The organism is Palleronia salina (genome assembly GCF_900141995.1).
Classification (GTDB): Bacteria; Pseudomonadota; Alphaproteobacteria; order Rhodobacterales; family Rhodobacteraceae; genus Palleronia; species Palleronia salina.
Window position 1 is genome coordinate 7,501 of record NZ_FQZA01000002.1, and the last position, 53,956, is coordinate 61,456.

The window sequence follows — 53,956 nt, forward strand, 5'->3', positions numbered from 1 at the left end:
AACGACAGAAGGCCCAGCGCCCGGCGGTGCATGACCAGCGAGATGCCGGTCAGGCGCCGGAAGGGCGTGACGGCTAGCACGATCACCAATGTCAGGATCGCCAGTTCGCCCAGCTCGCGTTCCAGCGCGTTGATGGGTTCGACCCCCATGCCGCCCGTTGCTGCAAGGTAGAGATACCAGAAGGGAATGGCGCCACCGACAAGGTAGACCAGCCAGGACGGCACCTTTCGCAGTCCGACATTCGCCCGCTGTGAAAAGGTCATGGCGCGGCAGCCATGCGACGGGTCGACGGTGTGGCTGCGCGGAAATCCACGTCAGATGTTCTCGGTCGCTGTCAGGTCCATGCCTTCGTAGAGCGACGCGACCTCGTCCTCGTAGCCGTTGAACATCAGCGTGTCGCGTCGCTTGGAGAACAGCCCACCGCCCACGCGGCGCTCGGTCGCCTGGCTCCAGTTCGGGTGGTCCACGTTGGGATTCACGTTGGCGTAGAAGCCGTAGACCCCCGGCGCGGCCAGCGCCCAGGTCGTGGGCGGCTGTTCGGCCAGCGCGGTGATCCGCACGATCGACTTGATCCCCTTGAAGCCGTATTTCCAAGGCACGACCAGCCGGATGGGGGCGCCGTTCTGGTTGGGCATCGGCTCGCCGTAGATGCCGGTCGCCATGATGGTCAGCGGGTGCATGGCCTCGTCCATGCGCAGCCCTTCGACATAGGGCCATTCCAGGATGGGATATTGCTGACCGGGCATTTCCTCGGGGCGCATGAGGGTCTGGAAGGCGACGAACTTCGCCTCGTCCTGAACGCCCGCGACGGACAGCAGGTCGGCCAGCTCGAACCCGTTCCAGGGGATCACCATCGACCACGCCTCGACGCAGCGCATGCGGTAGATGCGCTCCTCGATGTCGAACTGGCTGAGGATGTCCTCCATCGAGAACCGGCCGGGATTGTCCACCAAGCCGTCGACCTCGATGCTCCACGGCTCGGTGGTCAGCTGGTCGGCGTATTTCTTCGGGTCGGTCTTGGATGTCCCGAACTCGTAGAAATTGTTGTAGGACGTGATCTCTTCCAGCGAATTCGGCTCGAGCTCTTCCTGGGCGTGGGCACGACCGGCAACACCCAACAGCGATGCGCCGCCCAGACCGGCCATCAGTTGACGGCGGTTCATGTAGACGGAGCGCGGGGTCGCATCGGACCGCGTCAAATCGTTCGTCCAGCGTCGGGCCATGGCGAATTCTCCTTCATCGTCGGTTGGCGCGTGGCTGTGCTCGCCTGATCAGATAACGCGTGTTAGCAGATTTCCAGTGAAGCAAGCACCCCGACGGCGGGACTGCCAAGCCCGCACTCCGGCCTCCCCGATAAATCGCACACAAATAAGCGTGACTTGACGCGAAATCCGCCGGCGGCTTAGCGGCGCCGTCGATCACGTCAACGCGTGCGCCCGTCGCATCGGCGAGAATGCGCGCCTTAACAAACATCCTCCGGCCTCCATCTCCTATGCCAAGGACGCACACCGTCCACTCACTAGTCTGGAGGACTTTAAATGTTTCGTAGAACTCTGCTTTCGATGACCGCCGCCGCCGCGATCGCTGCCCCCGCAGCCTATGCCGGCGAGCACTCCATGAACATCGTCGAGACCGCGCAGAACACCGAGGGCTTCAGCACCCTCGTCGCCGCGATCGAGGCCGCCGGCCTTGCCGAGACGCTGTCGGGCGAAGGCCCGTTCACCGTCTTCGCGCCGACCGACGAAGCCTTCGCCGCGCTGCCCGAGGGCACGCTCGACGAACTGCTGATGGAGGAAAACCAGGAGCAGCTGGCCGCGATCCTGACCTACCACGTCCTGCCGCAAGCCGTGATGGCGGGCGACATTTCCGGTGACATGGAAGTCGAAACCGTCAACGGCGCCGAGGCGTCGGTCAGCACCGGCGGTGGCGTGACCTACGAGGGCGCCAATGTCGTCGATACCGACATCGAGGCCAGCAACGGCGTGATCCACGTGATCGATAGCGTCGTGCTGCCGCCCGAAGACATGTAATCGCGCTTGCCCCTCGGGGCGAATGTGGGGCGCACCTTCGGGTGCGCCCTTTTTCGTGCGGTCCCGGTGACGTCCCGGCTCGACGGGGCCGCGGGCTTGTGGTCAGGATGTCGCGGATGAACCGAAGGGGCCCGCCATGCTGATCCTCACCGCGATCATGTCCTACCTTCTGGGGTCGGTTCCCTTCGGGCTGGTCATCGTCCGCGCCATGGGGCTGGGCGATCTGCGCCAGATCGGGTCGGGCAATATCGGTGCGACCAACGTCCTGCGAACCGGCAACAAGCCGGCCGCGCTGCTGACGCTGATCTGCGACGTGGGCAAGGGCGCCTTCGCGGTGATCGTGGCGCGGCTGACGCTGGGACCCGATGCCGCCCTCGTGGCCGGGGCCGCTGCGTTCCTGGGCCATTGCTACCCACTTTACCTGGGATTCAAGGGCGGCAAAGGGGTGGCGACCTTCCTCGGCACCACCCTGGCGCTGGCCTGGCCGATCGGTCTCGCGGTCTGCGCCACGTGGATCGCCATCGCCGCGATCTTCCGCATCTCGTCGCTGGCCGCGCTGGTCGCCGCCGCGCTGTCTCCGGTCTATGCGGCGATCTTCGGGATGCCGGCCCTGGTGGTGGTCATGGCGGCGATGGCGGTGCTGATCTTCCTGCGGCACCGCGCCAACATCTCGCGCCTTCTGGCCGGGCAGGAGCCGCGGATCGGAAACAAATGACCGACCGCTTCCGCGCGGCATTCGACGCGCTGCCGGACGGTAGCTTCGATGCCATCTACGACGGCCGCCGCTACGTGGTCGCGAAAATCCGCTTCGCCGAAGGCCGGAGCCACAAGCTCGAGGCGTGGGAGCGGGGCGGAACAGACTACATCAGCCTGAACCTGTACGACCTGTCATCGGGGAAGATGGTGCTGAACCCGTGCGAGATGCCGGCGGACAAGGTGCGCCGCTTCGTCGAAAGGGTTCGGCCAGAGTGATCGCCCCCGCCCGGGATGGACGGAGGCGACAGGGTGTTCGATCAGTTGCAGGGCGCGGTGTAGCGCTGGCCGCTGGGATACTGATAGACGCACTGGCCCGACTGGGTCTGGCCGATGTAATTGCCGGCCGCCGCGCCGACGGCCCCGCCGATCAGCGCGCCCGCGGCGCGATCATCGCTGCCCGACACCGCCGCGCCAGTGGCCGCGCCAACGGCCGCGCCGGTCAGCGCGCCCTGATTCTGCACGCAGCCGGCCAGAAGGCCGATGGTCGGCAGGATAATAAGCAGTTTCTTCATGGGATACTCCAAAGCATGTTCATACTCCGCACGGGGTGCAAGGTATCCCACCGTCCAACCGCGGCAAGCGCCATCGGCGAAATTCCGCGACATTCCGCCGCGCGGAACCTAGTAGGAGTGCGTCGCGAACACCCGGGTCACGTCACCGCCCCATTCGCCTTCGTATAGCTGCAACAGCTCATCCGCGGGCACCTGGCCCGAAGCCACGCTTTCACGCAGCGCGTTCAGGAAGTGGGTCTCGTCGGGGATCAGGCCGCCCGCACCGGGCCGGGCCCGGGCCTGCAGGCCGGCGGTGGCGATGTCGATGCATTCGCGTGCGACCTCGTGCATGTCGATGCCGTCGACCCGGGCCTGCAACCCGTCCTTCGACGCCGCCACGCGCAACGCCTCGCGCTGCTCGGCGGTCCAGCCCTTGCAGAGATCCCAGGCGGCGTCGAGCGCGCCCTGGTCGTAGGTCAGCCCGACCCAGAAGGCAGGCAGCGCGCAGAGGCGCCGCCACGGCCCGCCATCGGCGCCGCGCATCTCGATGAAGCGCTTCACGCGCGCCTCGGGGAACAGCGTGGTCAGGTGGTCGGCCCAGTCCGACAGCTTCGGCTTCTCGCCCGGCAGCGCGGGCAGCTCGCCCTTCAGAAAATCGCGGAAGGACTGGCCCAGCGCGTCGATATACTTGCCGTCGCGATAGACGAAATACATCGGCACATCGAGCGCGTACTGCACCCACGCCTCGAACCCGAAACCGTCTTCGAAGATGAAGGGGATCATCCCGGTGCGGTCGGGATCAAGGTCGCGCCAGATGCGCGATCGCCAGGACTTGTGCCCGTTGGGCTTGCCCTCGACGAACGGCGAATTGGCGAAAAGCGCGGTGGCCACCGGCTGCAACGCCACGGCCACGCGCATCTTCTGCACCATGTCGGCCTCGGAGCTGAAATCGAGGTTCACCTGAACGGTGCAGGTCCGCCGCATCATCTGAAGCCCCAGCGCCCCGACCTTGCGCATGTAGCCGTCCATCAGCTTGTAGCGGCCCTTGGGCATCAGCGGCATGTCGTCGTGGGTCCAGTGCGGCGCGGCGCCAAGGCCGATGAAGCCCACGCCGATCTCGTCCGCGACGGACTTCACCTGCGCCAGGTGGTCGTTCACCTCGTCGCAGGTGCCGTGGATCGTCTCCAGCGGCGCGCCCGACAGTTCCAGCTGCCCGCCCGGCTCGAGCGACACGTTGGCGCCGTCCTTTTCCAGCCCGATCAGCTTGCCGCCCTCTTCCACGGGCGCCCAGCCGAACCGGTCGCGCAGGCCCGACAGCACGGCGTTGATCGACCGCTCGCCGTCATAGGGCAGCGGCTTCAGCGTATCCTTGCAGTAGCCGAACTTCTCGTGCTCGGTCCCGATCCGCCAGTCTTCCTTGGGCTTGCACCCGTCGGCCATGTATTGCGCCAGCTGATCGTGGTGTTCGATCGGGCCGCCGCCGGACTGGGGAATGGACATGGATGGACGCTCCGCGGTTCAGGTGGGGTGGGAAGTGGGCCGGTGCGTTTGCGAAGTCAATGCAGCAGGCGCGGTTTGTCCGCACCGGGTTTGCGCCAGAGGACGAAGCGGCCGGTCGTGCCGCCGCCTGCCGCGCGGATCGCGGTGGGGTGGTCGGCCCCGGGCAACACGGCCAGCGCGTCGAACATCTTGTCGGCCCCCCGCGCGTCGCCGGGGATGTGCAGTGCCTCGCCCCCCTCGGGCGTGACGATCCAGAAGACGTCCGACTGGTAGGGCCCATCGCGCCGCGCCTCGATCTCGACTTGCAGCAGGTGGTCGAGGCTGACGGCGCCGCCGCCATGGCCCGAAAGGTATGTCAGTTGCCGCTCGGTCAGGTCGACCACGCCCGGCCCGGCACCGGTGGCGGGCCGCAGGGCCCGGCTCCACCCCTCGCGCGCGATGGCGAGGCCGCCCAGCACGAAGGCCACGCCGACCCAGCGCAGCACCCCCGGCTCGGTCCAGATCCACCATGCGCCCAGCGCGGCGGCACCCAGCCCGATGGCCGCCTCGCGCCAGCGCAGGATCGCGGCCAGCGCCTCGGGCCGCAGGAAACTCACGCCCAGTCCCCCAGCGTCGTCTGCCACAGGGTCAGTGCGGCGACGGCCGCGGTGTCGGCGCGCAGGATCCGGGGCCCGAGGCTGACGGCATGGGCCTGCGGCAAAGCGGCCAGGCGCGACCGCTCAGCCTCGGAAAACCCGCCCTCTGGGCCGATGAGCACCGCCCACGGCCCGGCGTCGCGGGGCAGCGTCGCGCCCGCGCCGGCCAGCCCTTCGTCGCAGAACATCAGCCGCCGGTCCTCGGGCCAGTGATCCAGCAGCGCGCCCAGCTTCTCGATCTCGGCCACCTCGGGTACGAAGGTGCCGCCGCATTGCTCGGCCGCCTCGACCGCATGGGCCTGCAAGCGGTCGCGGCGGATGCGCTCGGAATTGGTGAAATCGGTCTGCACCGGGCAGATCCGCGCGGCCCCCATCTCGGCCGCCTTCTCGACGATGAAGTCGGTGCGCGCCCGCTTGATGGGCGCGAACAGCAGCCACAGGTCGGGCGGGTCGCGCTGGGGGCGCACCTGCGCCAACACCCGCAACGCGCCCTTCATCTTGCCGGCCTCCACCACCTCGGCATCCCAGCCGCCCGAGCGGCCATCGAAGACCTCGACCACCTCGCCCGTGCCCTTGCGCATCACGCCGAACAGGTAGTGTGACTGCTCGGGCGACAGGCGAAGGGTTTGCCCCTCCTGCGGTGGCTGGGCTACATGAAGGCGAATTTTCGATGCCATGGGCGACTTTCACGCGATGAGCGAAACATCCCAGACACAAGGGCAGGTGGCCGATGCCGTCAAGGGCAACTGGGTCGACCGGCTGGCCCCCGCGCCCACCCGTCCCTTCCTGCGGCTCAGCCGCGCGGACCGGCCCATCGGCACGTGGCTGCTGCTGCTGCCGTGCTGGTGGGGGCTGCTGCTGGGGGCGGGGCAGACCGGAACCTTCACCCTGCACGATGCATGGATCGCGCTGGGATGTGCCATCGGTGCCTTCCTGATGCGCGGCGCGGGCTGCACCTGGAACGACATCACCGATCGCAACATCGACGACAAGGTCGCGCGCACCCGGTCTCGCCCGATCCCGTCGGGACAGGTCAGCGTGCGCGCGGCGCTGGCATGGATGGTCGTGCAATCGCTGGTCTCGTTCGGCATCCTGCTGACCTTCAACTGGGCGGCCATCGGGCTGGGCGTGCTGTCGCTGCTGCCGGTCTGCGTCTACCCGTTCGCCAAGCGGTTCACCTGGTGGCCGCAGGTGTTCCTTGGCCTCGCCTTCAACTGGGGCGCGCTTCTGGCCTACACGGCGCATACCGGGTCGCTGGGCTGGCCCGCCGTGGCTCTGTATGTCGCCGGGATCGCGTGGACGCTGTTCTACGACACGATCTACGCCTTCCAGGATGTCGAGGATGACGCGCTGATCGGGGTGAAATCCACCGCGCGGCTCTTCGGGGAAACACCGCGCCCGTGGCTGCGCGGCTTCATGGTCGCCGCGACGCTGCTGATGGCCCTGGCGGTTATCGGCGCGCTGGCGCCGGGCGGGAACATCCTGGCGCTGGTCGTCGGGCTGGGCGCCCCCTGGGCCTTCGCCTGGCACATGGCGTGGCAGTTGTCGCGGCTCGACCCCGGCGACGGCGGTATCTGCCTGCGGCTGTTCCGGTCGAACCGGGACGCGGGTCTTCTGGTTCTGCCGTTTCTTGCCGGTGCCGTCGCGCTCTGATTGCGGCCCGGGCGCCGGGGCGGTAAGCCAAGGCGTTGTCTGAACCAGGGGATCCCTCATGGGAAAACGGTCGTTCCTTCCACTGATCCTGACCTTCGGGGTGGCCGGCGGCGCGGCGGTCTTCGCCGCCACGGTCGCGGTCGAACAGATCGAGCAGCAATCCGTGCTGGGCACCCAGCGCGCGCTGTCCCAGGCCGGGCTTGACTGGACCACGGTCGAAGCCGACGGCCTGCGCCTGAAACTGGCCGGCACCGCCCCGGACGAAGCCGCGCGCTTCCGCGCATTGAGCGTCGCGGGCAACATCGTCGACGCCGCCCGGGTGGACGATCTCATGGCCGTCGAGAAGCGCGACACGGTCGAGGCGCCGACCTTCTCGATCGAGATCCTGCGCCAGCCCGACGAGATCACGCTGATCGGCCTCGTGCCGCAGGACATGGACCGCCAGGCGCTGATCGAAAGGGTCGCCCGCGCTGCCTTCGAGACGCGCATCACGGACTTGCTTGAGGTCGCCTCCTTCCCCGCGCCGCCCACCTGGTCGGACGCGGTGGATTACGGGATCGAGTCGCTCGAAGGCCTGACCTCGGCCAAGGTCTCGATCGGCGAGGCCTCCGTCAGCCTGACCACACTCGCCGACAGCGCCGCCGCCCGCGACCGTCTGGAACGGGATCTCGACCGTGCCGCGCCCGAGGGGCTCGACGTGACGCTCGACATCCAGGCCCCGCGCCCCGTGGTCGCGCCGTTCATCCTGCGGCTAGTGAAGGATGGCGAGGGGATGCGCTTCAACGCCTGCACCGCCGCGACCGAGCAGGGCGCCGCGCGGATCCTGTCAGCCGCGCAGGAGGCCGGCGTGCCCGCGGGCGATGACTGCCGCCTGGCGCTGGGGCTGCCCAGCCCCGACTGGGCGCGCGTCGGGGCCCGCGCCATCCGCACGCTCGGCGCGCTGGATGGCGGGCAGCTGACCATTTCCGACCTGCAAGTGCGGCTCGAAGCCGCGCAAGGCCAAGAGCCCGCCGTGTTCGAGACGGCCGTCTCGGACCTGCGCGCCGACCTGCCCGACGCCTTCACCCTGACCGCGACCCTGCCCGACGACAGCGCCGTCGAGCCCGAAGCCGGACCCGCGCAATTCGTCGTGACCCGCAGCCCCGAGGGGCTGGTCCAGATGCGCGGCCGCGTGGGGTCCGAGCGGGCCCGCGAAGCGACGCTGGCCTATGCCCGGTCGCTCTTCGGGGTCGAACAGATCGACAGCGATCTCGAGGTTCTGCCGCAGGTGCCCCAGGGCTGGTCGCCGCGGCTGCTGGTCGCGCTGGACAGCCTGTCGATGCTGACCAACGGCGCGGTGATGGTGGACGAATCCCAGGTGGATATCTCGGGCACCACCGGCACCCGTGACGCGGACGATGAAATCGCCCGCATCCTGGCGGGCCGGATGGGCGAAAGCGGCAGCTTCAGCATCGACGTGTCCTACGACGAGCGCGCCGACCCCACCGCGGCCCTGCCCTCGCCCGAGGAATGCGTCGAACAGATCAACGCGATCCTGACCGAGCGGCAGATCACCTTCGACCCCGGCTCGGCCATCATCGACGCCGAATCACGCGCCAGCGTGGACGCCATCGCCGAGGTCGTGAAGCAATGCGAAGGCGTGCCCATGGAAGTCGGCGGCTTCACCGACAGCCAGGGCCGCGAGGAAATGAACCAGCAACTCAGCCAGCAACGCGCCGAGGCGCTGCTGGCCGGGCTGATGGCGCGGCGGGTGCTGACGTCGGACCTGGTCGCGCGCGGCTATGGCGAAGAGAACCCGATCGCCGACAATTCCACCGCCGAGGGCCGCGAGGCCAACCGGCGTCTTGAATTCCGGCTGCTGGATGGCGAAGAAAGCGCGTCAGACAGTGCCGAGGACGAGGCCCCGCCGGAATGAGCCCTATCGCATGAGCCGCACCGAATTCATCGTGGTCACGGCCATCATCCTGTTCGTGGCCTTCGCGCTGGGCTGGTTCGCCAACTGGCTGGTGCACCGCCTGACCCGCGTCAGCCAGGCCGACCTGGGCGAGCTCGACAACATGGCGCGGGCGATGCACGACGCCGAACAGGCCCGCGACCAGGCCATCGCCTACCTGCAGGAGCGCGAGGCCGAGATGACGAACCAGCTGCACCAGACCGAGGCCGAGCTGCGCGCCGCCATGGACGGCCTGCGCGATGCCCGCACCGAGGCCGAGGAACTCCGCGCCCATATCGAGCGGATGAACCAGCAGGCCTGACCTGCCCCGATCCGCACCGGGGTCTTGCCGAAACGCATGATGTCGTCATGCCGGACGCTGTCCGGAATGGCGCTCCCGATCGGACGTGCGTTCACGTTGCGATGCGGAGCGTCGAGTATTTCAGGACCAGTGATGCCATGGGCGACGCCTGCCGCATCACTGGTCTTCAAATACTTCCAGGACACTCCATAGGCGCCGCGCGACACGGGCAGCGGCGCGGCTACCAGCGGTCCAGCGCCGCCTCGTCGGTGTCCTTGGCGGCGACCCATTCGGCGCCGTCCCCGGTGACTTCCTTCTTCCAGAAAGGCGCGCGGGATTTCAGGTAGTCCATCAGGAAATCCGCCGCGGCGAAGGCGGCGGCGCGGTGGGCGCTGGCGGTGGCGACCATCATGATCTGTTCGCCGGGGCGCAGCTTGCCGTGGCGGTGAATGACCAGCACGTCGCGCAGGTCCCAGCGGGCCTGTGCCCGCTCGGCGATCTCGGTCAGGGCCTTGGCGGTCATCCCGGGATAATGCTCGATCTCCATGTGGTGCAGGCCGCCGTCGTCGCGCACCAGGCCCGAGAACGTCACCACCGCGCCGCTGTCGCCCCGGCGGGCGGCGAAGCGGTTCAGCTCGGCGCCCGCATCGAAGGGCTCGGCCTGCACGCGGATATCCATGGCTCAGCCGCCGGTCATCGGCGGGAAGAACGCGACCTCGCGCGCCGTGCCCAACGGGGCGTCGAAATCGGTCAGCTCCTGGTCCACGGCGACCCGCAACGCCTTCAGATCCTGGAACGCCACCGCGTAGCGATCCTCGCGCGCGGTCAGTTCGGCCACCAGGTCGGCCACGGTGGCGGCGTCGGTCTCGACCCGCTCACGCGGGAGGCCGATACGTTCGCGCAGCCAGGCGAAATAGAGAACGTCCAGGGTCATGCGGGCTCCTTCAGGAACGGCAGGGCCTTGCGGAAATAATCCCACCCGGTGATCAGCGTCAACGCCGCCGCGACCCACAGCAGCGCGAGGCCGACATACCCGGCCGCGTCGCGCGCCTGGGCCAGCCAGAGCAGCCCGACCTCGTCGGCGATGGCGCCGTCGAGGATGCCGGACAGCGTCGCGTCGTCCATGCCGATGGAGCGGTCGATCATGTGGTGCAGGAAGATGTCGCGCGAAAACAGCACCGCGATCGCCACCATCTGCGCCGTGGTCTTCCACTTGGCCAGTTTCGTGACCTGTAGCCGCTTGGCGTCGGCGCCCAGGAATTCGCGCAGCCCGCTGACGAAGACCTCGCGGAAGACGATGAAGGTCGCGGGCAGCACCAGCCAGGGCGACATCGAGGAATAGCCAACGATCACCAGCAGCGCGATCACCACCATCGCCTTGTCGGCGATGGGGTCGAGCATGGCGCCGAAGCGGCTTTCCTGTTGCCAGCTGCGCGCGAGATAGCCGTCGAACCAGTCGGTGATGGCCGCGCCGAGGAACAGCACCAGGGCGAACCAATCCGCCCAGGGCCGCGTGAAATACAGGAACATGACCGCCACGCCGGGCGCGGCCAGCAGCCGCAGGACAGTGAGGATGTTCGGAAGGGTCCATTTCATGGGCGATTGATAGACGTGCGCGCCCTGGGTGGAAAGGGGTCAGGCGAGGGGCGCCGCCCCTCGCGCTCCCCGGAGGTATTTGGGGAAAGATGAAGGAGGCGGTGGCGTATCAACTGGGGCCGGACTTTTGGTGAATGGACGAAGCTCGGCCTGGGCGCGGCACCGTCGGGGCTCCGCCCGTTCGCGGCTTGGGCCAAACTGATGGGTGTTGGGGCTCCGCCCGTTCGCGGCTTGATCGCTCCACTGGAGCGATCATCGGCTACGCCGAACCGCCGCTCACCCCCTTTCATGAAAATGATCGTAGATCTTCTCGGCGAGCGAGGCGCTGATGCCGTCCACGGCCTTCAGGTCCTTCAAGTCGGCGCGGCTGACGGCCTTGGCCGACCCGAAATGGGTCAGCAGTGCGCGCTTGCGGGTGGCGCCGACGCCGGGCACGTCGTCCAGCGGCGTGGCGCTGACCGACTTGGCCCGCCGCGCGCGGTGGGTGCCGATGGCGAAGCGGTGCGCCTCGTCCCGCAGACGCTGCACGAAATACAGCACCGGGTCATTGTGGCGCAGTGCGAAGGGTTGCTTGCCCGTGCGGTGGAACTCCTCCTTGCCGGCGTCGCGATCCAGCCCCTTGGCCACACCCACCATGGCCACGTCCTCGACCCCGTGTTCCTCCATGATCTGGCGCACGGCGCTGACCTGCCCCGCGCCCCCGTCGATCAGCAGCAGGTCCGGCCACAGCCCCTTCTCGCGGTCCGGATCATCCTTCAGCAGGCGCTTGAAGCGGCGGGTCAGCACCTCTTTCATCATGCCGAAATCGTCGCCGGGGGTCAGGTCGTCGCCCCGGATGTTGAACTTGCGGTACTGGTTCTTCAGGAACCCCTCGGGTCCCGCCACGATCATCGCGCCCACGGCATTGGTCCCCTGGATATGGGAGTTGTCGTAGACCTCGATCCGCTCGGGCCGGGTCTCGAGATCGAAGGCCTCGGCCAGCCCGTCGAGCAGCTTGGCCTGGGTGGCCGTCTCGCTCATCTTGCGCCCCAGGCTTTCGCGGGCGTTGCGCAGGGCGCCAGCGACCAGGTCCTTCTTCTCGCCCCGTTGGGGCACCTCGATCCGGACCTTGCGGCCCAGCTTCTCGGTCAGGGCGCCCGCCATCAGGTCGCTGTCCTCGATCTCGTCCGACAGAAGCAGCAGGCGCGGCGGGTCCTTGGTGTCGTAGAACTGCCCGATGAAGGCCTGAAGCACCTCGGCCGCGTCGGCGCCCGCCCCGGTGCGGGGATAGAAGTCGCGGTTGCCCCAGTTCTGGTTGGCCCGGATGAAGAAGACCTGCACGCAGGCCTGCCCCCCTTCCATGTGGAGCGCGATGACATCGGCCTCGGCCACGCCCTGCGGGTTGATGCCCTGCCCGCCCTGCACATGCGTCAGCGCGCGGATGCGGTCGCGCAGGGCGGCGGCGCGCTCGAACTCCATGGCCTCGGACGCCTTCTCCATCTCGCCGGCCAGCTGGGCCTGCACGCGGGTTGTCTTGCCCTGCAGGAAGTCCTCGGCATCGGCGACCGAGGCCGCGTAGTCCTGGGCGCTGATCTTGCCGACGCAGGGGCCGCTGCACCGCTTGATCTGGTACAGAAGGCAGGGCCGGGTGCGGCTTTCGAACATGGTGTCGGTGCAGTTGCGCAGCAGGAACACGCGCTGGAGCTGGGTGAGCGTCCGGTTCACCGCGCCGGCGCTGGCGAAGGGGCCGTAATAGCTGCCCTTGTCGCGCTTGGCGCCGCGATGCTTGCGGATCTGCGGATAGTCGTGGCCCGAGACGAGGATGTTCGGGAACGACTTGTCGTCGCGCAGCAGCACGTTGAACTTGGGCTTGAGCTGCTTGATCAGGTTCTGCTCGAGCAGCAGGGCCTCGGTCTCGGTCCGGGTCGAGAGGAACATCATCGACCGCGTCTCGCGGATCATGCGGGCGATGCGCGGGCTGTGGCCGCTGGGGTTGGCGTAATTCGCCACGCGCTTCTTCAGGTTGCGCGCCTTGCCGACATAGAGAACCGCCTGCCGCTCATCCAGCATCCGGTAGACGCCGGGCGAGTTGTCCAGCGTCCGCAGGTAGGACTGGATCAGCGCGTGGCCGGTCAGCGGGCTGTCGTCGGTCATCGGGATCTCGCGATTCTGGTGCTGGGCTGCAAAATATGCATCGGGGCAACAAGGGGAAAGACGTCCCCAAATTCTGTGGATAACCTTGGGGGCAAACCGGCGAAATTCCGAAAAAAGCCTTTGCTACAGGGGCGTTCCAAGCTTCGCTCAAAAATCAGGCAGCATTGCAAGTATCTGAAATTGCTAAATTTATATTGTATACCAGTCTTATCTCGTTGAGGAGAAAGAAGATTGTGAAAGAAAGGTGACGAAGGGGATAACGCTACGTCAACCTGGATGACGCGCTCCGGAGCGAAGCTGGAGCACCTGCCCCGTGATCGACGGCGTGTCGATCAGGAAACGCAGGCTTGGCGCCAGCGCTCCGGGCGCGCGCGGCAGGCGAATGTCGGCCGTCACCAGACCTGCATGCGCATCCCCGTCGCGCACCCGCGCCGGGTGATCCGCCGGAACGATGGCGTTGACGCGCACCCTGGGGGCAAGCTGCTGGGCGCCGATGCGAACCATCGCCACCAGCGATGCGGCCGCCATCGCCAGGCTGGCCTGGTCCGGGGTGGCCGAGTTGGGCGGCTGGTCGATGACGTGGATGATCTGGCCCATGGGCCGCGGCCCATCCGCATCGCTGCCCGCCGTGGGCACGTGGCGCGCGAAGTCGCGCGTCAGGGCGGCAAGGTCCCGCGGCACCCGGAGAACGGCGTCATCCAGCCCGTCGTCATCGTCCAGCCGGTCGTCGGTCGTCGGTCCCGTCACGCAGATCAACAGGTCCGGCCAGCCGCCAAGCGCGGCCCGCGCCCGGTCCAGCGGGTCCGGACCGTCGGCGACGCGGCAGGGAAGCCCGCACGCCTCGGCCGTCGCCCGCACCAGCGCGGGCGCGTTGCCCGTCACCAGGGCGCGGTTCACGTCATCACCAGCCGCGCGAGATAGACGCCGTAAGCCGCGCAGAAGATAACGCCCCAGATCCGCCCCATGTACCAGCGGCGGAAGACGAACGGGATAAGCAGCACGGACGCGCCCAGCATCACCCACAGGTCCAGAGCGAGGAATTCGCGACCGACCGGGATCGGCCCGACGATCGCGGTGATGCCCATGATGGCCAGCAGGTTGAACAGGTTCGACCCGATGACGTTGCCCAGCGCCACGTCGGCCTGTCGCCGTATGGCCGCGATTACCGTCGTCGCCAATTCCGGCAGGGACGTCCCGATGGCGACCAGCGTCAGCCCGATCACCGCGTCCGACAGGCCGAACATCTTGGCGATCTCGGTTGCCGATCCGATCAGGATCTGCGCGCCCAGCGGCAGGCCGACCAGTCCGACCACCAGGTAGGCGGCGATTTTCCAGCCGGAAAGCGCGGGATCGGCACCTTCGAGATCCTCGACCAGATCCTCGACGGGCTCTTTGCGCGCATCGTTGCGCGACGCCAGCCCCTCACGCAGCTGGTCGCCCAGCACCAGCGTCAACGAGGCCAGAAGGACCAGCCCGTGCCACCAGGTCAACGGCCCGGCGAAGCACAACCCGATGAACAGGAGCGTCCCGCCCAGCATGATGACGAAGCTCTTGCGCGTCTCGCAATCCTTCATCGAGATGCCCGAGATCAGCGCGGGCACGCCCAACACAAGCAGGATGTTGGCGGTGTTCGATCCCACGACATTGCCCAGTGCGATGCCCGGCACCCCGTCCAGCACCGCACCGACCGAGATCAGAAGCTCGGGCGCCGACGTGCCGAAGGCGACCACGGTCAGGCTGACGATCAGGGCGGGGATGCCCAGCCGCAGCGCGAGGTTCACGGCACCGCGCACCAGCGCGTCGCCCGCAAGCAGAAGGATCGCCAGTCCGACGATGGCCCAGACGAAAACCATGCGCTCAGCCCTTTCCGCAGGCGCAAGGGCCCTTGCCCAGGCGATACCGGCCGCAGCGGTCGCATTTCATGGATTGCAGCCGCTTCTGCCCCGGAAAGCGCAGCCTTCCGAACATGGCGAGAACCAGCATGCCGATGAGGAACAGCGAGACGATCTTGATCATGCGATCAGAGCCCGAACCGGGCGAAGGCAAGCTTGTCCTCGACGGCGTCCGTTCCCGCACGCATCAGCGCGGCGCCGAAGCGGCTGAGGAACGGGCGGCGCTGCTTGTATTCGACGAAGCGCGTCTTCTGCCCGAACCGTTCCTTCATCACCGGCGCGAGGTGACCGATGCCGTCCGCAAGGCCCATCTCGCAGGCACGCTCGCCGACCCAGATCTCGCCGGTGAACAGGCGGTCGTCTGCGGGCAGCTTGGCACCGCGCCGGTCCTTCACGTGGGCGATGAACGATTCGTGGATCTGGTTCTGCAGGTCCTTCAGCCGCGCCACGTCATCGGGGTTCTCGGGCTTGAACGGGTCCAGCATGCTTTTCGACTTGCCCGAGGTATAGACCCGCCGCTCGATCCCGTTGCGGGCGATGAACTCCGAAAGGCCGAAACTGGCCGAGATCACGCCGATGGACCCGACGATGGAATTGCGGTCGACGAAGATTTCGTCCGCCGCCGTGGCCAGCCAGTAGCCGCCCGAGGCGGCCACGTCCTCGACGAAGGCCACGACCGGCACGCCTTTCTCGTCGGCCAGCCGCCGGATGCGCGCGGCGATGAGCGAGGATTGCACCGGGCTGCCGCCGGGCGAATTCAGCACCAGCGCCACGGCCTTGGGCTTGCCGCGCCGGAACGCGCGCTCGATCAGGCTGGAGAGCCCCGCATCGTTGAGCCGCGCACCCGCGCCGCCCGCCGCGATGACGCCCTGCAGGCGCACAACGGCCACCAGTGGGTCGGAATTGAGAAAGGGGATGAAGCGTTTCATCCGCCTGATGTAGGCGTCACCGCGTCCGAGGCCAAGCCCGCCCCGCGCGACGTCAGTCGCGCAGGCGCCAGCCCGTCCGGAAGATCAGCCCGATGATGAAGATGCAGGCCGCCGTGAACCCCAGGATCGCCAGCAGTGACCAGCCGATGGGCACGTCCGCCAAACCGTAGAAAGACCAGCGGAAGCCCGACACCAGGTAGACCACCGGGTTGAAGTAGGTGACAGTCTGCCACAGCTCGGGCAGCATCGAGACCGAGTAGAAGGCACCGCCCAGGAAAATCAGCGGTTGCAATACCAACAGCGGCACCAACTGCAACTGTTCGAAATTGCCCGCCCAGATGCCGATGATGAAGCCCAGCAGGCTGAACGACAGGCAGGTGAGCACCAGGAACGCCAGCATCCAGACCGGGTGCTGGATTTGCAGATCGACGAAGAAGAAGGCCGTCCCGAGGATGATCAGCCCGATCGCCAGCGACTTGGTCGCCGCCGCCAGAACGTAGCCGGCCGTGATCTCGAGGAAGGACGCGGGCGCCGACAGAAGCTCGTAGATCGTGCCGATGAACTTGGGAAAGTAGATCCCGAAGGCCGCGTTGGTGACGGATTGGGTCAACACCGTCAGCATGATCAGCCCCGGCACGATGAACGCGCCGTAGCTGACGCCCTCGACCTGGTCGATGCGGCTGCCGATGGCGGCGCCGAACACCACGAAATACAGGGACGTGGACATCACCGGCGCCACCACCGATTGCAGCAATGTGCGGAAGGTGCGCTTCATCTCGAAGATGTAGATGGCCTTGATGGCGATCAGGTTCATCGCGCGTCCCCCTTGGTCAGGTCCACGAAGATGTCTTCGAGGCTGGATTGCTCGGTGCGCACGTCGCTCATCTGCAGGCCGGCGGCCTGGAGGTCGTTCAGCAAGCGCGTGATGCCCGTGCGATCCTTGCGGCTGTCGTAGTGATAGACGATCTCGGACCCGCCATCCGACAGGGTCAGGTCGTATTTCCCCAGGCTCTCGGGGATGCCGTTCGCCCGCTCGGACAGCTCGACCACCAGTTGCTTCTTGCCCAGCTCGGCCATCAGCGCCTCTTTCTCGCGGACGAGCTTGATCTCGCCCTTGGCGATGATGCCGATGCGGTCGGCCATCAGCTCGGCCTCCTCGATGTAGTGGGTGGTCAGGATGATGGTGACGCCGTGGGATTTCAGGTCCTTCATCGTCTCCCACATGTCGCGGCGCAGCTCGACATCGACGCCCGCCGTGGGCTCGTCCAGGAACAGAACCTTGGGCTCGTGCGCCAGCGCCTTGGCGATCAGCACGCGGCGCTTCATGCCGCCGGACAATTCCTTGGTCTGGGCGTCCTTCTTGTCCCACAGGCTCAACTGCCGCAGGATCCGTTCCATGTGGGCGTCGTCGCGCGGCTTGCCGAACAGCCCGCGCGAGAAGGTGACGGTGTTCATCACCGTCTCGAACGGCTCGAGGTTGATCTCCTGCGGGACAAGGCCGATCAGGCTGCGCGCGGCCCGGTAGTCATCGACCGTGTCGTGACCGCCGACCTTCACCTGGCCCGACGTGGCCGTGGCGATACCGCAGATGATCGAGATCAGCGTCGTCTTCCCCGCGCCGTTCGGGCCCAGCAGGGCCAGGACCTCGCCGTCGCGGATGTCGAGCGACACGCCCTTCAGCGCCTCGAACCCGCCGTCATAGGTTTTCTGCACGTCCTTGACGGACACGATGGGGGTCATGGCGCACCTTTCTGTCTGTCCGCCCGATCTAGTGCCCCGGATGGCCGCCGCCAAGCCATGCCATGCGCACAGCCCGACCTGCCGTGCCGCACCTTGCGCTGGAACGACCCCGCGGCCTGTGGCAGGAGCGCGGACATGGAGACACGCGCGTTGATCATCGGGGGCGGCCCCGCGGGGTTGATGGCGGCCGAGCAACTGGCCGATGCGGGCCACGCGCCGCTGGTGGTCGACGCCATGCCGTCGCTGGGCCGCAAGTTCCTGATGGCGGGCAAGTCCGGCCTGAACCTGACCAAGTTCTCGGACGAGGATCCGGCCGCGGTCTACGGCCCCGGCGCCGGACCGATCCCCGCCATGCTGGAGGACTGGGGCCCGGTCGAGCTGGCCGGCTGGGCCGAGGATCTGGGGATCGAGCTTTTCACCGGCTCGACTGGCCGGGTCTTTCCCAGGGCGATGAAGGCCTCGCCGCTTCTGCGCGCCTGGCTGCGGCGGCTGTCGGACCAGGGGGCCGAGATGCGCACGCGCTGGCGCTGGACCGGTCTGTCCGATGGCGGCTTCGCGTTCGACACGCCCGATGGCGCCTGCGTGCTGCATCCCGAGGTCTGCGTGCTGGCTCTGGGCGGGGCGTCGTGGCGGCGGCTGGGATCGGACGGCGCATGGGTTCCGTGGCTGCGCGCGGCGGGCGTGACGATCAACGACTTCGCGCCCGCCAATGTGGGCCTGCGCGTGGAGTGGTCCGAGCACATGGATCGCGTGCTGGGCCAGCCCGTGAAGGGCACCGCGCTGCACGCGGGCGACGCCGTGCACCGTGGCGAATACGTGGTCTCGAAACGCGGGCTCGAAGGCGGCGGGATCTACGCCGTCAGCCGCGCGGTGCGCGAGGGCGCCGCGCTGCAAGTGGACCTGATGCCGGACTGGGACGCGGGAAAGATCACCAGGCGCCTGCGCGGGGCCAAGGGATCGCTGCCGAACCGGCTGCGCAAGGGGCTGGGGCTGGATCCTGCGCGCGCGGCGCTGCTGATGGAGTTCGGACAGCCCCTGCCCGACGACGTCGCCCCGCTCATCAAGCGGCTGCCGATCCGCCACGACGGTCTGCGCCCGCTGGACGAGGCGATTTCAAGCGCGGGGGGCGTCGCGTGGGACGGGCTGGACCGTCATCTGCAACTGAAGGCGTTGCCCGGAACCTTCGCCTGCGGCGAGATGCTTGATTGGGAGGCGCCCACCGGTGGCTGGCTGCTGACCGCCTGCATGGCGACGGGCCGTGCCGCGGGGCTGGGGGCCGCCCGGCTACTGGGCCGGTAGGGGCGGCGGCGCGCGGTCCTCGTTGATGGGCAGGTGGATGATGGCCGAGAAGGCGCCGACCGCCACGCCCAGCCACCAAACGAAGGTGTAGTTGCCCGTCACGTCGTACAGCCACCCGCCCAGCCAGACGCCGAAAAAGCTGCCCAGCTGGTGCGACAGGAACACCACGCCGTACAGCGTGCCCATGTAGCGCAACCCGAACAGGTGCGCGACCAGACCCGCCGTCAGCGGCACCGTGGCCAGCCACAGCGCGCCCATGACGAAGGCGAAGGCCAGCACCGTGCCGGGCGTGATCGGGAAACTGATGAACAGCGCCGCCGCCACGGTCCGGCCCGTGTAGATCCCCGCCAGCAGGTACTTGCGCGGGAACCGGTTGCCCAGCCAGCCCGCCGCCAGCGTCCCGCCGATATTGGCGAGGCCAATGAGCGAGATCGCCACCGCGCCCAGCGCAGCGGTGTCCACGATGCCGAGCCCCGCAAGGAACCCCGCGGTATCGATCGACGCGCTCATCTCGGTGACCATCGCGGGGAAATGCGCGGTGACGAAGGCCAGCTGGTAGCCGCACGAGAAGAATCCCACGAACAGCATGACGTAGGACGGATCGCGCGCGGCCCGGCGCAGCACCGCGCCCAGCGATTCCTCGAGCTCGACCTTCGACACCGGCGCGGGGGCGCGCATCATCGGCAGGACCGCGAGGCTGGCCAGGACGGCCGCCGCGAAGATCACGAAGACGGTCTGCCACGGGAAGAAGCCCAGCAGCCACTCGGCCACCGGCGCGCCGAAGACTTGCCCCGCGCTGCCCGCAGCCGTCGCGATCGCCAGCGACATGGCGCGCGTCTCGTTCGACGATGCCCGCCCGACGACCGCGAGGATCACGCCGAAGCCCGTGCCGGCGATGCCGAAGCCCACGAGCACCTCGAGCAATTGATGCGCGCCGGGGGTGACGGCGAAACTGCTCAGCACCAGCCCGGCTGCGTAGGTCAGCGCGCCCAGGATGATGGCCTTGCGGTCGCCGATCCGTTCGGCGATGGCGCCGAAGATCGGCTGGCCGATGCCCCAGGCGAGGTTCTGGATGGCGATGGCCATGGAAAACTCGGCCCGGGCCCAACCGAACTCCTCGGCCACGGGGATCTGGAACACGCCGAAGCTCGCCCGGATGGCGAAGCTGACCATCAGGATCAGGCAACCGGCGACCAGGACCGGCGTGACGAGGCGCGCGCGCGTGGTTTGCATGGCGCAGCATTGGCCGCAGGCGGCGAGGCTGTCAAAACGCAATCGGTGATGCGTGCCATGCGGCGGCGCGAATTATCGCGTTTTCCCTGCCCCGGCACAGGCGTTATGCAAGGGGCATGGATGATCACGACCCAGACCTGATGCGCGCGCGATACGCGCCAGCCCTGCAGGACGAGCTGGCGCAGATCGCCGCCGCGTCGGACAGCACCCGTGCCGACCGCGCGCCCGTGACGCTGGACCAGCAGAGCGTCGGACGGCTCAGCCGCATGGACGCGCTGCAGAACCAGGCCATGGCCGCCGGAACCGAGGCGCGGCGCGCCACCCGCACCCGCGCCATCCAAGCCGCGCTGACCCGGCTGGACGAGGGCGAATTCGGCTGGTGCGACGAATGCGGCGATCCGATCCCGCTGAAGCGGCTGGACCTCGACCCTTGCGCGACCCGCTGCGTGGGATGCGCCGGCTGATGGCCCAGGATTTCGAGTCGATCTACGACGCCGCCGTCGCGCGGGACGAGGTCCAGGACGACCCGGCGCAGCGCGGCGTCCTGCCCGAGTTCACCCGCATCGCCCGGGCGCTGGACTCGCAGCCGGCGCGGCGCGGCTGGTTTTCACGCAAACAGCCCGAGGCGGTGAAGGGGCTCTACCTTTGGGGCGGGGTTGGACGCGGCAAGTCCATGCTGATGGACCTGTTCTTCGCCCATGTGGAGGTCGAGGGAAAACGCCGCGTGCATTTCCACGCCTTCATGCAGGAGGTCCACAAGGGCATCACCGCCGCCCGCAAGCGCGGGGTCGACGACGCCCTGGCCCCGGTGGCGGACGACATCGCCGACGGCCTGCGGCTGCTGTGTTTCGACGAGATGCAGATCGGCGACATCACCGACGCGATGATCGTCGGACGCCTGTTCCAGCGGCTGTTCGACGGCGGCGTGACCGTGGTCGCCACGTCGAACCGCATTCCCGACGATCTCTACAAGGACGGTCTGAACCGCCAGCTGTTCCTGCCCTTCATCGACCTCATCAAGGACCGCATGGCGGTGGTCGAGCTCGCTTCGCCCCGCGACTGGCGGCAGGATCGCATCGCCGGGTCGGACCTGTATTTCACCCCCGCCGATGCCGAGGCGCGTGCCGCCATGGACGCGCTGTGGGACCGGCTCGCCGACGGGCCGGGCGAACCGTTGGAGCTGACGGTCTCGGGCCACGCCGTCACCGTGCCCGCCTACTCCGCCGGGGTCGGCCGCGCGCGGTTCTGGGACCTCTGCGGCAAGCCGCTGGGCGCGGCGGACTACCTGGCCATCGCCGAGCGTGTCCGGGTTCTGATGCTGGACGACGTCCCGCGCCTGGGGTCCGAGAACTACAACGAGGCGCGACGCTTCGTGACGCTGATCGACGCGCTTTACGAAGCGCGCACGCGGCTGATCCTGTCGGCGGCCGACACGCCGGAAAACCTGTATATCGAGGGCGCCGGATCCTTCGAGTTCGAGCGCACGGCGTCCCGCCTGCGCGAGATGCAGAGCGCCGACTGGGGCACCTGAGCCGGTCGCGCCAGGGCCAGTGGGCAGCGCGGCCTGATCGCTTCGGATGAGTATTTGGAGACCAGTGATTTGAAGCGCACGTCCTGCGGCGGGACCGCGCGGCGACCTGCCGAACGCGCTCAGCCGTTCTCGCGCAGGACCCGGCCGGCGAGGTAGAGCGAGCCGCAGACCAGGATGCGGGCGTGCGCGTCCTGCGCCGCGATGGCGCGGACCGCGTCCAGGACGCTGTCGGCCGTGGTAGCCGCCAGGCCCACGCCGCGCGCGACCTCGGCCGTGCGGTCGGCGGGCAGCGTGTTCGCCTCGCCGGGTATCGACACCGCGGTCAGGCTGTCCGCGTGCCGCGCGAGCGGACGCAGGTAACCCGTGATATCCTTGGTGTTGAGCATCCCGCAGACCAGGTGCGTTCCGCGCGGGGGCAGCGCGGCGAGGGTGGCGGCGATGGCCGCGCCCGCCGCCGGGTTGTGGCCACCGTCCAGCAGGATCTCGGCCCCCGGCGCCGCGTCGACCAGCGGACCGTGCCGCAGCCGCTGCATCCGGGCGGGCCAGGTCGCGTCGGTCATGGCGGCGGCGCAGGCGGGTTCCGTCAGGCCCAGCGCGCGCAGCGCGGCGATGGCGATGCCCGCGTTTTCCAGCTGATGTGGCCCGGTCAGCGCAGGCCGTGGCAGGTCGAGCAGGCCGGTTTCGTCCTGGAACACCAGCCCGTCCCTCTCGGGCGCCACGTGCCAGTGCTGCCCGTGGATCTGCAGCGGCGCGCCCAGCCGCGCGGCGCGCGCCTCGATCACCTCGAGCGCCGTGTCCGCCTGGCGGCCGATCACCCCCGGCACACCGCGCTTGAGGATGCCCGCCTTCTCGCCCGCGATCTCGGCCAGCGTGTCGCCGAGGAAGGACTGGTGGTCCAGGTCCACCGGCGTGATGACGGTGAGTGCGGGGGTGTCGATCACGTTGGTGGCGTCGAGCCGCCCGCCCAGACCGACCTCGAGCAGGGTGTACTCCGCCGGCGTCCGTGCGAAGGCCAGCAGCGCGGCGGCGGTCGTGACCTCGAAGAAGGTGATGGGTGCGCCGCCGTTCGCCGCCTCGACCTCGTCCAGAAGCGCCGCGAGGTCGGGCTCGGAGATCAGCGCGCCGTTCAGGCGGATCCGTTCGTGAAAGCGCGCCAGGTGGGGAGAGGTGTAGGCGTGCACCCGGTGGCCCGCCGACTCCAGCCCCGCCCGGATCATCGCCAGGGTCGAGCCCTTGCCGTTGGTCCCGGCGATATGGACGACCGGGGGCAGCGACCGCTCGGGGTGGCCCAGCTCCGCCAGCAGCCGGTACATCCGGTCCAAGCTCAGGTCGATCACCTTGGGATGCAGCGCCATCAGCCGGTCGAGGATGGCGTCCGAACCCGCCGTCATCCGGCGCACCGGGCCGAAGGGTCGCGGTCCATGGGTGTCAGGACTTCGCGGTTTCGGGCCGCGCCGGTTCGGGCAGGGCCTCGGGCAGGTCGCCCGGGGGCGGCAGGTCGCCTTGGGTCGCGGCGGGCATGCCACGGATCATCCGCAGAATGGTGATGAGTTCCTCGCGCAGCTCGCGCCGGTCGGTCACCCGGTCGAGCATGCCGTGGTCCAGCAGGTACTCGGCCCGCTGGAAGCCCTCGGGCAACTTCTCGCGGATGGTCTGTTCGATCACCCGGGGACCGGCGAAGCAGATCAGCGCGCCAGGCTCGGCGATCTGGATGTCGCCCAGCATGGCGTAGCTGGCGGTCACGCCACCGGTGGTCGGGTGGGTCAGCACGACGATATAGGGCAGGCCTGCCTCTTTCAGCATGTCCACCGCGACGGTGCTGCGGGGCATCTGCATGAGGCTGAGGATGCCTTCCTGCATCCGGGCGCCGCCGGCGGCCGAGAACAGGATCAACGGGCAGTTCAACTCGACCGCGCGGCGCGCGGCCGCCAGGATCGCGTTGCCGACGTACATGCCCATGGATCCGGCCATGAAGCTGAAATCCTGTCCGGCCGCGACGATGGGCACGCGGCCCAGTTCGCCCTCGGCGACCAGCATCGCCTCTTTCTCGCCGGTCTGCTTCTGCGCCTGCTTCAGGCGGTCGGGGTATTTCTTCTGGTCGCGGAACTGCAGCGGGTCGGCCGGGGGCGCCTTGACCGGCACCTCCTTGAAGGCGCCGCCGTCGAACAGCGCGCTGAACCGCGCCCGCGGGGTCAACGGCATGTGGTGGCCGCAATTGGTGCAGACGTTCAGGTTCTCGGCGATCTCGCGGTGGAACAGCATGGTCCCGCACTCGTCGCACTTCGTCCATAGGTTCTCGGGCACCTCGCGGCGCGAGAAGAGCGAGTTGATCTTGGGGCGGACGTAGTTCGAGATCCAGTTCATCGGGCGGCGTGTCCTGCGTCTTGGTATCGCGATTGGACCTAGTGCGCGGTCCGGCGGAATGCAATCAGGGCCTGAGCGCGAAGCGCAGCACGCCCCAGACCAGCGAGACCAGGGCCAGGTCGGCCATGAGAAGCGGCCCGGTGATGGTCACCTCGTCGGCGGCATAGGGTGTCAGGAACAGCGCGAGCCCGGTGATCGTCCCCTTGGTCGAGATCAGAAGCAGGGCCACGACGTTGTTGGCGAAATGCAGCCCCCAGGCCGCCCCGATGGTTCCGGTGACCACGGTCAGGTCGGCGGCGATCAGCCCGAAGAACGCGGTCGACCCCACGACCGCCCAGGCATTGGCGCCCATGGTGGCGGGATCGAAATGCAGCATTCCGAACAGCAGCGACGGCACCAGCATGTAGATCAGCGGCGTTGCAAAACGTGCGGCCAGCTGTTGCAGCAGGTAGCCGCGAAACAGAAGCTCCTCCGCGCCGGTCTGTATCAGCACCCCCAGCAGCGCCAACGGCAGCAGCGTCAGCCAGAGGTCGGGGGGGAGGTTGGGCTCGCCGTCGAACTGCACGGTCCAGACGGCCAGGGTCAGGCCGTAAATCGCCCCCGTCGTGCCCAGCGCGACAAGGAAATGCCGAACCGTGCGGCCGCGTCGCCCGATCAGGCTGCCCACGCGGCGCCGGTGAAGCAGCTTGACGGCCACGATCGGCCCCAACGCCATGCCGACGAAGGTGGCCAGCAACAGCAGGGTGGCGCGCGGGGTCGTCGGCTCGGCCATGCCCTCGAGCAGGCCCAGCGCCTCCTGTTGGCCGATGACCAGGACAAGCAGGCCGAACAGCGCGGCCAGCCACAGCACCATCGCCAGCACGCAGATGACCAGCCCGAGCACGAGCCGCCAGATCTGGGGCCTGCCCCGGGCCGGGGAGACGAAGGTCTCGAAAGGCATCGTGTCCGGCATGGTTCGGCCGATCCAACTCGTGAGGGTGAAATGGTACCTAGCCCGCCCAACCGTCGGGTGCAAACCGACGCCGGCGCCCGGCCAAATCCCTTGTGTGCAGGCGCACCGTCCCATATGCGATGGAAAACACTGCCTGCCGGAGCGTCACCATGTTGAAGTCGAAAGCCGACAAGTCCAAGCTGCCCAGCCGCCACGTCACCGATGGCCCGGCCCGGGCGCCGCACCGGTCGTATTACTACGCCATGGGCCTGACGCAGGAAGATATCGACGCGCCCTTCGTCGGCGTCGCGACCTGCTGGAACGAGGCCGCGCCCTGCAACATCGCGCTGAACTGGCAGGCCCAGACGGTCAAGCTGGGCGTGAAGGCGGCAGGCGGCACCCCGCGTGAATTCACCACCATCACCGTGACCGACGGCATTGCCATGGGACACGAGGGCATGCGCTCGTCCCTGGCCTCGCGCGAGGCGATCGCCGACACGGTCGAGCTGACCATGCGCGGCCACGGCTACGATGCGCTGGTCGGGCTGGCGGGCTGCGACAAGTCGCTGCCGGGCATGATGATGGCGATGATCCGGCTGAACGTGCCGTCGGTCTTCATGTATGGCGGGTCGATCCTGCCGGGCAAGGTGCCCGAGGGCGCCGACGTGCCCGAGGATTTCGCCACGCGCGACCTGACCGTGCAGGACATGTTCGAGGCCGTGGGCCGCTACCAGGCGGGCGAGATGACCGACGCGCAACTGGCCGTGCTGGAGCGTGTCGCCTGCCCGTCGGCCGGTGCCTGCGGCGGGCAGTTCACCGCCAACACCATGGCCTGCGTGTCCGAGGCGATCGGGCTAGCGCTGTTCAACAGCTCGGGCATGCCCGCGCCGTTCGAATCCCGCGGCCAGTACGGCGAGGCGTCGGGCGGCGCCGTCATGCACCTGGTCGAGCAGAACATCCGCGCCCGCGACATCGTCACCCGCAAGTCGCTGGAAAACGCCGCGCGCGTGGTGGCCTGCACCGGCGGGTCGACCAATGCCGGCCTGCACATGCCCGCCATGGCCCACGAGGCCGGGATCGATTTCGACCTGATGGATGTCTGCGACATCTTCCGCGACACCCCCTACTTCGTCGACCTCAAGCCCGGCGGCCAGTTCGTGGCGAAGGACCTTTACGACGTGGGCGGCATCCCGGTCGTGATGAAGGAGCTGCGCAAGGCGGGGCTGATCCACGAGGACTGCATGACCGCGTCGGGCCGCGCCATCGGCGAGGAGATCGACCGGGTCGAGCGCGAGGCCGATGGCCGCGTGATCTATCCCATCGACACGCCCATCACCAAGACCGGCGGCGTCGTGGGCCTCAAGGGCAACCTCGCGCCCGAGGGGGCCATCGTGAAGGTGGCCGGGATGAGCGCCGAGCAACAGGTCTTCACCGGCCCCGCCCGCGTATTCGAATGCGAGGAAGACGCCTTCGCCGCCGTGAAGGCGCGGTCCTACGAGGAAGGCGAGGTCCTGGTCATCCGCAACGAGGGTCCCGCTGGCGGCCCCGGCATGCGCGAGATGCTGGCGACCACTGCCGCGCTGTCGGGCCAGGGCATGGGCAAGAAGGTGGCGCTGATCACCGATGGCCGCTTCTCGGGCGCGACGCGGGGCTTCTGCGTGGGCCATGTCGGCCCTGAGGCCGCCCATGGTGGGCCCATCGCGCTGCTGCAGGACGGCGACATGATCACCATCGACGCGATCGAGGGCACCCTGTCGGTGGACCTTCCGGCCGAGGTGCTGGACGAACGCCGCGCCGCCTGGTCCGGCCCGCGCGAGACGATCTATGCCAGCGGCGCGCTGTGGAAATACGCCCAGCTCGTCGGCGACACCCGCAAGGGCGCGGTCACGCACCCGGGCGGCAAGGCGGAAAAGCACGTCTACATGGACCTCTAGGTCTCGTGTGACACGGGACCGCGCGTGGTCAACGGAGGGGCGCAGGCGATGAAGCTCATGGGCAGGCTGGATCGATTGGCCCATCGACGCGCGCTGAAGTACTGGACGCAGGTCGGTCGCGACGCGGCCGCCCTCGATCCGGAAACCCTTGGTCAGCTCGGTGACACGGCGCGTGGCCTGCGCGGCGCGCTGGACCAGGCGATCGCCGCGGCGGAGCGGTCGAGAGGGCCGGCCTCGGGGCAGCTTGCACCGGCCGCCGCCGATGACTGGTCCTGGCGCCCGGCGGCGTGGGAGGCCGCCCAGCCCGGCGCGATGCTGGTCGCGCCCGAAACCGGCACCCCGCTGGGCACGACGCTCAAGCTGTTCCACGACTGCACCGATCCCACCTTCAGCGCCCGGCAGGAGCTGTCGCCGCCACGCCCGCCGAAAATCGCGCTGGAGTGCTTCCAGTTCGACGGCTCGTTCCTGAGCCTGGTCATGGACCTGCCGGATCACGGCCTGACGGATCTGAAGCGGCACCATATCATCGAGGTGCGGATGTGCGCGCGGCGCGAGCGGCCGATCGAGATGCTGGCGCGCCTGAACGTGCGGCACGGCCCCAATACCGAGCAGATCGTGCACGAGATGGCACCGATTCCCGAGGCCGAGGATACCTGGGGGCTTGCCTTCGACATGGCCTATGCCGGGATCGATCAGGCGCGCATCTCGGGCGCCTGGATCGACCTGATCTTCGACAGCCCCGCCATGAACCGCATCGTCATCCAGGACCTTCTCGTGACCCGCCGCGTGCGGTCCGAAGTCTGACCGGAGAGGGCCGAACGCCATGACCGACATCCAAAGATCCCGCTGGACCGTCAGCACCGCGTCGCTCGACTCGGGGACTTGGCAGGTGACGCTCGCACCGGTCGGCCACGCCGGCGACAGCGCGCCGCGCCTCAAGGCCACCCACCGCAGCCGGCCCGTCGCTCTGCCCGATTTCGAGCGCGCCGAGACCGGCTGGTCCATGCGGCTGCGCCTGCCCGACGCGATGCTGTCCGACGGGGTGCAGACCCTGCTGCTGACCGATGCCGAGACCGGGGCCGCGGTGGGCAGCTGCCACGTCTCGGCGGGGCGCGCGTTGGACGGCGATCTGTTGGCCGAATTGTCTCAGCTGCGGGCCGAGCTGGATCTTCTGAAACGATCCTTCCGCATGCACTGCGCCGACAGCGGCGAATGACGCCGCGTATGGGGTGACACCTTCGCGCCAGCTGCGCAGACTGCGCCTCACACCGCTGCGGAGGAGCGCCCGATGTCCGACTACCTACACCTTCTGGCCCCGCTCGACCTGGGCTTCACCACGCTGAAGAACCGCGTGCTCATGGGCTCGATGCATACGGGCCTGGAAGAGACACGGGACTGGAACCGGGTGGCCGAGTTCTATGCTGCCCGCGCCCGAGGCGGTGTCGGCCTGATGGTCACGGGCGGCATGGCCCCGAACCGCGAGGGCGGCGTGTTTCCCGGTGCGGCGGGGCTGTTCAATGACCAGGACATCGCGAACCACCGGGTGGTGACGGACCGGGTGCACAACGCGGGCGGCAAGATCACCATGCAGATCCTGCACGCCGGCCGCTATGCCTATTCCCCCGACTGCGTCGCGCCCTCGGCCATCAAGTCGCCGATCTCGCCCTTCCCGCCCAAGGAACTGGACGAGGACGGCATCGAGAAGCAGATCGCCGACATCGTCACCGCCGCTGCCCGCGCGCGCGAGGCCGGGTATGACGGGGTCGAGGTGATGGGCTCCGAAGGCTACTTCATCAACCAGTTCCTGGTCGAGCACACCAACCATCGCACCGACCGCTGGGGCGGCAGCCTGGAAAACCGCCAGCGACTGCCGGTGGAAATCGTACGTCGGGTGCGCGAGGCGGTCGGTGACGACTTCATCGTCATCTACCGGCTGTCGATGATCGACCTGATCCCCAAGGGCCAGACCTGGGACGAAGTCGTTCAACTGGCCCGCAAGGTCGAGGCCGCGGGCGCCACCATCATCAACACCGGCATCGGCTGGCACGAGGCACGCGTGCCCACCATCGCCACGTCGGTGCCGCGCCGCGCCTTCGCCTGGGTCACGAAGAAGCTGATGGGCGAGGTCGGGATCCCGATCATCACGTCGAACCGGATCAACATGCCGGACGTGGCCGAATCCGTGCTGGCCGATGGCTGCGCCGACATGGTCTCCATGGCGCGGCCCTTCCTGGCCGACCCGGACTTCGTGGCCAAGGCCGCGGCGGGTCGGGCCCACGCGATCACGCCCTGCATCGCGTGCAACCAGGCCTGCCTCGACCACACCTTCGGCGGCAAGCTGTCGTCGTGCCTGGTGAACCCCCGCGCCTGCCACGAGACCGAGCTGGTGGTCGAGCGCGCCGAAACGCCCAAGCGCATCGCGGTGGTCGGCGCAGGCCCCGCCGGCCTGTCGGTCGCGCTGACCGCCCGCGAACGCGGCCACGACGTGACGCTGATCGACCGCGCCGACCAGATCGGCGGGCAATTGAACATGGCGAAGGCCATCCCAGGAAAGGAAGAGTTCATCGGCCTTGTCGATTACTACGTCCGCGCGGTGGACGAGGCGGGCGTGACGCTCAGGCTGGGCACCGAGGCCACGGCGGACATGCTGGCAGATTTCGACGAGGTGGTGATCGCCACGGGCGTCGCGCCGCGCGACCCGCAGATCCCGGGACAGGACCACCCCAGCGTGCTGGGCTATATCGACGTGCTGCGCGACAAGGCGCCCGTGGGCCAGTCGGTGGCGGTGATCGGCGCGGGCGGCATCGGCTTCGACACGTCCGAGTTCCTGGTCACCGAGGACAGCCCGACCGAGCACCTGCCCGAATGGCTGCGCGAGTGGGGGATCGAGGATCCCGCCGACGCGCGCGGCGGTCTGGACCCCGATGGCCCGCACCCCGACGCCCCCGCGCGTCAGGTCTACCTGCTGCAACGCAAGACCGAGCGTCCGGGCAAGCGGCTGGGCAAGACCACGGGCTGGATCCATCGCGCCGGGCTGAAGATGCGCGGTGTCCGGATGATGGCCGGCGTCACCTATGACCGGATCGACGACGACGGGCTGCACATTACCGTGGACGGCGCGCCGCAGGTCCTGAAGGTCGACAACGTGGTGCTGTGTGCGGGTCAGGTCCCCCTGCGCGACCTGGCGGACACGCTCGAAGCCGCGGGCACGCCCTGCCACGTCATCGGCGGCGCGGATGTGGCGGCCGAGCTGGACGCCAAGCGCGCCATCGACCAGGGCACGCGCCTGGCCGCCACGCTGTAGCCCCGCGAAACCGCGAAATTCATTCGGCTTTTCGCCGGGTGGCGTGAAACTCGCCGCCCGGTGCGCGCGTGTTTCGGCTTGGGGAACGATCCGACAATCACCCCCTTATTGTCGGTCCGGCACCGCAATCCTGCCCGATTGTGGGGCGAGATTGTTCCCTGAACCGGAACAGCCAACCAAGGTAAGGCGCAATGGACCGACTGACCGAGATGGAAGCTTTTGCCACGGTGGTGGATCAGGGTGGATTCACCGACGCGGCGAAGAAGATGGGGATCTCGAAATCCGCCGTCTCGAAACACGTCTCGTCGCTCGAGGCGCGGCTGGGCGCACGCCTTCTGAACCGCACCACGCGCCGGGTCAGCCCGACCGAGATCGGCCTGGCCTATTACGACCGGGCGCGGCGCGTTTTGAACGACGCGGGCGAGGCCGACAGCCTTGTCACCTCCATGCAATCGGCGCCGTCGGGCCTGCTGCGCATCAGCGTCGCAACCGATTTCGGCGTGAACCACCTCAGCCCGATCCTTGGCGATTTCCTGTCGGAATTCCCCGAGATCACCGTGAACATGGTCTTGAACAACCGCTACGTCGAGCTGATCAGCGAAGGCTTCGACATGGCCGTGCGCATCGGCGAGCTCGAGGACAGCACCCTGCGCGCCCGCAAGCTGACCGAGACGTCCAAGCGGATGATCGCGTCGCCGTCCTATTTCCAGAAATACGGCCGGCCGATGAAGATCGACGACCTGAACGAACACAAGCTGCTGCATTACTCCAGCCAGTCCAACGGATCGGTCTGGAAGCTGACCGCGCCCTCGGGCGAAAAGCGGCAGGTCCGCACCGCGGGCTGGCTGTCGGTCAATGACGGGCAGTCGCTGCTGAATGCCGCGATCTCGGGGCTGGGCATCGCCTACCTGCCCTCGTTCCTTTACGCCGACGCGATGGCGCAAGGCCTCGTCGAAGAGGCGATCCCCGATCTCCCCAAGGAAATGCAGGGGATCTACGCTGTCTACCCGCCGGGCCGGTTCACCCAGCCCAAGGTCCGCGCTTTCATCGATTTCCTGGTGCACGCCTTTGCAGAGAAAGGCCCCGACGCCTGGTAAAGGCCCTGTCAATTCGTAATTCGCACCACCTCGACACGGCGGTTGGCCAAACGGCCTTCGGCCGTGTCGTTGTTCGCGCGTGGCGCGAGGAAGCCGACGCCGTGGGCCGTGACCTGCCCCGGGTCGACGCCGAAGTCATCGACCAGGGCATCGCGCACCGCCTGCGCCCGACGCCGCGACAGCGCGACATTGGGATCGAGCCCGCCTTCCGTATCGGTATGGCCCACGATCGCCACCTGCATCCCGGGTCGTTCGGACAGGTAATCCGCCAACGCCCGCAGCGATGACGACTCGCCCGGGTCCAGCGTCGCCGCCCCGGTGGCGAACAGCAGCCCCTCGAGCACCGCGCGCCCGCTTCGCCGAAGCTCATCGATGACCGTTGCGGAGTCCCCCGCGGCGGACGTTCCGGGGTCCGATGCAGGCGCCTGGGTCCCGCCCACCGGAGACGAGTCCGACACCTCGGGGCTGGCACCGCCCTCGGGCGCCACGTGGGTCAGCTGCACGAAGGCCGATCCGCCACCGCGGCTGAGCATCAGCGACAGCCGCGCGCCGGTCCCGTGCTCGGCCAGCAAGTAGCGGAAATTCCCCAGGTCCACGTACATCGCGGGCGCCGGCAGCGCGTTCGAGGCGAAGCGGAAATCATAGCCGCCGCACACCCGGTCGAGGCATTCGAACGTGACGGTCCAGCCGGCGGCCTGAAGCTGCGGAACAAGGGCATCGCGCAGCTGCAACGGCGTGATCATCTGCCCCCGCAATTGCCACGCGGTGCGGGTCACGGTGCCCGCAGTGCGCGTCACCGGCACCTGAGCCCCGTCCCACGCCCCGCTGGGCAGCCGGACGCTGGCGCCCTGCTCGACCCGCTCGGCGGTGCGGACGGCGTCGCCCGGCAGGTCCAGCGTGACCGCACCCGCCACGCCCGCCAGCGCCGAAAGAAGCGCCGCCAGGACGGCCGGTCGGATCATCGCGCCTGCGCGTGGTATTCGGGGTTCGGCGCCATCTCCGACGCGCTGGCCACGCGGTTGGTCATGTTGAAGAAGCCGGCGACCGAGGCGATGTCCCAGATATCGCGATCGGTGAAGCCCACGTCGCGCAGCCCCTTGCGGTCGGTCTCGCCCATCAGGTGCGGCGTCTCGGTCAGCTTGGTGGCGAAGGCCAGCATCGCGGTCTGCCGCGCGTCGAGCTTCGCCACCCGCCAGTTCATCACCATCTGTTCGCCCAGAGCCGGATCTCCCGACAACTGCCGCACCGCCGCGCCGTGGGCGACAAGGCAGTAGTAGCACTTGTTCACCGACGAGACCGCCACCGCGATCATCTCGCGCTCGAGCTTCGACAGGCCCGAGTCGGCCAGCATCAGGTCGTTGTAGAGCGCGGTGAAGGCGTTCAACTTGTCGATGTCGAACGCGTAGGCCCGCAGGACGTTGGGCACCATCCCCAGCTTGTCCTGGCAGATGTCGAAGTATTTCTGCGTTTCGGGCGGCAGCGGATCCACCATCGGCAGGTCCAGCGCGGTCGGGGCGTCGTCTTTCATCGGGGCCTCATGGTCTGATGCGGTAGTGGTAGCATGGCTGTTCCGCCATGCCGAGCGACCGGTAGAGCGCGTTCGCGGGATCGTTGGCGCGCGTGACCAGCAGCGTGAGCGTCGTGGCGCCATTCTTCCGCGCCCAGTGGGCCGCGTGGCTGATCAGCGTGCGCCCGGCGCCGTTGCGGCGCAACTTGGGCCGGGTTTCCAGCGCGTGGATCATGGCGATATCGCACGCGGCGGCGACGAACACCGTCGCGGCAGGCTGATCCCTGGCGCGGCCGAGGATGGCGATCTTCGGCACCGCGACCCGCTCCATCACCGCGACACGGGCGGGACCGATGCCGCCCGCCGCCCAGATGTCATGCTGGATTTGCAGCGGCGGCCACGCGCCGAAGCCGGTGACCGGCGGCGGCGGATCCCCCGCCATCTGGGCGACGGGGGCGTGATACAGAACCGTCGGGTCCACGGTCAGGTAGCCGCGATCGTCCAGCCGCGCGTCCAGGTCGGACTGGTCGGGCCGCACCTGGAACAGCGCCTGCTGGCCCGCGTCGTCCATGGCGGCCTCGGCGGCGGTGATGTCCCGCTCGCCCACCGCGGTGTCGGTGGTGGCGGCCGAGACCCGCTTGCCGCCGCCCGCCCCGTCGCGCAGGGTCCAGGGCCCGTGCTGCCAGCTGCGGGCCGGTGGCCAGGTGGCGGCCAGCGTCGCGTCGATGACCGCCTGCGGCAGGTTCACTCGGCCGCCTCGGGGAAATGGGTTTTCAGCGCGCCCATCGCCGCCTCGAGCCGGTCCACGTCCGACCCGCGCACGACGACATTCACGCCAAAGCGGCCCTTCTGTACGAAGGGATAGGAGCCGACGGAAAGGTCCGGGTAGTCTGACGCGACCTGGCCCAGCGCCTCGGCGATGTCGCCCTCGCCCCGCTCCACCCGGATCGTGCGGCTTTCGACGCGCGCGCCGCCGGTCAGCGTCGGCAAAAGGCCCGCGACCATCGCCTCGAATATCTGCGGCACGCCGGCCATGACGTGGATGTTGTCCAGCGAGAACCCCGGCGCGGCGGACACCGGGTTGTCGATCAGCGTCGCGCCCTCGGGGATGCGGGCCATGCGCAGCCGCGCGTCGTTCAGGGTGCCGCCCTGGCGGTCGTAATGGGCCTGGAGGATCGCGCGCGCATCGTCGCGGACGCCGATCGGCACGCCCTTGGCCCGCGCGATGCATTCCGCGGTGATGTCGTCATGGGTGGGACCGATCCCGCCCGAGGTGAAGACATGATCGAACGCCTCGGACAACGCGCGCGCCGCCCGTTCGATGGCGTCCGGGTCGTCGGCCACCACGCGCACCTCTCGCAGGTCGATCCCGTGCTCGGTCAACCGCCCCGCCAGGTGGTGCATGTTGCTGTCCCGGGTGCGCCCCGACAGGATCTCGTCCCCGATGACCAGCATGGCGGCGGTTGGGTTGGGCATGGCACGCTCCTTGAGGGTCGGTTGCCAGCGTTGTAGGCCCGGCCCATGCGCTTTCAAACCCCTCTTGTCCGCGCCCGGCTGGTCCGCCGCTGGAACCGTTTCCTGAGCGAGGCGACGCTCGAGGACGGGACGCTGGTGCGCGCCCACTGCCCCAACCCCGGCACGATGATGGGGCTGAACGCGCCGGGCACGCCGATCTGGCTGGAGCCGAACGACGATCCCAAGCGCAAGCTGAAATACGGCTGGCGCCTGGTCGAGCTGGGGGACGGCGAATGGTCGGGCATCGACACCGCCGTGCCGAACCGCGTGGTCGGCGAAGCCCTGCGCGCCGGTCGGATCGCCGAGCTGGCCGCCTACCAGGGCGTGAAACCCGAGGTGAAATACGGGCAGAAAAGCCGCGTGGACTTCCTGCTGAGCCAGCCCGGCCTGCCCGATGCCTATGTCGAGGTGAAGAACGTCCACCTGCGCCGCGACGGCGACCTGGCCGAGTTTCCCGATTGCGTCACCGCCCGCGGCGCGCGGCACCTGGACGAACTGGCCGACATGGTGCGCCAGGGCCACCGGGCGGTGATGCTGTATCTGGTGCAGCGCACCGATTGCGCGGCCTTCGACCTGGCGCGCGACCTCGACCCGGGCTACGGCGCGGCCTTCGACCGGGCCCGGGCGGCGGGGGTCGAGGCGATCTGCTACGATACCGCCATCTCGACCGCGGCCATCACCCTGCGCCGCCCGCTACCCATCCGCGCCTGAACCGGCGGCGGGTGGTCAACGCCGCCCCGCGCGCCTATGTTCGCTGCGACGCAAAAAGACGAAAGCCAGACCCGTGGACGACACCAACCGTGGCCGCCTGACCAAGGACGGCATCCGCATCCATCACCCGGACGACTTCGCCGGCATGGCGAAGGCCGGTGCCCTTGCGGCCACCATCCTGGACGAGCTGATCCCCCACGTGCAGCCGGGCGTCACCACCGCCGCGCTGGACAAGATGATCGAGGACCGGATCGCGGCGGCCGGCGCGACCTCGGCCACCATCGGCTACAAGGGCTACCAGCACGCCAGCTGCATCAGCGTGAACCACGTGGTCTGCCACGGCATCCCCGGCGAGAAGGTTCTGAAGGACGGCGACATCCTGAACATCGACGTGACCGTGATCGTCGATGGCTGGTTCGGAGACACCAGCCGCATGTACGTGGCCGGCAAGCTCAGCCGCAAGGCCGACCGGCTTTTGCAGGTGACGCACGACTCGCTGATGAAGGGCATCGAGGCCGCGAAGCCCGGCAACACCTTCGGCGATATCGGCCACGCGATCCAGAGCTACGTTGAAAGCCAGCGCATGTCGGTCGTTCGCGACTTCTGCGGTCACGGGCTGGGCCGGGTGTTCCACGCCCCGCCCAACGTGCTGCATTACGGCCGCCCCGGCACCGGTCCCGAGCTGGAAGAGGGCATGTTCTTCACCATCGAGCCCATGGTGAACCTCGGCCGGCCCGAGACCAAGGTGCTGGCCGATGACTGGACCGCCGTGACCCGCGACAAGTCGCTGTCGGCGCAGTACGAGCATTCCATCGGCATCCGCGCCGACGGGGCCGAGATCTTCACCCCCTCGCCCGCGGGCCGGTTCCACCCCACCTATGGATGACACGTCAGGCGGTCACCGCACGGTGATCTGGAGCCTCTCGGCCTCGAACTTCGTGATCGGGATGGGGGCCTTCGTGCTGATCGGGCTGGTCACGCCCATCGCCGACGACATGGACCTTTCGCCGCCGCGCGTGGGCGCGGCCATGACGACTTATGCCATCGCCTACGCGTTGCTGTCGCCGTTCCTGGTGTCGCTGACCGGCGCGCTGGGGCGCCGCCGGGTGCTGGCGCTGGCGATGACGATTTTCGCCGGCGGCAACCTTCTGACCGCGCTGGCGCCGAGCGAATTCGTTCTGCACCTGAGCCGCGTGGTCGCCGCGGCGGGCGCGGGGATGTTCACGCCCGTCACGTCCTCGGTCGCCGCCGCGCTGGCGCCGCCGCAGGCGCGCGGACGGGCGCTGGCCAATGTCATCGTCGGCCTGACCGTGGCGCAGGTGCTGGGCGTGCCCGTGGGCAGCTTCGTGGGCTACACCTTCGGCTGGCGGGCCGGCTTCCTGATCGTCGTGGCGCTGGCCCTGCCCTGCCTGTGGCTGATCTGGACGCGCGTGCCCAAGGGGCTGGAGGTCGCGCCCGCGTCCCTGCGCCAGCTGGGCCGCACGCTGCTGGACGGACCCGTCATCCTGGCGGTGCTGTTCACGGCCAGCTTCCTGGGCTCGGTCTACGTGCTCTACACCTATCTTGCGCCGCTCTTGGAGCAGACCATGGGCTTCGGTCGCAACGGCGTGACCGCCGCGCTGGTGGTCTTCGGCCTGGGCGCGGTGATGGGCAACATCCTGGGCGGACGCATGACCGACCGGTTGGGGCCGGTCCGCACGCTGGTGATCCTCAGCTCGGCCCAGATCCTGGTGATGCCTGTCTTCTCGCTGCTGCCGGTGCCCGCGCCCGCCCTGTTCGCGCTGCTGCTGGTCTGGTCGATCTTCGGCTGGTCCTTCATGGCCGGGCAGCAGGTGCGCATCATCGGGCTGAACCCCGGGGCGGCGAGCGTGATCCTGTCGCTGAACGCGGCGGCGATCTACGTGGGCGCGGCGCTGGGCTCGGCCGTGGGCGCGTCGGTGCTGGGCGGGTTCGGCATCGGAGCGCTGGGGCTGGCGGCGGGGCTGTGCGCTGTCGTGCCCCTTCTCCACGTCCTGGTGTCGCGCTGGATCTCGGGGCGTTGAGCACGCGGCAGACGGTGCGCAGAAGTATTTGAAGACCAGTGATGCCACGGGCCGCGGCGCTTCGACCCCGCCGGCATTCGGTCCGGGCCTTGCCTACGGATCAGAAGCCGGCGGCGACCATGGCGCGGGCCAGCTGCGGCACCGTTTTCGTGGTCAGGCCCGCCAGGTTCACCCGGCCGTCGCCCACCATGTAGATCCCGTGTCCGCGGCGCATGGTGGCGACCTGGTCGGGCGTGGCGGGCAGGCGCGAGAACATACCTTTTTGCGCGGCGAGCACGTCGAACCGGTCGGAATTGGTCTGCCGGCGCAATTCCTCGGCGAGGGTGCCGCGCAGGTCGCGGATGCGGTCGCGCATATGCGCCAGTTCCTGCTGCCACGCGTTGCGCAGTGGTCGGTCGGTCAGCACCATGGTCACCAGCCGCGCGCCGTGATCGGGCGGGAAGCTGTAGTTCTGACGGTTCAGATGCTCCAGCGTGCCCTGCGCGCGCCGCGCCGTGGCCGCATCGGGCGCGAGCGCCACGAGCAGCCCCACCCGTTCGCGGTAGAGCCCGAAATTCTTCGAGCAACTGGTGGCGATCAGCATCTCGGGCAGCTGGCGCGCGAGGTGCCGCAGGCCGGCGACATCGGCGTCGAGCCCGTCGCCGAAGCCCTGGTAAGCCAGGTCGACCATGGGGATCGCGCCGCGCTCCGACAAAAGGTCCGCGATCTTCTCCCAAAGCGCCATGTCGGGATCGGCGCCGGTGGGGTTGTGGCAGCAGCCGTGCAGCAGCACCACGTCGCCCTTGGCGAGGCCCGCCAGGTCAGCGGCCATGCCGTCCGCATCGACGGCGCCGGTGGCGGGATCGTAGTAGCGGTAGGTTCGATGCGGGCGGCCCAGATGCGCGAGGATCGACAGGTGGTTGGGCCAGCTGGGCTCGGGCACCCAGACGGTCGCCTCGGGCGCGGCGAGGCCCACCAGTTCCAGCCCCTGCCGCACCGCGCCGGTACCGCCGGGCGTGGCGATGGCCGCGCGCCGGTCGCGGCCCGCCGCATCGCCCAGCACCAGGTCGCCCAGCGCGGCGGCGAAGGCCGGATCGCCGGCGAGGCCCGTATAGGACTTGGATTTCTGCACTTCCCAGAGCGCCAGCTCGGCCTGCTTGATCGCGCCCATGACCGGGGTGATCCCGGCATCGTCGCGGTAGACGCCCACGCCCAGGTCCAGCTTGTCGCCACGCGGATCGGCGGCGAAGTCCTGCATCAGCGACAGGATCTTGTCCGCGGGCTGTTCGGCAAGCCGGCCCAGCATGGCCTAGGCGTGGCCCGTCGCGACGGGCATGTCCTCGTAGGCGCCCCATTCCGACCACGACCCGTCGTAGAGCGACCAGTCCGCGTGGCCCAGCCGCGCGAGGCCCAGCGCCAGCACCGCCGCCGTGACGCCAGACCCGCAGGTGGTGATCACGGGACGATCCAGATCGATGCCCGCCGACTCGAACGCGGCGCGCAGGCCGTCCGTGTCCTTCATCGTGCCGTCATCGTTCAGAAGCTGCGTGAAGGGCAGGTTCTTCGAGCCCGGGATATGCCCCGCGCGCAGCCCGGGGCGCGGCTCGGGCGCTTCGCCACGAAACCGCTCAGGCGCGCGGGCATCGAGGATCTGCGGCTCGGCCAGCTTCTGCGCGGCGGCCACCTGGGTCACGTCCCGCACCAGCGCGTTCTGGCGGCTGACGGTCATGTGGCGGTCACGCACGATCGGGGCCATGTCCTCGACATTGCGCCCTTCGGCCTGCCACTTGGGCAGACCACCGTCCAGAACGGCGACATCCGTCTTGCCCATCAGGCGGAACAGCCACCAGACACGCGCGGCCGAGAACAGCCCGGCGCCGTCGTAGACCACCACCTGGTGCCCGTCGCCCACGCCCAGCGCGCGCATCCGCGACACGAATTTCTCGACCGGCGGGGCCATGTGCGGCAGGTCCGACCGCTGGTCCGAGATCTCGTCGATGTCGAAGAACCGCGCCCCCGGGATATGCGCCGCGTCGTACTCGGCGCGCGGGTCGCGCCCCGCGTCGGGCATGTACCAGCTGGCATCGAGGATCCGCAGGTCGGGATCGTCGATATGCTTGGCCAGCCAATCGGTGGAAACCAGGGTTCGGGGATCGTCGCGCATGAAGGGCCCTTGCCGCTAGAGTGTCCGCTTCTGAGTAGAAGAGGCCGCGCCAAGAGGCAATGGCGCAGCGCTTAGCGGGCCATGAGGTTGCGCAGGCCGCCCACCAGAGCCACGAAGGCCGCCCCGCCGGCGAGCGCGACCAGCAGCGCGGGCCACTGCGTATACAGGTCGCCCGAAAGCGCGGGGTCGGCGCCGGGGACCAGCAGAACCCGCAATTGCTGCGCCAGCCCGCCGCCCGCGACGCCGACGATGGCGTTCACCGGAAATCCGAAATCCAGGCGGCGCACCAAGCGCCCCGCCAGCGCGCCGCCCAGGGCGCCGAGGAGAATGACCGGAAGAAGGGCCATCGGCGGCGCGCTATCCCAGATCCTTCAGCAGCCGCTGCTTCTGGCGTTGCCAGTCGCGCTTGGCCGCGGTTTCGCGCTTGTCGGGGGCCTTCTTGCCCTTGGCGATGCCGATCTTCACCTTGGCGATGCCGCGGTGGTTGAAATGAAGGACCAGCGGCACGAGCGTCATGCCCTTGCGCTGCGTCTCGTTCCACAGCCGGGCCAGTTCGCGGCGGTTGACCAGCAGCTTGCGGCGGCGCCGGTCCTCGTGGCCGAACATCGCGGGGTCGTAGGGCGCGATATAGCTGTTCACCAGCCACAGCTCGCCATCCTCGACCGCGGCATAGCTTTCGGCGATGTTCGACTGCCCGGTCCGCAGCGATTTCACCTCGGATCCCTGCAGCACGATCCCGCATTCCACGTCATCCTCGATGGCGTAGTCGTAGCGGGCGCGCCGGTTCTCGGCGATCACCTTGTAGTTCGGATTGTCCTTGGGCTTGGCCATGGCAACCGAGATAGGGATGCGCGCCGCCGCTGTCCAGCGGCGCGCGGGTTCAGCCCAGCAGGCCCAGCCGTTCCATCTCGGATTTCAGCATCAGCTTGGTGCCGTCCGTCAGCCCGACCAGCGGCAGGCGCACGTCCTCGCGGCAGCGGCCCAGAAGCGACAGGCCGTATTTCGCACCCACCAGCCCCGGCTCGGCGAAGACGGCCTTGTGCAGCGGCAGAAGCCTGTCCTGCAATTCGAGCGCCCGGGCCCAGTCGCCGTTCAGCGTGGCGGTCTGGAACTCGGAGCAGAGCTTGGGCGCGATATTGGCGGTGACGCTGATGCAGCCCACACCGCCATGCACGTTGAAGCCCAGCGCCGATGCATCCTCGCCCGACAGCTGGCAGAAATCCGCGCCGCAGGCGGCGCGCTGTTCGCTGACGCGCACGATGTCGCCGGTGCTGTCCTTCACACCGACGATGCGCGGCAGCTCGGCCAGGCGCGCCATGGTGTCGACCTTCATGTCCACGACCGACCGGCCGGGGATGTTGTAGATGATGATCGGCAGGTCGGCGGCGTCGTGGACGGCCTTGAAATGCTGGTACAGCCCCTCCTGCGTGGGCTTGTTGTAATAGGGCGTGACCACCAGCGCGGCGTCGGCGCCGACCGAGGCGGCGTGCTGGATCAGGCCGATGCCCTCGGCGGTGTTGTTGGAGCCGCACCCGGCGATCACGGGGACCCGGCCGGCCGCCGCCTTGACGACCTCGGCGACCACGGTCTCGTGCTCGTCGTGGCTGAGCGTCGGGGTCTCGCCGGTCGTGCCCACGGGGACGAAGCCATGCGTGCCCTGCTCCACGTGCCAGTCGACCAGGCGTTTCAGGGCGTCGAGATCCAGCTGGCCGTCCTTGAACGGCGTGACCAGTGCGACGATAGAACCCCTGAACATGCTGCGTGCTCCCTTGCTGGCGGTGGCGGGCGGCCCCGCGGTTGCGCGGCGCCCCTATACGCGCGCCCGGGCGTGTTGCCAAGTTCGTGTCTTGGCCAAGGCCGGGCCGCGGCATATGTTTCCCCGGATGCTGCTGCGCCCCCTGATCCTTGCCGTCTCGCTTTGGGCGGCCCCGAGCCACGCGCAGGTCGCGGCGCCCGAGCCCATCGCCTCGGACCCGTCCGCGGGCCTGGCCCAGGCGTTCGCCGAGCTGCGCGCGGGCAGCTTCACCGACGCGCTGGACGCCGCCGCGCGGTCTGGGCCGGTGGCGCGCGACGTGATCGAGTGGCTGCGCCTGCGCGAGGGACAAGGCAGCTTCGACGACGCGCTGTCGTTCCTGACGCGCAATCCCGACTGGCCGGGACTCGATCTGCTGCGCCGCCGTGCCGAGTCGAACCTGCCCGACATCATCGCCGATGCCGATGCCGCCGAGCGGGTGCTGGCCTTCTTCGACGGCACGCCGCCCGCCACCGGCCAGGGCACCGTCGCGCTGGTCCAGGCCTACCAGATGCTGGGTCGCGAAGGCGACGCCGAAGCGCAGGCGGCCCTTGCCTGGGTCGAACGGTCCATGACCTCCGAGGCCGAGCGCTGGCTGCTGTCACGCTACGCCGAACTGCTCGAGCCGCTGGAGCCGCAGCGGATGGAGCAGATGTTCTGGGACGGCGCCGACGTGGCGCTGCGGCGCGCCATCGCGCGCGACAGCGATACCGAGGCCGCGCGGGTGGCCCAGGCACGGCTGAGCAACCGGGTGCCCGACGACCTGGAGGACGATCCCGGCGTGCGCCACCACGCGTTCCGGCAAGCCATGCGGGGACGCGATTTCGACGAGGCGCAGGACATCATCCTGTCCGCCTCGACCGACGCCGAGGGGCTGGGCCGTCCGCAGGCCTGGGCGCGGGACAGGCGGGACCTGGCACGGCGTCTCATGCGCGCGGGCGAACCGGCGCAGGCCTACGCCGTCGCGTCGTCACACTGGCTGGAATCCGGTTCGGACTTTGCCGACCTGGAGTGGCTGTCCGGGTTCCTGTCGCTGCGCCGGCTGGATCAGCCCGAACGCGCGGTGAGCCATTTCCGGCGGTTCGCCACTGCGGTCGAGACGCCGATCTCGCTGGGCCGCGCGGGCTATTGGACCGGGCGGGCGCTCGAGGCCGCGGGCCGCGAGGACGAGGCGCAGACGGCCTACGGGGTCGGCGCGCAGTTCCAGACCAGCTTCTACGGCCTGCTTGCCGCCGAACGCCTGGGCCTGTCCATCGACTCCACGCTGACGGGGCGCGAGCCTTTCCCGCCCTTCGCCGACGCGACCTTCCGGGGCAGCACGGTGTTCGAGGCGGGGCTGGCGCTTCTGGCGGCCGGCGAGCGTGACCTGGGCGAGCGGTTCCTGACGCACCTGACCGAAAGCCTCGAGCGGCCCGATATCGGCACGCTCGCCAACCTGGTGCTGGACCTGGGCGAACCGCATGTCGCGCTGCTGATCGCCAAGCGGGCGGCCCGCGCCGGGCTGACCCTGCCGCGCGCCTATTTCCCGGTGGTCGAACTGGGTGTCGAGAACATGCCCGTGTCGGCGGAACTGGCCCTGGCCATCGCCCGGCGGGAAAGCGAATTCGACCCGGGCGTGACCTCGGGCGTGGGCGCCCAGGGCCTGATGCAGCTGATGCCGGGCACCGCGCAGGACGTGGCCCGGGCGCTGAGCCTGCCCTACCAGCGGGCGCGGCTTTACAGCGACCCGAGCTACAATGCGACGCTGGGAACGGGTTACCTGGCCGGGCTGATCGACCGCTTCGGAGACAACCCCGTGCTGGTCTCGGCGGGCTACAACGCGGGGCCCGGACGACCCGCATCGTGGATCGGCGACAATGGCGACCCGCGCGATCCGGACGTGGACGTGGTCGACTGGATCGAGATGATTCCCTTCGACGAGACGCGCAATTACGTCATGCGAGTGGCCGAATCGATCCCCGTCTACCGCGCCCGACTTTCGGGAGAAGCGGCCCCGCTGGAATTCACCGAGCTTTTGAAAGGCCGCTAATCGGCTTCGGAGTCGTCGGAAGCTTCGGCGTCGACCGAGTCGGTGATGCCGATCTCGGACGCGGTGGCCACTGTGCCCACGGCGGCGTCGCTGGGGCACCGCTCGTACTTGAAGGCATAGCCGTTCCAGATCAGGAACAAGCCGCCATCGGCCGCGGTCATGAACATCGCGCGGTCGCTCCAGGTGCGGGTTTGGGTCTGCGTTTCGCCGTCCACCTCGACCTGTTCCTCGGACGAGCAGGCCATGTCGTACAGGATCGCCTCCATGTCGCGGACATTGACCGGCGTCGTCATCTCGCAGCGGCTTTCCACCCCGAAAAGCACGTTGTCCTCGATCTTCAGGGCGCTGGCGGGCGTGTCCGTGAAGGCGCATTCGGCCGTGGGGTTCGCCCGCCACAACCCGTCGTAGGCGCCGGCGACCGCCTGCCCGCCAGCGACCAGCGCCAATGCGCAGAACTTGCCGAAATGATGCATCCATTACTCCCATTTGCAGACATCGACCGGGAAACCGTTGCCAGCTCTGATTAAGGGCAGATAAACACCGGCGAGGCAAATTTTATGCCAACCTCCGGAGTGCGCCCATTTGAGACCCAGTACAGATATCCGCCGCGGCCTGGACGAATTACGCCAGACCCGGGCCGAAAGCCGTCGCCTTTTCTGGGCGGTGGGCCTGTTCAGCATGTTCGTGAACCTGCTGATGCTCACCGGGCCGCTTTACATGCTGCAAGTCTACGACCGGGTCCTTGGTTCCAGGTCCGAGGCCACGCTGGTCGCGCTGACGGCGCTGATGGCCTTCCTGTTCCTCATCATGGGCGTGATGGATTTCGCACGGGGCCGGATCCTGGCGCGTGTGGGCGCGCGGTTCCAGTCCAACCTGGATCGCCGGGTCTTCGCGGCGATGGTGCGCAAGGCCGCCGTCGCCCCGGACGCCGCCTCCGAGCAGAACAACCTGCGGGACCTCGAATCGGTCCAGAGGCTGCTGTCGTCGCCAGTGCTGACCGCGTTCTTCGACATGCCCTGGACCCCGATCTTCCTGATCGTCATCGCGATCCTGCACCCCTGGCTGGGCATCCTTGCGCTGGGCGGATCCCTGGTGTTGATCGCGATCGCCATCCTGAACCAGGTCTACACGCTCCGGCCGCAGGCCATGGCCAACGCGGGCAGCGTCCGGGCCGAGCGTATGTCGGAACAGATCCGGCAGGAGGCCGAGATGGTCCGCTCGCTGGGCATGCAGCAGGCCACCTTCAGCCGCTGGCAGGAGCTGCGCGAGAACTCGTTGAAGGAAACCATCGCGTCCAGCGATATCGGCGGGCGCTTCACCACGTTGACCAAGACCTTCCGGCTGTTCCTGCAATCGCTGATGCTGGGCCTCGGGGCCTACCTGGTGCTGCAGAACCAGATGACGGCCGGTGGCATGATCGCGGGCTCGATCCTGCTGGGCCGAGCGCTGGCGCCCGTCGACCTTGCGCTGGGCCAGTGGGCCCTCGTCCAGCGCGCCCAGCAGGGGTGGCGCAACCTGGCCGAACTGCTGTCGGCGGTGGGCGAAGAACCGCAGCGCACCGCGCTGCCCCGCCCCAAGGCCCACCTGACGGTGAACCAGGTCACCATCATCCCCCCGGGCCAGAGCCAGGCATCGGTCCGGATGGTGTCGTTCGACCTGAAACCGGGCGAAGCGCTGGGCATCATCGGACCATCGGGGTCGGGCAAGTCGACCCTGGCCCGCGCCATCGTCGGCGTCTGGCGCGTGGCGGGCGGCAAGATCCGGCTGGACGGCGCATCGCTGGACCAGTTCGAACCGGACGTGCTGGGTCAGCATATCGGCTACCTGCCCCAGCGCGTGCAGCTGTTCGACGGCACCATCGCCCAGAACATCGGCCGCATGCAGCCCGAGGCGCGGGACGAGGACATCGTCGCGGCCGCGCAGAAGGCGGCGGTGCACGACATGATCCTGCAACTGCCCGACGGCTATGACACACAGGTCAGCAGCGCCGGCGGACGCCTCTCCGGCGGCCAGATCCAGCGGATCGGGCTGGCGCGCGCCATGTATGGCGACCCGGTCATCCTGGTGCTGGACGAGCCGAACTCGAACCTCGACAACGAAGGCTCGGTCGCGATGAATCGCGCAATGGAAGCATTGAAGAAGGCCGGCGGCGCGGTCATCATCATGGCGCACCGGCCATCGGCCATCCAGACCTGCGAAAAGCTGCTGGTCATGGATAACGGGATGCGCCGCGCCTTCGGGCCGAAAGAGGAAGTGCTTCGCGAGATGGTCAAGAACCACAAGCAGCTGATGGACGGACCGCAGGTCGGGGGCGTGTCATGAAGCCGCCCGCCAAGGCGCCCCTGGGCAAGATCAAGCCGGCCAAGCAAAGCCCCGACCAGGCTCGCAAGGCCGCCATCACCGAGAACAACCGCCGCTGGACCGCGCGCTGGCCCCTGACGCTGGGACTGCTCGCGCTGCTCGTGCTGGTGGGGGGGCTGGGCAGCTGGGCCTTCCTGACCCAGATCTCAGGCGCCATCATCGCCAGCGGCCAGATCGAGGTCGAGCGCAATCGCCAGGTCGTGCAGCATCCCGATGGCGGCGTCGTCACCGACATCCTGGTGAACGAGGGCGACCGGGTCGAGGCGGGCGAGCCGCTGATCCTTCTGGACACCGTTCTGCTGAACACCCAGCTCGCGACCGCCCGCGGACAGCTGTCCGAATTGTTGGCACGCCAGGCCCGGCTCGAGGCCGAACGCGACGGCGCGGACGAAATCGACTTCTCGGAGCTGATCGCGTTCGCCGGCGACACCGAAGAAGCCCGCGAGCTCATGCAGGGGCAGTCCAACCTCTTCCAGGCCCGCAACGAGAACCGCACCCAGCTGGTCCGACAACTGAACGGGCGCCGCGCCCAGATCGACCGCCAGATCGACGGTATCACCGCCCAGCGCGACGCGCTCGAAGTGCAATTGGGGCTGATCCAGACCGAGCTCGAAGATCAGCAGAGCCTTCTCGACCAGGGGCTGACCCAGGCCAGCCGCGTGTCGTCCCTGCGCCGCGAAGAGGCCCGTCTGCAGGGCCAGGTGGGCGAGCTCGAGGCCTCGGCCGGCGAGGCGGCCGAGCGCATCAGCGAAATCGAGGTCCAGCTCCTGACGCTCGACACCCAGCGCCGAGAAGAAGCCATCACCCAGTTGCGCGACCTGCAATTTCGCGAGGTCGAATTCCGCGAACGGGCAAACGCCCTGCAGGAGCAACTCAGCCGCACCGCCATCACCGCGCCCGTGTCGGGGGTGGTCTACGGCCTGACGGTCTTCGCCGAACGCAGCGTGGTCCGTCCCGCCGACCCCATCCTCTATATCGTGCCGCAGGACCGCCCGCTGATCATCGCCGCGCAGGTCGAACCGATCCATGTCGACCAGGTGGATGTGGGCCAGCAGGTGTCGGTCCGGCTGTCGGCCTTCGACGCGCGGACCACGCCCGAGCTTTTCGGGACCGTCACGCAGGTTTCGGCCGACAGTTTCACCGACGAGGGCAGCCGCCTGTCCTTCTACCGCGCCGAGGTGGCCCTGAACCCCGGCGAGCTCGAGCGGCTGCCGCCGAACCGTGTCCTGATCCCCGGCATGCCGGTGGAAACATTCCTTCAGACCGAGGACCGCACGCCGATCGCCTACCTCGTGAAACCGCTGACCGACTATTTCAACCGCGCCTTCCGCGAGAGCTGAGACAGGAGAGCCCCCGATGAGCACGATCGAGACACGCCTTGCCGACCTTGGGGTGACCCTGCCCGATGCGCCTGCGCCCGCCGCCAATTACGTTCCGTACGTCCAGGTCGGCGACCTGGTGCATGTCTCGGGCCAGATCAGCATGCAGGATGGCCAGATGATGACCGGCAAGCTGGGCGACACCGTGTCGGTCGAGGACGGCGCCCGGGCCGCGCGGGCCTGCGCGATCAGCCTGCTGGCGCAGCTGAAGGCCGCGTGCGACGGCGACATCGACCGTCTGGTCCGGGTGGTGAAGCTGACGGGCTTCGTGAACTCCACCGCCGATTTCACCGACCAGCCCAAGGTCATCAACGGCGCGTCCGATTTCCTGGTCGAGGCGCTGGGCGATGCGGGGCGGCATGCCCGCTCGGCGGTCAGTGCGGGATCCCTGCCCCTTGGCGTCTCGGTCGAGATCGAAGCGATCTTCCAGGTCCGATGACCCTGCCCCGCACCTTTCTCGATCGCCCCCTGGCGCATCGCGGTCTTCACGACCTGTCCGCGGGCGTGGTCGAAAACAGCATGGCCGCGTTCGAAGCGGCGGCCGAGGCCGGCTACGGGATCGAGCTGGACGTCCAGATCAGCGCCGATGGCGTGCCCGTCGTGTTCCACGATCACACGCTGGACCGTGTCACCGACCGTACGGGTCCGGTGAATGCCCTGACGGCCGAAACGCTGGGCAAGACCCGGTTGGCGGGCAGCGACGACACGATCCTGACGCTGGAACAGGTTCTGGACCGGCTGGGCAACCGCACGCCTGTCGTGGTCGAGATCAAGGACCAGTCCGACAGCGCGCTGGCAGGCGCCGCGCTGGACCAGGAGACCGGGCGCGTCCTGCGCGCCGCGCGCGATCGCCACGGCAGCGACGTGGCGGTGATGTCCTTCAATCCGCAATACATCGTCGGGCTGTCGTGGCTGGGCGAGGATATTCCGCGCGGCATCACCTCGGGGACGATCGACGATTACGCGACCGACCTGCCCGAACAGGTGCGGCGCGACCTGGCCGCGAACCTGTATTACGAGGCCGCCGGCGCCTGGTTCGTCAGCCACAATCACCGAGATCTCGCCAATCCGCGCATCGCCGAGCTGAAGGCAAAAGGTGCCGCGATCCTGTGCTGGACGGTGCGAAATGCATCCGAGGCCAAGACCGCCCTGCGCATCGCCGACAACATCACGTTCGAGGGCTTTCGCCCCGCTTGAACCGCGCGGGCACCGGCCCAGTTATCCACCCCATGGATGACACCCCGATCGAGCTGCGCGCCCATGCCAGCCTGTCCGAAATCGACCCCGCCGAATGGGATGCCTGCGCCTGCCCCGAGGCGGCGGAGGGCCGACCGCGTGACCCGTTCACCGCGCACCGCTTCCTGCTGGCGCTGGAAGAGTCGGGTTCGGTCGGGCCCGGCACCGGCTGGCAGCCGCAATACCTTGCCGTGCGGCAGAATGACCGGCTGATCGCCTGCGCGCCGCTTTACGCCAAGGGGCACAGCCAGGGCGAGTATATCTTCGACCACAACTGGGCCCACGCCTACGAACGCGCGGGCGGACGGTACTACCCCAAGCTGCAGATCGCGGTGCCCTTCACCCCCGCCACCGGCCGCCGCCTTCTGGTGCGCGAAGGATATGAGGAGACGGGCCGCGCCGCCCTGTTGCAAGGCGCGCTGCGCATCGCCACCGACAACGGCCTGTCGTCGCTGCACATCACCTTCTGCACCGAGGCCGAGGCAATCGCGGGCGAGGATATGGGCCTGCTGCGCCGCGCTGGGCAGCAATACCACTGGCTCGACGACGGCTACGGCGATTTCGGCGGCTTCCTGGCCGCGCTGAGTTCGCGCAAGCGCAAGAACATCCGCAAGGAACGCGCCGCCGCGCAGGCCTTCGGCGGTGAGATCGTGCACCTGACCGGCGACCAGATCGAGCCGCACCACTGGGACGCTTTCTGGCGGTTCTACCAGGACACCGGCGCGCGCAAGTGGGGCACGCCCTACCTGACGCGCGACTTCTTCGACCGCGCGCACGAGACCCTGCGCGACGACATCCTGCTGATCCTTGCCCAGCGCGACGGCGTGCCCATCGCGGGCGCCCTGAACCTGATCGGGCGCGAAACGCTTTATGGCCGCTACTGGGGCTGCGTCGAGGATCACAACGCGCTGCATTTCGAGCTTTGCTACTACCAGGCCATCGACTGGGCGCTGGCTCACGGCCTGACCCGGGTCGAGGCGGGCGCGCAGGGCGAACACAAGCTGGCACGCGGCTATCTGCCCGTGCCCACGCACTCGCTGCACTGGATGGCCGACGAAGGCTTTTCGCGCGCCGTCGCCGACTACCTCGAGGCCGAGCGTCGCGCCGTGGACGAGGAGATCGAGGTGCTGACCAGCTACGGCCCGTTCCGCAAGGTTGAAGGAGAGCCAGAATGACCGAGAAACTTGACCAAGGCGCCCGCGACGAGGCGCTGTCGCCGTTGAAAGACGCAGGCTGGGAAATGGCCGCCGACCGCGACGCGATCACCAAGACCTTTCGCTTCGACAGTTTCGTCGAAGCCTTCGGCTGGATGGCGCGGGCCGCGATCCTGGCCGAAAAGATGAACCACCACCCGGAATGGTTCAACGTTTACAACAAGGTGACCGTCACGTTGACAACCCATGACGCGGGTGGTCTGTCGCATCTCGATATCGAACTTGCCAACAAGATGGACACGCTCTCGCGATGATCGACACGATCCTGAACACGCCGTTGATGAACGGCACCTCCCTGGGCGACCTGCTGTCGCTGGAATTCCTGATCGCGCTTTTGGGCGACGTGCTGACCGCCATCGTGATCCTGATCATCGGTTACCTGCTGGGCGGCTGGGCCGGGCGGCGCATCCGCTCGATCGGCACCAAGGGCAAGCACCTGGACGAGACGCTGTTCAACTTCCTGGGCAACATCGTCCGCTACGTCTTCATCGGCTTCTCGTTCCTGTTCGTGCTGAACACCTTCGGGGTTCAGACGACCAGCGTCGTCGCCGTCATCGGTGCCGCCGGTCTTGCCATCGGCCTTGCCCTGCAGGGCACGCTGTCGAACGTGGCGGCGGGCGTGATGATCATCTTCTTCCGCCCCATCAAGAACGGCGATTTCGTCGAGATCTCGGGCCAGATGGGCACGGTCAAGGACATCTCGCTGAACTTCACCGAGCTGGCCAGCATCGGCAACGTGCAGATCATCATCCCCAACTCGCAGGTCTGGGGAAACACCATCGTCAACTACTCGGTCTACGAAACCCGGCGGGCGGAGTGGACCTTCGGCGTGGGCTACGGCGCCAACCTGGCGCAGGCCGAGAAGGTCATCCGCGACACGATCATGGCCGACGAACGCTCCATGTCCGAGCCCGAGCCCTTCATCCAGATCAACAACCTGGGCGACTCGTCGTGCGATTTCTTGGTGCGGGTGTGGTGCAACTCGGCGGACTATTTCGGCTACCAGGCCGACATGAAGCGCCGCGTGAAGGAAGAACTCGACCGCAACGGCGTGCCGATCCCGTTCCCCACGCGCACCGTCTGGATGAACGAGGGCGACAGCCCCACGCCCCACCACGGTCTGACCTCGTCCAGCGACGAGGACGTGGTCAAGGCCGACTCCGAGCTGACCTGAGGCCAGCCCGGAGACGCGATATCCTACAGGGTGGCGAGGATCGCCTCGCCGCCCGAGGTTTCGCAGACGCCGGGGTTCTCCTCGGCGTGCAGGGTGACGATCTTGTTGTCGTCCACCACCATCGCGTAGCGCTTGGAGCGGTCGAAGAACCCGACGGGCGGCGCGGTGAAATCCATGCCGGCGGCCTTGGTGAACTCGGCCGAGGCGTCGCCCAGCATGGTGATCCCCGCCACGTCCGCGCCGGTGGAGTCCGACCACGCCTTCATCACGAAGGGGTCGTTGACCGCCACGCAGATCACGTCCTCGATCCCCTTCTCGCCCAGCTGGTCGCGCACCCGCATGAAGCTGGGCACGTGGGCCGAGGTGCAGGTCCCGGTAAATGCGCCGGGCAGGCCGAAGACCACGACCTTCTTGCCGCGGGTCAGGTCGTGCAGCTGCACCTGTTCGGGGCCATCGGCCCCCATCCGCAGCAGCGTGGCATCGGGAAGCGTATCGCCTGTGGTAATGCTCATCGGTTCGTCCTTCCGGTCGGTTGTTGGCACCATATTCCGCCGACGATATACGGTGCCGACACCGATCCGCCAGCGGGGACACTTCAATGACACATATCGTCGTGATCGGCGCCGGCCAGGCCGCCAGCTCGCTGATCGGCACGCTGCGGACCAAGGGCTTCGACGGCGCCATCACCCTTGTCGGTGCCGAACCCGTGCCGCCCTACCAGCGCCCGCCGCTGTCGAAGGGATACCTGCTGGGCGACGTGGCGCGCGACCGGCTGTTCCTGCGCCCGGCCAGCTGGTGGGACGAGCATGACGTGACGCTGAAACTGGGAACGCCGGCCAGCGATATCGACACGGCGGCGCGCACGGTCCGGGTGGGCGACGAGACGCTGTCTTACGATCAGCTGGCGATCTGCACCGGCCTTGTCCCGCGTGCGCTGCCCGCCGATCTCGGCGGCGTGCTCGACGGCGTGCACACCGTGCGCAGCCTGGCCGACGTGGACGCGATGGCCGACCCGCTGAAGGCGGCCCGGCGGCTGCTGGTCGTGGGCGGCGGCTATATCGGGCTCGAGGCGGCGGCCGTGGCCCGCAAGCTCGGCGTCGAGGTCACGCTGGTCGAGGCCGCACCGCGCATCCTGTCCCGCGTCGCCGCGGACGAGACGGCGGCCTATTTCCGCGACCTGCATCGCGGCCACGGGGTGCACCTGGTGGAAGGCGCCAGCCTTGCCCGGCTCGAGGGCGAAACGCGCGTCACCGGCGCGGTCCTGGCCGATGGGCGCCGGATCGACTGCGATATCGCCATCGTCGGCATCGGCCTGCTGCCCCGCTGCGCCATTGCCGAAGCCGCGGGACTCGACGTCGATGGCGGGGTTGCGGTCGACGACCGGGGCCGGACCTCGGACCCGCGGATCTGGGCGGCGGGCGACTGCGCGGCGCTGCCCCTGCCTGGCGGGCGGATGCGGATCGAGTCGGTGGGCAACGCCATCGACATGGGCGCGGCGGTCGCGGCCAACATGCTGGGCGCCGATAAGGCCTATGACCCGAAACCGTGGTTCTGGTCGGACCAGTACGACGTGAAGCTGCAGATCGCCGGGCTGAACACCGGGCATGACCGCGTCGTGGTGCGGCCGGGCGCCCGGGACGGCGAGGGGTCGCACTGGTACTTTGCCGGCGACCGGCTGCTGGCGGTGGACGCCATGAACGACGCGCGCGCCTACATGATCGGCAAGCGCCTGATCGAGGCAGGCCGGTCGGCCGACCCCGAGACGCTGGCCGACCCCGCGGCCGACCTGAAGGCGCTGCTGCGCGCATGAGGCGGGCGTTGTGAGAATCGTCGGCGGCCGGTTCCGGGGCCGCGCCCTCGCGGCCGTGGGCAAGGGCGATCCTGCCGCCCACCTGCGCCCCACGACCGACCGCGTGCGCGAAAGCCTGTTCAACGTGTTGTCGGGCGGGAAATTCGGCGATCCGGTCACCGGTGCCGCGGTCCTCGACGTGTTCGCCGGGACCGGCGCCCTGGGGCTCGAGGCGCTGTCGCGGGGCGCGGCCAACGTCACCTTCCTCGAGAAGGGGCGCAAGGCGCAGGCCATCCTGCGCCGCAATCTCGACCTGCTGGGTGTAGAGGCCGAGGCGACGCTGATCTCCCGCGACGCCACCCGCCCCGGCCCGGCGCCCGGCGCCCACGACCTGGTCTTCCTCGACCCGCCCTACGGCACCGGCCTGGGCGAACGGGCCATGACCGCGCTGCTGGACGGCGGTTGGATCGCCCCCGGCGCACTGGTGGTCTGGGAGGACTCGGGTGCGCCGACGCTGCCCGCCGCACTGACCCAGATCGACCAGCGGCGCTATGGCGACAGCACGATCACCTTCGTCCGCCACGGCGAGACCGACGCCTGACCCGCCGTCCGGGCCCGAACGGGTCGGGAAACCCCATCACTGGTCCGTAAATACTCATGGCCGACCATTACCGGTCGGGCGCGGCGTCCGGGGTGTCGCGATCCATTCCCACGACCCGCCCGGCCCATCCATCGCTGGTCCGAGGATACCTCTGCCGAAGGTCGGAGACTGGCCCGACGCTGCCGTGGTGGCGCCCACGAAAAAACCCCGGCGCGGGAGGATGCGCCGGGGTTCAGTGTTCACCTTGGGGTGCAAGGGAGGAGGAATTACCCCTTGGTGAATTCCGGGTAGGCTTCCATGCCCAGCTCGCTCTGGTCGAGCCCGGCGATCTCGGCCTCTTCGCTGACGCGGATGCCCATCACGCCCTTCAGGATGAAGAACAGGACAAGGCTGACCACGAAGACGAAGATCCCGATGGCCGCGAAGCCGATGATCTGGGTGATGAAGCTGGTGCCGTCGGTGTAGAACGGAACGGCCAGGGTGCCCCAGAAGCCCGCGATCAGGTGGACCGGGATGGCGCCGACGACGTCGTCGATCTTCATCTTGTCCAGCATCGGCACGGTGAAGACCACGATCACGCCACCGATGGCACCGATCCACAGCGCACCGAAGAGCGTCGGGTCAAGCGGCCCGGCGGTGATCGACACGAGGCCGGCCAGCGCACCGTTCAGCACCATGGTCAGGTCGACCTTGCCATAGGTCAGCTGGGTCAGGATCAGCGCGGCCACCGCACCGGCCGAGGCGGCCATGTTGGTGTTGGCGAAGATCCGGCCCACGTCGGTGATGTCGCCGACGGTGCCCGCGGCCAGCTGCGAGCCGCCGTTGAAGCCGAACCAGCCCAGCCACAGGATGAACGTGCCGAGCGTGGCGAGTGCCAGGTTCGAGCCGGGCATCGGGTGGATACGGCCGTCCTTGCCGAACTTGCCAAGGCGCGGACCCAGCACGATGGCACCGGCCAGGGCGGCGAAGCCACCGGCGGCGTGCACCAGGGTCGAACCGGCGAAGTCGCTGAAGCCCATCTCGCTCAGCCAGCCGCCGCCCCACTGCCAGGACGCCTCGATCGGGTAGATGAAGCCGGTCAGGATGGCGACGAAGATCAGGAAGGGCCACAGCTTGATGCGCTCGGCCAGCGTGCCCGACACGATCGACGCGGTGGTGGCGCAGAACATCAGCTGGAAGAA

At 68.5% G+C, this 53,956-nt stretch carries 59 protein-coding genes (2 of these 59 running past the window's edge); 27 read left to right on the forward strand and 32 right to left on the reverse strand.

Going from position 1 to position 53,956, the window contains the following annotated elements; translation table 11 throughout:
- Together msrQ and msrP are read right to left on the reverse strand one after the other, a co-directional pair.
- Nucleotides 1-224: the beginning of a protein-methionine-sulfoxide reductase heme-binding subunit MsrQ gene (gene msrQ, locus BUB76_RS02890; RefSeq protein ID WP_308417656.1), read on the reverse strand. It extends 355 nt beyond the left edge of the window; 224 of the gene's 579 nt are visible here — the first part of the coding sequence; its start codon is at nt 222-224; its stop codon lies off the left edge, out of view.
- A gap of 90 nt (nt 225-314) precedes the next feature.
- A complete protein-coding gene (msrP, locus tag BUB76_RS02895) occupies nt 315-1,223 on the reverse strand; it encodes a protein-methionine-sulfoxide reductase catalytic subunit MsrP (protein ID WP_073126567.1) in 909 nt (302 codons plus the stop codon).
- 315 nt (nt 1,224-1,538) lie between these two features.
- On the opposite strand from msrP, the gene BUB76_RS02900 reads away from it, so the two are divergent.
- The 3 genes from BUB76_RS02900 (at nt 1,539) to BUB76_RS02910 (ending at nt 3,002) form a co-directional block, all read left to right on the forward strand.
- Nucleotides 1,539-2,030: a fasciclin domain-containing protein gene (locus BUB76_RS02900; RefSeq protein ID WP_073126568.1), complete on the forward strand. Its 492-nt coding sequence runs from the start codon at nt 1,539-1,541 to the stop codon at nt 2,028-2,030.
- Between the two features lie 136 nt (nt 2,031-2,166).
- Complete coding sequence (gene plsY, locus BUB76_RS02905; RefSeq protein WP_073126570.1) at nt 2,167-2,745, forward strand: glycerol-3-phosphate 1-O-acyltransferase PlsY; 579 nt, start codon at nt 2,167-2,169, stop codon at nt 2,743-2,745.
- Nucleotides 2,742-3,002 carry a hypothetical protein gene (locus BUB76_RS02910; RefSeq protein WP_073126572.1) on the forward strand — a complete coding sequence of 87 codons (261 nt, stop codon included), beginning with the start codon at nt 2,742-2,744 and terminating at the stop codon, nt 3,000-3,002. Before plsY ends, BUB76_RS02910 begins: the two co-directional genes overlap by 4 nt.
- Before the next feature lie 41 nt (nt 3,003-3,043).
- Here BUB76_RS02910 and BUB76_RS02915 read toward each other — a convergent pair whose 3' ends face one another.
- From BUB76_RS02915 to BUB76_RS02930, 4 genes are all read right to left on the reverse strand, one after another.
- Entirely contained in the window at nt 3,044-3,298 is a 255-nt protein-coding gene (locus tag BUB76_RS02915; protein WP_073126575.1) for a YMGG-like glycine zipper-containing protein, read from the reverse strand.
- Between the two features lie 108 nt (nt 3,299-3,406).
- Complete coding sequence (locus tag BUB76_RS02920; RefSeq protein WP_073126577.1) at nt 3,407-4,777, reverse strand: glutamate--cysteine ligase; 1,371 nt, start codon at nt 4,775-4,777, stop codon at nt 3,407-3,409.
- Between the two features lie 56 nt (nt 4,778-4,833).
- On the reverse strand, nt 4,834-5,373 hold the full coding sequence (locus tag BUB76_RS02925) for a hypothetical protein (RefSeq protein WP_073126579.1): 540 nt from the start codon (nt 5,371-5,373) through the stop codon (nt 4,834-4,836).
- Nucleotides 5,370-6,089, reverse strand: a complete 720-nt coding sequence (locus BUB76_RS02930) for a 16S rRNA (uracil(1498)-N(3))-methyltransferase (protein WP_073126581.1) — start codon at nt 6,087-6,089, stop codon at nt 5,370-5,372. Before BUB76_RS02930 ends, BUB76_RS02925 begins: the two co-directional genes overlap by 4 nt.
- Nucleotides 6,090-6,105: 16 nt before the next feature.
- Between BUB76_RS02930 and ubiA the strand changes: the two genes are divergently transcribed.
- Genes ubiA through BUB76_RS02945 form a run of 3 tightly spaced genes read left to right on the forward strand, consistent with a single transcriptional unit; the run spans nt 6,106 to nt 9,320 of the window.
- Nucleotides 6,106-7,065: a 4-hydroxybenzoate octaprenyltransferase gene (gene ubiA, locus BUB76_RS02935; protein ID WP_073127491.1), complete on the forward strand. Its 960-nt coding sequence runs from the start codon at nt 6,106-6,108 to the stop codon at nt 7,063-7,065.
- A gap of 58 nt (nt 7,066-7,123) precedes the next feature.
- Nucleotides 7,124-8,980, forward strand: a complete 1,857-nt coding sequence (locus BUB76_RS02940) for an OmpA family protein (protein WP_073126582.1) — start codon at nt 7,124-7,126, stop codon at nt 8,978-8,980.
- Nucleotides 8,981-8,990: 10 nt separating this feature from the next.
- Nucleotides 8,991-9,320 carry a hypothetical protein gene (locus BUB76_RS02945; RefSeq protein ID WP_073126584.1) on the forward strand — a complete coding sequence of 110 codons (330 nt, stop codon included), beginning with the start codon at nt 8,991-8,993 and terminating at the stop codon, nt 9,318-9,320.
- Between the two features lie 220 nt (nt 9,321-9,540).
- On the opposite strand, the gene BUB76_RS02950 is transcribed toward BUB76_RS02945, so the two are convergent.
- The 10 genes from BUB76_RS02950 to BUB76_RS02990 form a co-directional block, all read right to left on the reverse strand.
- On the reverse strand, nt 9,541-9,978 hold the full coding sequence (locus BUB76_RS02950) for a molybdenum cofactor biosynthesis protein MoaE (protein ID WP_073126587.1): 438 nt from the start codon (nt 9,976-9,978) through the stop codon (nt 9,541-9,543).
- A gap of 3 nt (nt 9,979-9,981) precedes the next feature.
- Complete coding sequence (gene moaD, locus BUB76_RS02955) at nt 9,982-10,227, reverse strand: molybdopterin converting factor subunit 1 (RefSeq protein ID WP_073127494.1); 246 nt, start codon at nt 10,225-10,227, stop codon at nt 9,982-9,984.
- A 2-nt stretch (nt 10,228-10,229) separates the two neighbouring features.
- A complete protein-coding gene (gene pgsA / locus BUB76_RS02960) occupies nt 10,230-10,895 on the reverse strand; it encodes a CDP-diacylglycerol--glycerol-3-phosphate 3-phosphatidyltransferase (RefSeq protein WP_073126589.1) in 666 nt (221 codons plus the stop codon).
- Nucleotides 10,896-11,171: 276 nt separating this feature from the next.
- Nucleotides 11,172-13,028 (reverse strand): excinuclease ABC subunit UvrC, encoded by a 1,857-nt coding sequence (uvrC, locus tag BUB76_RS02965; RefSeq protein ID WP_073126592.1) that lies wholly within the window; start codon nt 13,026-13,028, stop codon nt 11,172-11,174.
- Nucleotides 13,029-13,295: 267 nt separating this feature from the next.
- Entirely contained in the window at nt 13,296-13,925 is a 630-nt protein-coding gene (locus tag BUB76_RS02970) for a Rossmann-fold NAD(P)-binding domain-containing protein (RefSeq protein ID WP_073126594.1), read from the reverse strand.
- Complete coding sequence (locus tag BUB76_RS02975; RefSeq protein WP_073126597.1) at nt 13,922-14,881, reverse strand: calcium/sodium antiporter; 960 nt, start codon at nt 14,879-14,881, stop codon at nt 13,922-13,924. Before BUB76_RS02975 ends, BUB76_RS02970 begins: the two co-directional genes overlap by 4 nt.
- Nucleotides 14,882-14,885: 4 nt before the next feature.
- Entirely contained in the window at nt 14,886-15,044 is a 159-nt protein-coding gene (locus tag BUB76_RS17865) for a hypothetical protein (RefSeq protein ID WP_175481676.1), read from the reverse strand.
- A gap of 4 nt (nt 15,045-15,048) precedes the next feature.
- Nucleotides 15,049-15,849: a S49 family peptidase gene (locus BUB76_RS02980; protein ID WP_073126599.1), complete on the reverse strand. Its 801-nt coding sequence runs from the start codon at nt 15,847-15,849 to the stop codon at nt 15,049-15,051.
- Nucleotides 15,850-15,901: 52 nt separating this feature from the next.
- Nucleotides 15,902-16,663, reverse strand: a complete 762-nt coding sequence (locus BUB76_RS02985) for an ABC transporter permease (RefSeq protein ID WP_073126602.1) — start codon at nt 16,661-16,663, stop codon at nt 15,902-15,904.
- Nucleotides 16,660-17,589, reverse strand: a complete 930-nt coding sequence (locus tag BUB76_RS02990) for an ABC transporter ATP-binding protein (protein ID WP_073126604.1) — start codon at nt 17,587-17,589, stop codon at nt 16,660-16,662. The genes BUB76_RS02985 and BUB76_RS02990 overlap by 4 nt, the downstream gene beginning before the upstream one ends.
- Before the next feature lie 135 nt (nt 17,590-17,724).
- On the opposite strand from BUB76_RS02990, the gene BUB76_RS02995 reads away from it, so the two are divergent.
- Complete coding sequence (locus tag BUB76_RS02995) at nt 17,725-18,888, forward strand: TIGR03862 family flavoprotein (protein ID WP_073126606.1); 1,164 nt, start codon at nt 17,725-17,727, stop codon at nt 18,886-18,888.
- Here the strand turns inward: BUB76_RS02995 and BUB76_RS03000 are convergent.
- Nucleotides 18,874-20,121 carry an MFS transporter gene (locus BUB76_RS03000; RefSeq protein WP_073126608.1) on the reverse strand — a complete coding sequence of 416 codons (1,248 nt, stop codon included), beginning with the start codon at nt 20,119-20,121 and terminating at the stop codon, nt 18,874-18,876. The genes BUB76_RS02995 and BUB76_RS03000 overlap by 15 nt on opposite strands.
- Before the next feature lie 116 nt (nt 20,122-20,237).
- Between BUB76_RS03000 and BUB76_RS03005 the strand changes: the two genes are divergently transcribed.
- Nucleotides 20,238-20,585 carry a TraR/DksA family transcriptional regulator gene (locus tag BUB76_RS03005; protein WP_073126610.1) on the forward strand — a complete coding sequence of 116 codons (348 nt, stop codon included), beginning with the start codon at nt 20,238-20,240 and terminating at the stop codon, nt 20,583-20,585.
- A complete protein-coding gene (zapE, locus tag BUB76_RS03010; RefSeq protein ID WP_073127496.1) occupies nt 20,585-21,652 on the forward strand; it encodes a cell division protein ZapE in 1,068 nt (355 codons plus the stop codon). Before BUB76_RS03005 ends, zapE begins: the two co-directional genes overlap by 1 nt.
- Nucleotides 21,653-21,771: 119 nt before the next feature.
- Here zapE and BUB76_RS03015 read toward each other — a convergent pair whose 3' ends face one another.
- The 3 genes from BUB76_RS03015 to BUB76_RS03025 form a co-directional block, all read right to left on the reverse strand.
- Complete coding sequence (locus BUB76_RS03015) at nt 21,772-23,043, reverse strand: bifunctional folylpolyglutamate synthase/dihydrofolate synthase (protein WP_073126613.1); 1,272 nt, start codon at nt 23,041-23,043, stop codon at nt 21,772-21,774.
- 37 nt (nt 23,044-23,080) lie between these two features.
- The gene (gene accD, locus BUB76_RS03020) at nt 23,081-24,016 is read right to left on the reverse strand and encodes an acetyl-CoA carboxylase, carboxyltransferase subunit beta (RefSeq protein ID WP_073126615.1); all 936 of its coding nucleotides are present in this window, start codon (nt 24,014-24,016) and stop codon (nt 23,081-23,083) included.
- 64 nt (nt 24,017-24,080) lie between these two features.
- Nucleotides 24,081-24,956 carry a CPBP family intramembrane glutamic endopeptidase gene (locus BUB76_RS03025; RefSeq protein ID WP_175550257.1) on the reverse strand — a complete coding sequence of 292 codons (876 nt, stop codon included), beginning with the start codon at nt 24,954-24,956 and terminating at the stop codon, nt 24,081-24,083.
- Between the two features lie 161 nt (nt 24,957-25,117).
- Between BUB76_RS03025 and ilvD the strand changes: the two genes are divergently transcribed.
- The 5 genes from ilvD to BUB76_RS03050 all read left to right on the forward strand — a co-directional run bounded on the left by ilvD (nt 25,118) and on the right by BUB76_RS03050 (nt 31,282).
- Nucleotides 25,118-26,881: a dihydroxy-acid dehydratase gene (ilvD, locus tag BUB76_RS03030; RefSeq protein ID WP_073126619.1), complete on the forward strand. Its 1,764-nt coding sequence runs from the start codon at nt 25,118-25,120 to the stop codon at nt 26,879-26,881.
- A gap of 24 nt (nt 26,882-26,905) precedes the next feature.
- On the forward strand, nt 26,906-27,685 hold the full coding sequence (locus BUB76_RS03035; protein WP_139250765.1) for a DUF6478 family protein: 780 nt from the start codon (nt 26,906-26,908) through the stop codon (nt 27,683-27,685).
- A 19-nt stretch (nt 27,686-27,704) separates the two neighbouring features.
- The gene (locus tag BUB76_RS03040; protein ID WP_073126623.1) at nt 27,705-28,097 is read left to right on the forward strand and encodes a hypothetical protein; all 393 of its coding nucleotides are present in this window, start codon (nt 27,705-27,707) and stop codon (nt 28,095-28,097) included.
- A 72-nt stretch (nt 28,098-28,169) separates the two neighbouring features.
- A complete protein-coding gene (locus tag BUB76_RS03045) occupies nt 28,170-30,185 on the forward strand; it encodes an NADPH-dependent 2,4-dienoyl-CoA reductase (protein ID WP_073126625.1) in 2,016 nt (671 codons plus the stop codon).
- Nucleotides 30,186-30,376: 191 nt separating this feature from the next.
- Nucleotides 30,377-31,282, forward strand: a complete 906-nt coding sequence (locus tag BUB76_RS03050) for a LysR family transcriptional regulator (RefSeq protein ID WP_073126626.1) — start codon at nt 30,377-30,379, stop codon at nt 31,280-31,282.
- Between the two features lie 8 nt (nt 31,283-31,290).
- Here BUB76_RS03050 and BUB76_RS03055 read toward each other — a convergent pair whose 3' ends face one another.
- Genes BUB76_RS03055 through BUB76_RS03070 form a run of 4 tightly spaced genes read right to left on the reverse strand, consistent with a single transcriptional unit; the run spans nt 31,291 to nt 34,265 of the window.
- Nucleotides 31,291-32,244 carry an OmpA family protein gene (locus BUB76_RS03055; protein WP_073126628.1) on the reverse strand — a complete coding sequence of 318 codons (954 nt, stop codon included), beginning with the start codon at nt 32,242-32,244 and terminating at the stop codon, nt 31,291-31,293.
- A complete protein-coding gene (locus BUB76_RS03060) occupies nt 32,241-32,810 on the reverse strand; it encodes a peroxidase-related enzyme (RefSeq protein ID WP_073126630.1) in 570 nt (189 codons plus the stop codon). Before BUB76_RS03060 ends, BUB76_RS03055 begins: the two co-directional genes overlap by 4 nt.
- A gap of 7 nt (nt 32,811-32,817) precedes the next feature.
- Nucleotides 32,818-33,537, reverse strand: coding sequence for a GNAT family N-acetyltransferase (locus tag BUB76_RS03065; protein ID WP_084140509.1), 720 nt, complete (start codon nt 33,535-33,537; stop codon nt 32,818-32,820).
- Entirely contained in the window at nt 33,534-34,265 is a 732-nt protein-coding gene (locus BUB76_RS03070) for a competence/damage-inducible protein A (RefSeq protein ID WP_073126633.1), read from the reverse strand. The genes BUB76_RS03065 and BUB76_RS03070 overlap by 4 nt, the downstream gene beginning before the upstream one ends.
- A 45-nt stretch (nt 34,266-34,310) precedes the next feature.
- Between BUB76_RS03070 and sfsA the strand changes: the two genes are divergently transcribed.
- The 3 genes from sfsA to BUB76_RS03085 all read left to right on the forward strand — a co-directional run bounded on the left by sfsA (nt 34,311) and on the right by BUB76_RS03085 (nt 37,057).
- On the forward strand, nt 34,311-35,015 hold the full coding sequence (gene sfsA, locus BUB76_RS03075) for a DNA/RNA nuclease SfsA (RefSeq protein WP_073126635.1): 705 nt from the start codon (nt 34,311-34,313) through the stop codon (nt 35,013-35,015).
- 73 nt (nt 35,016-35,088) lie between these two features.
- Nucleotides 35,089-35,901, forward strand: coding sequence for a type I methionyl aminopeptidase (map, locus tag BUB76_RS03080; RefSeq protein ID WP_073126637.1), 813 nt, complete (start codon nt 35,089-35,091; stop codon nt 35,899-35,901).
- A complete protein-coding gene (locus tag BUB76_RS03085; RefSeq protein WP_084140510.1) occupies nt 35,894-37,057 on the forward strand; it encodes an MFS transporter in 1,164 nt (387 codons plus the stop codon). Before map ends, BUB76_RS03085 begins: the two co-directional genes overlap by 8 nt.
- Before the next feature lie 100 nt (nt 37,058-37,157).
- Here BUB76_RS03085 and BUB76_RS03090 read toward each other — a convergent pair whose 3' ends face one another.
- From BUB76_RS03090 to dapA, 5 genes are all read right to left on the reverse strand, one after another.
- Nucleotides 37,158-38,342 carry an amino acid aminotransferase gene (locus BUB76_RS03090; protein WP_073126641.1) on the reverse strand — a complete coding sequence of 395 codons (1,185 nt, stop codon included), beginning with the start codon at nt 38,340-38,342 and terminating at the stop codon, nt 37,158-37,160.
- A gap of 3 nt (nt 38,343-38,345) precedes the next feature.
- Nucleotides 38,346-39,200, reverse strand: coding sequence for a 3-mercaptopyruvate sulfurtransferase (gene sseA / locus BUB76_RS03095; protein ID WP_073126642.1), 855 nt, complete (start codon nt 39,198-39,200; stop codon nt 38,346-38,348).
- Between the two features lie 71 nt (nt 39,201-39,271).
- Nucleotides 39,272-39,547, reverse strand: coding sequence for a hypothetical protein (locus BUB76_RS03100; RefSeq protein WP_073126644.1), 276 nt, complete (start codon nt 39,545-39,547; stop codon nt 39,272-39,274).
- Between the two features lie 10 nt (nt 39,548-39,557).
- The gene (smpB, locus tag BUB76_RS03105; protein WP_073126646.1) at nt 39,558-40,031 is read right to left on the reverse strand and encodes an SsrA-binding protein SmpB; all 474 of its coding nucleotides are present in this window, start codon (nt 40,029-40,031) and stop codon (nt 39,558-39,560) included.
- A gap of 49 nt (nt 40,032-40,080) precedes the next feature.
- Nucleotides 40,081-40,956 carry a 4-hydroxy-tetrahydrodipicolinate synthase gene (gene dapA, locus BUB76_RS03110; RefSeq protein WP_073126648.1) on the reverse strand — a complete coding sequence of 292 codons (876 nt, stop codon included), beginning with the start codon at nt 40,954-40,956 and terminating at the stop codon, nt 40,081-40,083.
- Between the two features lie 127 nt (nt 40,957-41,083).
- Here dapA and BUB76_RS03115 point away from each other — a divergent pair, with 127 nt between their 5' ends.
- Nucleotides 41,084-43,021, forward strand: coding sequence for a lytic transglycosylase domain-containing protein (locus tag BUB76_RS03115; RefSeq protein ID WP_175550258.1), 1,938 nt, complete (start codon nt 41,084-41,086; stop codon nt 43,019-43,021).
- Here BUB76_RS03115 and BUB76_RS03120 read toward each other — a convergent pair.
- The gene (locus BUB76_RS03120; protein WP_073126652.1) at nt 43,018-43,494 is read right to left on the reverse strand and encodes a hypothetical protein; all 477 of its coding nucleotides are present in this window, start codon (nt 43,492-43,494) and stop codon (nt 43,018-43,020) included. The two genes, BUB76_RS03115 and BUB76_RS03120, sit on opposite strands and share 4 nt — an antisense overlap.
- A gap of 109 nt (nt 43,495-43,603) precedes the next feature.
- Between BUB76_RS03120 and BUB76_RS03125 the strand changes: the two genes are divergently transcribed.
- The 7 genes from BUB76_RS03125 to BUB76_RS03155 are packed head-to-tail and all read left to right on the forward strand — an operon-like array spanning nt 43,604 to nt 50,385.
- Nucleotides 43,604-45,343 (forward strand): type I secretion system permease/ATPase, encoded by a 1,740-nt coding sequence (locus BUB76_RS03125; RefSeq protein ID WP_236737846.1) that lies wholly within the window; start codon nt 43,604-43,606, stop codon nt 45,341-45,343.
- The gene (locus tag BUB76_RS03130) at nt 45,340-46,722 is read left to right on the forward strand and encodes an HlyD family type I secretion periplasmic adaptor subunit (RefSeq protein WP_084140511.1); all 1,383 of its coding nucleotides are present in this window, start codon (nt 45,340-45,342) and stop codon (nt 46,720-46,722) included. Before BUB76_RS03125 ends, BUB76_RS03130 begins: the two co-directional genes overlap by 4 nt.
- Before the next feature lie 16 nt (nt 46,723-46,738).
- On the forward strand, nt 46,739-47,200 hold the full coding sequence (locus BUB76_RS03135) for a RidA family protein (RefSeq protein ID WP_073126654.1): 462 nt from the start codon (nt 46,739-46,741) through the stop codon (nt 47,198-47,200).
- Nucleotides 47,197-47,958: a glycerophosphodiester phosphodiesterase family protein gene (locus BUB76_RS03140; protein ID WP_073126656.1), complete on the forward strand. Its 762-nt coding sequence runs from the start codon at nt 47,197-47,199 to the stop codon at nt 47,956-47,958. Before BUB76_RS03135 ends, BUB76_RS03140 begins: the two co-directional genes overlap by 4 nt.
- Before the next feature lie 32 nt (nt 47,959-47,990).
- Nucleotides 47,991-49,172 (forward strand): GNAT family N-acetyltransferase, encoded by a 1,182-nt coding sequence (locus BUB76_RS03145; protein WP_073126658.1) that lies wholly within the window; start codon nt 47,991-47,993, stop codon nt 49,170-49,172.
- Nucleotides 49,169-49,465: a 4a-hydroxytetrahydrobiopterin dehydratase gene (locus BUB76_RS03150; protein WP_073126660.1), complete on the forward strand. Its 297-nt coding sequence runs from the start codon at nt 49,169-49,171 to the stop codon at nt 49,463-49,465. The genes BUB76_RS03145 and BUB76_RS03150 overlap by 4 nt, the downstream gene beginning before the upstream one ends.
- On the forward strand, nt 49,462-50,385 hold the full coding sequence (locus BUB76_RS03155) for a mechanosensitive ion channel family protein (RefSeq protein WP_084140512.1): 924 nt from the start codon (nt 49,462-49,464) through the stop codon (nt 50,383-50,385). The genes BUB76_RS03150 and BUB76_RS03155 overlap by 4 nt, the downstream gene beginning before the upstream one ends.
- A 23-nt stretch (nt 50,386-50,408) precedes the next feature.
- Here BUB76_RS03155 and BUB76_RS03160 read toward each other — a convergent pair whose 3' ends face one another.
- Nucleotides 50,409-50,897 (reverse strand): peroxiredoxin, encoded by a 489-nt coding sequence (locus BUB76_RS03160; protein ID WP_073126662.1) that lies wholly within the window; start codon nt 50,895-50,897, stop codon nt 50,409-50,411.
- Nucleotides 50,898-50,983: 86 nt separating this feature from the next.
- Here BUB76_RS03160 and BUB76_RS03165 point away from each other — a divergent pair, with 86 nt between their 5' ends.
- Together BUB76_RS03165 and rsmD are read left to right on the forward strand one after the other, a co-directional pair.
- Nucleotides 50,984-52,195: an NAD(P)/FAD-dependent oxidoreductase gene (locus tag BUB76_RS03165; RefSeq protein WP_073126664.1), complete on the forward strand. Its 1,212-nt coding sequence runs from the start codon at nt 50,984-50,986 to the stop codon at nt 52,193-52,195.
- A gap of 10 nt (nt 52,196-52,205) precedes the next feature.
- Nucleotides 52,206-52,775, forward strand: a complete 570-nt coding sequence (gene rsmD, locus BUB76_RS03170) for a 16S rRNA (guanine(966)-N(2))-methyltransferase RsmD (RefSeq protein WP_073126665.1) — start codon at nt 52,206-52,208, stop codon at nt 52,773-52,775.
- A gap of 266 nt (nt 52,776-53,041) precedes the next feature.
- Here rsmD and amtB read toward each other — a convergent pair whose 3' ends face one another.
- Nucleotides 53,042-53,956, reverse strand: partial view of an ammonium transporter AmtB gene (amtB, locus tag BUB76_RS03175; RefSeq protein ID WP_175550259.1) — the 3' portion only. Its footprint extends 414 nt past the window's final position; only the last 915 of its 1,329 coding nucleotides appear in the window; its start codon lies off the right edge, out of view — the gene reads right to left on this strand; it ends in the stop codon at nt 53,042-53,044.

Excerpts from the sequence above, each read along its gene's own strand:
- msrP (WP_073126567.1), bottom strand. The coding sequence starts at position 1,223 with ATGGCCCGACGCTGGACGAACGATTTGACGCGGTCCGATGCGACCCCG.
- BUB76_RS02900 (WP_073126568.1), top strand. The coding sequence starts at position 1,539 with ATGTTTCGTAGAACTCTGCTTTCGATGACCGCCGCCGCCGCGATCGCT.
- plsY (WP_073126570.1), top strand. The coding sequence starts at position 2,167 with ATGCTGATCCTCACCGCGATCATGTCCTACCTTCTGGGGTCGGTTCCC.
- BUB76_RS02910 (WP_073126572.1), top strand. The coding sequence starts at position 2,742 with ATGACCGACCGCTTCCGCGCGGCATTCGACGCGCTGCCGGACGGTAGC.
- BUB76_RS02915 (WP_073126575.1), bottom strand. The coding sequence starts at position 3,298 with ATGAAGAAACTGCTTATTATCCTGCCGACCATCGGCCTTCTGGCCGGC.
- BUB76_RS02920 (WP_073126577.1), bottom strand. The coding sequence starts at position 4,777 with ATGTCCATTCCCCAGTCCGGCGGCGGCCCGATCGAACACCACGATCAG.
- BUB76_RS02930 (WP_073126581.1), bottom strand. The coding sequence starts at position 6,089 with ATGGCATCGAAAATTCGCCTTCATGTAGCCCAGCCACCGCAGGAGGGG.
- ubiA (WP_073127491.1), top strand. The coding sequence starts at position 6,106 with ATGAGCGAAACATCCCAGACACAAGGGCAGGTGGCCGATGCCGTCAAG.
- BUB76_RS02940 (WP_073126582.1), top strand. The coding sequence starts at position 7,124 with ATGGGAAAACGGTCGTTCCTTCCACTGATCCTGACCTTCGGGGTGGCC.
- BUB76_RS02945 (WP_073126584.1), top strand. The coding sequence starts at position 8,991 with ATGAGCCGCACCGAATTCATCGTGGTCACGGCCATCATCCTGTTCGTG.
- BUB76_RS02950 (WP_073126587.1), bottom strand. The coding sequence starts at position 9,978 with ATGGATATCCGCGTGCAGGCCGAGCCCTTCGATGCGGGCGCCGAGCTG.
- pgsA (WP_073126589.1), bottom strand. The coding sequence starts at position 10,895 with ATGAAATGGACCCTTCCGAACATCCTCACTGTCCTGCGGCTGCTGGCC.
- uvrC (WP_073126592.1), bottom strand. The coding sequence starts at position 13,028 with ATGACCGACGACAGCCCGCTGACCGGCCACGCGCTGATCCAGTCCTAC.
- BUB76_RS02975 (WP_073126597.1), bottom strand. The coding sequence starts at position 14,881 with ATGGTTTTCGTCTGGGCCATCGTCGGACTGGCGATCCTTCTGCTTGCG.
- BUB76_RS17865 (WP_175481676.1), bottom strand. The coding sequence starts at position 15,044 with ATGATCAAGATCGTCTCGCTGTTCCTCATCGGCATGCTGGTTCTCGCC.
- BUB76_RS02980 (WP_073126599.1), bottom strand. The coding sequence starts at position 15,849 with ATGAAACGCTTCATCCCCTTTCTCAATTCCGACCCACTGGTGGCCGTT.
- BUB76_RS02985 (WP_073126602.1), bottom strand. The coding sequence starts at position 16,663 with ATGAACCTGATCGCCATCAAGGCCATCTACATCTTCGAGATGAAGCGC.
- BUB76_RS02990 (WP_073126604.1), bottom strand. The coding sequence starts at position 17,589 with ATGACCCCCATCGTGTCCGTCAAGGACGTGCAGAAAACCTATGACGGC.
- BUB76_RS02995 (WP_073126606.1), top strand. The coding sequence starts at position 17,725 with ATGGAGACACGCGCGTTGATCATCGGGGGCGGCCCCGCGGGGTTGATG.
- BUB76_RS03000 (WP_073126608.1), bottom strand. The coding sequence starts at position 20,121 with ATGCAAACCACGCGCGCGCGCCTCGTCACGCCGGTCCTGGTCGCCGGT.
- BUB76_RS03005 (WP_073126610.1), top strand. The coding sequence starts at position 20,238 with ATGGATGATCACGACCCAGACCTGATGCGCGCGCGATACGCGCCAGCC.
- zapE (WP_073127496.1), top strand. The coding sequence starts at position 20,585 with ATGGCCCAGGATTTCGAGTCGATCTACGACGCCGCCGTCGCGCGGGAC.
- BUB76_RS03015 (WP_073126613.1), bottom strand. The coding sequence starts at position 23,043 with ATGACGGCGGGTTCGGACGCCATCCTCGACCGGCTGATGGCGCTGCAT.
- accD (WP_073126615.1), bottom strand. The coding sequence starts at position 24,016 with ATGAACTGGATCTCGAACTACGTCCGCCCCAAGATCAACTCGCTCTTC.
- BUB76_RS03025 (WP_175550257.1), bottom strand. The coding sequence starts at position 24,956 with ATGCCTTTCGAGACCTTCGTCTCCCCGGCCCGGGGCAGGCCCCAGATC.
- ilvD (WP_073126619.1), top strand. The coding sequence starts at position 25,118 with ATGTTGAAGTCGAAAGCCGACAAGTCCAAGCTGCCCAGCCGCCACGTC.
- BUB76_RS03040 (WP_073126623.1), top strand. The coding sequence starts at position 27,705 with ATGACCGACATCCAAAGATCCCGCTGGACCGTCAGCACCGCGTCGCTC.
- BUB76_RS03045 (WP_073126625.1), top strand. The coding sequence starts at position 28,170 with ATGTCCGACTACCTACACCTTCTGGCCCCGCTCGACCTGGGCTTCACC.
- BUB76_RS03050 (WP_073126626.1), top strand. The coding sequence starts at position 30,377 with ATGGACCGACTGACCGAGATGGAAGCTTTTGCCACGGTGGTGGATCAG.
- BUB76_RS03055 (WP_073126628.1), bottom strand. The coding sequence starts at position 32,244 with ATGATCCGACCGGCCGTCCTGGCGGCGCTTCTTTCGGCGCTGGCGGGC.
- BUB76_RS03060 (WP_073126630.1), bottom strand. The coding sequence starts at position 32,810 with ATGAAAGACGACGCCCCGACCGCGCTGGACCTGCCGATGGTGGATCCG.
- BUB76_RS03070 (WP_073126633.1), bottom strand. The coding sequence starts at position 34,265 with ATGCCCAACCCAACCGCCGCCATGCTGGTCATCGGGGACGAGATCCTG.
- sfsA (WP_073126635.1), top strand. The coding sequence starts at position 34,311 with ATGCGCTTTCAAACCCCTCTTGTCCGCGCCCGGCTGGTCCGCCGCTGG.
- BUB76_RS03085 (WP_084140510.1), top strand. The coding sequence starts at position 35,894 with ATGGATGACACGTCAGGCGGTCACCGCACGGTGATCTGGAGCCTCTCG.
- BUB76_RS03090 (WP_073126641.1), bottom strand. The coding sequence starts at position 38,342 with ATGCTGGGCCGGCTTGCCGAACAGCCCGCGGACAAGATCCTGTCGCTG.
- sseA (WP_073126642.1), bottom strand. The coding sequence starts at position 39,200 with ATGCGCGACGATCCCCGAACCCTGGTTTCCACCGATTGGCTGGCCAAG.
- BUB76_RS03100 (WP_073126644.1), bottom strand. The coding sequence starts at position 39,547 with ATGGCCCTTCTTCCGGTCATTCTCCTCGGCGCCCTGGGCGGCGCGCTG.
- smpB (WP_073126646.1), bottom strand. The coding sequence starts at position 40,031 with ATGGCCAAGCCCAAGGACAATCCGAACTACAAGGTGATCGCCGAGAAC.
- dapA (WP_073126648.1), bottom strand. The coding sequence starts at position 40,956 with ATGTTCAGGGGTTCTATCGTCGCACTGGTCACGCCGTTCAAGGACGGC.
- BUB76_RS03115 (WP_175550258.1), top strand. The coding sequence starts at position 41,084 with ATGCTGCTGCGCCCCCTGATCCTTGCCGTCTCGCTTTGGGCGGCCCCG.
- BUB76_RS03120 (WP_073126652.1), bottom strand. The coding sequence starts at position 43,494 with ATGCATCATTTCGGCAAGTTCTGCGCATTGGCGCTGGTCGCTGGCGGG.
- BUB76_RS03130 (WP_084140511.1), top strand. The coding sequence starts at position 45,340 with ATGAAGCCGCCCGCCAAGGCGCCCCTGGGCAAGATCAAGCCGGCCAAG.
- BUB76_RS03135 (WP_073126654.1), top strand. The coding sequence starts at position 46,739 with ATGAGCACGATCGAGACACGCCTTGCCGACCTTGGGGTGACCCTGCCC.
- BUB76_RS03140 (WP_073126656.1), top strand. The coding sequence starts at position 47,197 with ATGACCCTGCCCCGCACCTTTCTCGATCGCCCCCTGGCGCATCGCGGT.
- BUB76_RS03145 (WP_073126658.1), top strand. The coding sequence starts at position 47,991 with ATGGATGACACCCCGATCGAGCTGCGCGCCCATGCCAGCCTGTCCGAA.
- BUB76_RS03150 (WP_073126660.1), top strand. The coding sequence starts at position 49,169 with ATGACCGAGAAACTTGACCAAGGCGCCCGCGACGAGGCGCTGTCGCCG.
- BUB76_RS03155 (WP_084140512.1), top strand. The coding sequence starts at position 49,462 with ATGATCGACACGATCCTGAACACGCCGTTGATGAACGGCACCTCCCTG.
- BUB76_RS03160 (WP_073126662.1), bottom strand. The coding sequence starts at position 50,897 with ATGAGCATTACCACAGGCGATACGCTTCCCGATGCCACGCTGCTGCGG.
- BUB76_RS03165 (WP_073126664.1), top strand. The coding sequence starts at position 50,984 with ATGACACATATCGTCGTGATCGGCGCCGGCCAGGCCGCCAGCTCGCTG.